The sequence below is a fragment of the Pseudoalteromonas sp. PPB1 genome (genome assembly GCF_015356275.1).
In the GTDB taxonomy this organism is placed as follows: domain Bacteria; phylum Pseudomonadota; class Gammaproteobacteria; order Enterobacterales; family Alteromonadaceae; genus Pseudoalteromonas; species Pseudoalteromonas rubra_D.
Genome location: NZ_JACEQV010000013.1, coordinates 57,672 through 115,342, shown reverse-complemented (window position 1 = coordinate 115,342; position 57,671 = coordinate 57,672). Strand labels below are relative to the sequence as shown.

The 57,671-nt window shown below is 48.4% G+C and carries 52 protein-coding genes and 1 pseudogene (2 of these 53 cut by a window edge); 20 read left to right on the top strand and 33 right to left on the bottom strand.

From position 1 onward, the window contains the following. The 3 genes from IY568_RS14595 to IY568_RS14585 form a co-directional block, all read left to right on the top strand. Positions 1–780 carry the 3' portion of a monovalent cation:proton antiporter-2 (CPA2) family protein gene (locus tag IY568_RS14595; protein ID WP_125562901.1) on the top strand. It extends 1,101 nt beyond the left edge of the window, so 780 of the gene's 1,881 nt are visible here — the last part of the coding sequence; the start codon falls outside the window, past its left edge; the stop codon is at positions 778–780. Positions 781–862: 82 nt separating this feature from the next. Further along, positions 863–1,111, top strand: a complete 249-nt coding sequence (locus IY568_RS14590) for a hypothetical protein (protein WP_010384156.1) — start codon at positions 863–865, stop codon at positions 1,109–1,111. 148 nt (positions 1,112–1,259) lie between these two features. Then, positions 1,260–2,345, top strand: coding sequence for a hypothetical protein (locus IY568_RS14585; protein WP_138538565.1), 1,086 nt, complete (start codon positions 1,260–1,262; stop codon positions 2,343–2,345). Here IY568_RS14585 and IY568_RS14580 read toward each other — a convergent pair. The 3 genes from IY568_RS14580 to chrA all read right to left on the bottom strand — a co-directional run bounded on the left by IY568_RS14580 (position 2,342) and on the right by chrA (position 7,340). Continuing rightward, a complete protein-coding gene (locus tag IY568_RS14580; RefSeq protein WP_194867970.1) occupies positions 2,342–5,062 on the bottom strand; it encodes a methyl-accepting chemotaxis protein in 2,721 nt (906 codons plus the stop codon). The two genes, IY568_RS14585 and IY568_RS14580, sit on opposite strands and share 4 nt — an antisense overlap. Before the next feature lie 131 nt (positions 5,063–5,193). Next, positions 5,194–6,027 carry a mechanosensitive ion channel family protein gene (locus tag IY568_RS14575; protein ID WP_010384161.1) on the bottom strand — a complete coding sequence of 278 codons (834 nt, stop codon included), beginning with the start codon at positions 6,025–6,027 and terminating at the stop codon, positions 5,194–5,196. A gap of 164 nt (positions 6,028–6,191) precedes the next feature. Next, on the bottom strand, positions 6,192–7,340 hold the full coding sequence (gene chrA, locus IY568_RS14570; protein WP_194867969.1) for a chromate efflux transporter: 1,149 nt from the start codon (positions 7,338–7,340) through the stop codon (positions 6,192–6,194). Between the two features lie 106 nt (positions 7,341–7,446). On the opposite strand from chrA, the gene IY568_RS14565 reads away from it, so the two are divergent. Beyond that, positions 7,447–8,385, top strand: a complete 939-nt coding sequence (locus IY568_RS14565; protein ID WP_125562892.1) for a LysR family transcriptional regulator — start codon at positions 7,447–7,449, stop codon at positions 8,383–8,385. On the opposite strand, the gene IY568_RS14560 is transcribed toward IY568_RS14565, so the two are convergent. Further along, positions 8,382–10,865, bottom strand: a complete 2,484-nt coding sequence (locus tag IY568_RS14560; RefSeq protein WP_194867968.1) for a family 20 glycosylhydrolase — start codon at positions 10,863–10,865, stop codon at positions 8,382–8,384. The genes IY568_RS14565 and IY568_RS14560 overlap by 4 nt on opposite strands. A 217-nt stretch (positions 10,866–11,082) precedes the next feature. Here IY568_RS14560 and IY568_RS14555 point away from each other — a divergent pair, with 217 nt between their 5' ends. Then, positions 11,083–12,168 (top strand): linear amide C-N hydrolase, encoded by a 1,086-nt coding sequence (locus IY568_RS14555; protein WP_194867967.1) that lies wholly within the window; start codon positions 11,083–11,085, stop codon positions 12,166–12,168. A gap of 56 nt (positions 12,169–12,224) precedes the next feature. On the opposite strand, the gene IY568_RS14550 is transcribed toward IY568_RS14555, so the two are convergent. Next, entirely contained in the window at positions 12,225–13,439 is a 1,215-nt protein-coding gene (locus tag IY568_RS14550; RefSeq protein WP_194867966.1) for a serine hydrolase domain-containing protein, read from the bottom strand. A gap of 225 nt (positions 13,440–13,664) precedes the next feature. After that, on the bottom strand, positions 13,665–14,513 hold the full coding sequence (locus tag IY568_RS14545; protein ID WP_194867965.1) for a spondin domain-containing protein: 849 nt from the start codon (positions 14,511–14,513) through the stop codon (positions 13,665–13,667). A gap of 225 nt (positions 14,514–14,738) precedes the next feature. Here IY568_RS14545 and IY568_RS14540 point away from each other — a divergent pair, with 225 nt between their 5' ends. Both IY568_RS14540 and IY568_RS14535 read left to right on the top strand, forming a co-directional pair. Beyond that, entirely contained in the window at positions 14,739–15,125 is a 387-nt protein-coding gene (locus IY568_RS14540; RefSeq protein WP_125562882.1) for a hypothetical protein, read from the top strand. Positions 15,126–15,227: 102 nt separating this feature from the next. Continuing rightward, positions 15,228–15,986 carry a substrate-binding periplasmic protein gene (locus tag IY568_RS14535; protein ID WP_194867964.1) on the top strand — a complete coding sequence of 253 codons (759 nt, stop codon included), beginning with the start codon at positions 15,228–15,230 and terminating at the stop codon, positions 15,984–15,986. A 35-nt stretch (positions 15,987–16,021) separates the two neighbouring features. Here IY568_RS14535 and IY568_RS14530 read toward each other — a convergent pair whose 3' ends face one another. The 6 genes from IY568_RS14530 to IY568_RS14505 all read right to left on the bottom strand — a co-directional run bounded on the left by IY568_RS14530 (position 16,022) and on the right by IY568_RS14505 (position 20,568). Next, on the bottom strand, positions 16,022–16,426 hold the full coding sequence (locus IY568_RS14530; RefSeq protein WP_125562878.1) for an ExbD/TolR family protein: 405 nt from the start codon (positions 16,424–16,426) through the stop codon (positions 16,022–16,024). A 315-nt stretch (positions 16,427–16,741) separates the two neighbouring features. Next, positions 16,742–16,879, bottom strand: a complete 138-nt coding sequence (gene ykgO / locus IY568_RS14525) for a type B 50S ribosomal protein L36 (RefSeq protein WP_046003577.1) — start codon at positions 16,877–16,879, stop codon at positions 16,742–16,744. A gap of 5 nt (positions 16,880–16,884) precedes the next feature. Next, positions 16,885–17,142: a type B 50S ribosomal protein L31 gene (locus IY568_RS14520; protein ID WP_010384175.1), complete on the bottom strand. Its 258-nt coding sequence runs from the start codon at positions 17,140–17,142 to the stop codon at positions 16,885–16,887. A 163-nt stretch (positions 17,143–17,305) separates the two neighbouring features. Beyond that, positions 17,306–18,697, bottom strand: a complete 1,392-nt coding sequence (dbpA, locus tag IY568_RS14515; protein ID WP_125562876.1) for an ATP-dependent RNA helicase DbpA — start codon at positions 18,695–18,697, stop codon at positions 17,306–17,308. Between the two features lie 117 nt (positions 18,698–18,814). Continuing rightward, on the bottom strand, positions 18,815–20,215 hold the full coding sequence (locus tag IY568_RS14510; protein WP_194867963.1) for a DEAD/DEAH box helicase: 1,401 nt from the start codon (positions 20,213–20,215) through the stop codon (positions 18,815–18,817). Positions 20,216–20,337: 122 nt separating this feature from the next. After that, entirely contained in the window at positions 20,338–20,568 is a 231-nt protein-coding gene (locus IY568_RS14505) for a helix-turn-helix domain-containing protein (RefSeq protein WP_125562872.1), read from the bottom strand. A 265-nt stretch (positions 20,569–20,833) separates the two neighbouring features. On the opposite strand from IY568_RS14505, the gene IY568_RS14500 reads away from it, so the two are divergent. Both IY568_RS14500 and IY568_RS14495 read left to right on the top strand, forming a co-directional pair. Then, entirely contained in the window at positions 20,834–21,403 is a 570-nt protein-coding gene (locus tag IY568_RS14500; protein ID WP_010384181.1) for a hypothetical protein, read from the top strand. 226 nt (positions 21,404–21,629) lie between these two features. After that, a complete protein-coding gene (locus IY568_RS14495; RefSeq protein ID WP_125562870.1) occupies positions 21,630–22,286 on the top strand; it encodes a hypothetical protein in 657 nt (218 codons plus the stop codon). 118 nt (positions 22,287–22,404) lie between these two features. On the opposite strand, the gene IY568_RS14490 is transcribed toward IY568_RS14495, so the two are convergent. From IY568_RS14490 to IY568_RS14470, 5 genes are all read right to left on the bottom strand, one after another. After that, positions 22,405–24,213: a cytochrome c peroxidase gene (locus tag IY568_RS14490; protein WP_194867962.1), complete on the bottom strand. Its 1,809-nt coding sequence runs from the start codon at positions 24,211–24,213 to the stop codon at positions 22,405–22,407. A gap of 489 nt (positions 24,214–24,702) precedes the next feature. Then, positions 24,703–28,020, bottom strand: coding sequence for a leucine-rich repeat domain-containing protein (locus IY568_RS14485; protein WP_194867961.1), 3,318 nt, complete (start codon positions 28,018–28,020; stop codon positions 24,703–24,705). 200 nt (positions 28,021–28,220) lie between these two features. Next, on the bottom strand, positions 28,221–28,709 hold the full coding sequence (locus IY568_RS14480; protein ID WP_125562863.1) for a DUF523 domain-containing protein: 489 nt from the start codon (positions 28,707–28,709) through the stop codon (positions 28,221–28,223). 120 nt (positions 28,710–28,829) lie between these two features. After that, positions 28,830–29,129: a DUF3088 family protein gene (locus tag IY568_RS14475; RefSeq protein ID WP_125562861.1), complete on the bottom strand. Its 300-nt coding sequence runs from the start codon at positions 29,127–29,129 to the stop codon at positions 28,830–28,832. A gap of 360 nt (positions 29,130–29,489) precedes the next feature. Beyond that, the gene (locus IY568_RS14470; protein ID WP_194867960.1) at positions 29,490–29,810 is read right to left on the bottom strand and encodes a DUF6482 family protein; all 321 of its coding nucleotides are present in this window, start codon (positions 29,808–29,810) and stop codon (positions 29,490–29,492) included. Positions 29,811–30,234: 424 nt separating this feature from the next. Between IY568_RS14470 and IY568_RS14465 the strand changes: the two genes are divergently transcribed. After that, positions 30,235–31,311: a ChaN family lipoprotein gene (locus tag IY568_RS14465; RefSeq protein WP_194867959.1), complete on the top strand. Its 1,077-nt coding sequence runs from the start codon at positions 30,235–30,237 to the stop codon at positions 31,309–31,311. Positions 31,312–31,460: 149 nt separating this feature from the next. Here IY568_RS14465 and IY568_RS14460 read toward each other — a convergent pair whose 3' ends face one another. The 4 genes from IY568_RS14460 to IY568_RS14445 all read right to left on the bottom strand — a co-directional run bounded on the left by IY568_RS14460 (position 31,461) and on the right by IY568_RS14445 (position 35,107). Beyond that, complete coding sequence (locus IY568_RS14460) at positions 31,461–31,805, bottom strand: hypothetical protein (protein WP_125562855.1); 345 nt, start codon at positions 31,803–31,805, stop codon at positions 31,461–31,463. 253 nt (positions 31,806–32,058) lie between these two features. Beyond that, the gene (locus tag IY568_RS14455) at positions 32,059–32,874 is read right to left on the bottom strand and encodes an ABC transporter permease (RefSeq protein ID WP_194867958.1); all 816 of its coding nucleotides are present in this window, start codon (positions 32,872–32,874) and stop codon (positions 32,059–32,061) included. A 126-nt stretch (positions 32,875–33,000) separates the two neighbouring features. Further along, positions 33,001–34,038 carry an NAD(P)H-dependent flavin oxidoreductase gene (locus tag IY568_RS14450; protein WP_194867957.1) on the bottom strand — a complete coding sequence of 346 codons (1,038 nt, stop codon included), beginning with the start codon at positions 34,036–34,038 and terminating at the stop codon, positions 33,001–33,003. An 82-nt stretch (positions 34,039–34,120) separates the two neighbouring features. Next, complete coding sequence (locus IY568_RS14445; RefSeq protein ID WP_194867956.1) at positions 34,121–35,107, bottom strand: alpha/beta fold hydrolase; 987 nt, start codon at positions 35,105–35,107, stop codon at positions 34,121–34,123. 197 nt (positions 35,108–35,304) lie between these two features. Here IY568_RS14445 and IY568_RS14440 point away from each other — a divergent pair, with 197 nt between their 5' ends. Further along, positions 35,305–35,487 carry an alternative ribosome-rescue factor A gene (locus tag IY568_RS14440; protein ID WP_010384195.1) on the top strand — a complete coding sequence of 61 codons (183 nt, stop codon included), beginning with the start codon at positions 35,305–35,307 and terminating at the stop codon, positions 35,485–35,487. A gap of 80 nt (positions 35,488–35,567) precedes the next feature. Next, positions 35,568–35,942 carry a PH domain-containing protein gene (locus IY568_RS14435; RefSeq protein WP_125562847.1) on the top strand — a complete coding sequence of 125 codons (375 nt, stop codon included), beginning with the start codon at positions 35,568–35,570 and terminating at the stop codon, positions 35,940–35,942. On the opposite strand, the gene IY568_RS14430 is transcribed toward IY568_RS14435, so the two are convergent. Continuing rightward, the gene (locus IY568_RS14430) at positions 35,920–36,621 is read right to left on the bottom strand and encodes an ArsR/SmtB family transcription factor (RefSeq protein ID WP_125562845.1); all 702 of its coding nucleotides are present in this window, start codon (positions 36,619–36,621) and stop codon (positions 35,920–35,922) included. The two genes, IY568_RS14435 and IY568_RS14430, sit on opposite strands and share 23 nt — an antisense overlap. An 80-nt stretch (positions 36,622–36,701) precedes the next feature. Here IY568_RS14430 and IY568_RS24800 point away from each other — a divergent pair, with 80 nt between their 5' ends. The 3 genes from IY568_RS24800 to IY568_RS14420 are packed head-to-tail and all read left to right on the top strand — an operon-like array spanning position 36,702 to position 37,350. Next, positions 36,702–36,860 carry a hypothetical protein gene (locus IY568_RS24800; RefSeq protein ID WP_228553355.1) on the top strand — a complete coding sequence of 53 codons (159 nt, stop codon included), beginning with the start codon at positions 36,702–36,704 and terminating at the stop codon, positions 36,858–36,860. Further along, on the top strand, positions 36,806–37,033 hold the full coding sequence (locus IY568_RS14425) for an NIPSNAP family protein (protein WP_228553361.1): 228 nt from the start codon (positions 36,806–36,808) through the stop codon (positions 37,031–37,033). The genes IY568_RS24800 and IY568_RS14425 overlap by 55 nt, the downstream gene beginning before the upstream one ends. After that, on the top strand, positions 37,030–37,350 hold the full coding sequence (locus tag IY568_RS14420; protein ID WP_194867955.1) for an antibiotic biosynthesis monooxygenase family protein: 321 nt from the start codon (positions 37,030–37,032) through the stop codon (positions 37,348–37,350). The genes IY568_RS14425 and IY568_RS14420 overlap by 4 nt, the downstream gene beginning before the upstream one ends. Here the strand turns inward: IY568_RS14420 and IY568_RS14415 are convergent. From IY568_RS14415 to IY568_RS14405, 3 genes are all read right to left on the bottom strand, one after another. Beyond that, positions 37,347–39,578: a tetratricopeptide repeat protein gene (locus IY568_RS14415; RefSeq protein ID WP_194867954.1), complete on the bottom strand. Its 2,232-nt coding sequence runs from the start codon at positions 39,576–39,578 to the stop codon at positions 37,347–37,349. The two genes, IY568_RS14420 and IY568_RS14415, sit on opposite strands and share 4 nt — an antisense overlap. Before the next feature lie 132 nt (positions 39,579–39,710). Then, positions 39,711–40,466 carry a DsbC family protein gene (locus IY568_RS14410; protein WP_194867953.1) on the bottom strand — a complete coding sequence of 252 codons (756 nt, stop codon included), beginning with the start codon at positions 40,464–40,466 and terminating at the stop codon, positions 39,711–39,713. 118 nt (positions 40,467–40,584) lie between these two features. Then, a complete protein-coding gene (locus IY568_RS14405; protein WP_194867952.1) occupies positions 40,585–41,577 on the bottom strand; it encodes a winged helix-turn-helix domain-containing protein in 993 nt (330 codons plus the stop codon). A 142-nt stretch (positions 41,578–41,719) separates the two neighbouring features. On the opposite strand from IY568_RS14405, the gene IY568_RS14400 reads away from it, so the two are divergent. Then, positions 41,720–42,676, top strand: coding sequence for a bile acid:sodium symporter family protein (locus IY568_RS14400; protein ID WP_125562833.1), 957 nt, complete (start codon positions 41,720–41,722; stop codon positions 42,674–42,676). Here the strand turns inward: IY568_RS14400 and IY568_RS14395 are convergent. Both IY568_RS14395 and IY568_RS14390 read right to left on the bottom strand, forming a co-directional pair. Continuing rightward, entirely contained in the window at positions 42,673–43,416 is a 744-nt protein-coding gene (locus IY568_RS14395; protein ID WP_194867951.1) for a J domain-containing protein, read from the bottom strand. The two genes, IY568_RS14400 and IY568_RS14395, sit on opposite strands and share 4 nt — an antisense overlap. Position 43,417: 1 nt before the next feature. Continuing rightward, a complete protein-coding gene (locus tag IY568_RS14390; protein ID WP_194867950.1) occupies positions 43,418–45,109 on the bottom strand; it encodes a molecular chaperone HscC in 1,692 nt (563 codons plus the stop codon). A 246-nt stretch (positions 45,110–45,355) separates the two neighbouring features. On the opposite strand from IY568_RS14390, the gene ctlX reads away from it, so the two are divergent. From ctlX to IY568_RS14375, 3 genes and pseudogenes are all read left to right on the top strand, one after another. Beyond that, positions 45,356–46,270, top strand: coding sequence for a citrulline utilization hydrolase CtlX (gene ctlX / locus IY568_RS14385; RefSeq protein ID WP_125562826.1), 915 nt, complete (start codon positions 45,356–45,358; stop codon positions 46,268–46,270). 39 nt (positions 46,271–46,309) lie between these two features. After that, positions 46,310–47,769, top strand: a pseudogene (locus IY568_RS14380) (alanine/glycine:cation symporter family protein). 615 nt (positions 47,770–48,384) lie between these two features. Further along, a complete protein-coding gene (locus IY568_RS14375; RefSeq protein WP_138538598.1) occupies positions 48,385–48,636 on the top strand; it encodes a TIGR03643 family protein in 252 nt (83 codons plus the stop codon). Between the two features lie 25 nt (positions 48,637–48,661). Here the strand turns inward: IY568_RS14375 and IY568_RS14370 are convergent, their stop codons facing one another. From IY568_RS14370 to IY568_RS14350, 5 genes are all read right to left on the bottom strand, one after another. After that, complete coding sequence (locus tag IY568_RS14370; RefSeq protein WP_194867949.1) at positions 48,662–49,306, bottom strand: cohesin domain-containing protein; 645 nt, start codon at positions 49,304–49,306, stop codon at positions 48,662–48,664. A 61-nt stretch (positions 49,307–49,367) separates the two neighbouring features. Further along, positions 49,368–51,467, bottom strand: a complete 2,100-nt coding sequence (locus tag IY568_RS14365; protein WP_194867948.1) for a hypothetical protein — start codon at positions 51,465–51,467, stop codon at positions 49,368–49,370. A gap of 402 nt (positions 51,468–51,869) precedes the next feature. After that, complete coding sequence (locus tag IY568_RS14360) at positions 51,870–52,511, bottom strand: cohesin domain-containing protein (protein WP_194867947.1); 642 nt, start codon at positions 52,509–52,511, stop codon at positions 51,870–51,872. Between the two features lie 59 nt (positions 52,512–52,570). After that, positions 52,571–54,691, bottom strand: coding sequence for a dockerin type I domain-containing protein (locus tag IY568_RS14355; RefSeq protein WP_194867946.1), 2,121 nt, complete (start codon positions 54,689–54,691; stop codon positions 52,571–52,573). A 134-nt stretch (positions 54,692–54,825) separates the two neighbouring features. Further along, the gene (locus tag IY568_RS14350) at positions 54,826–55,443 is read right to left on the bottom strand and encodes a response regulator (RefSeq protein WP_194867945.1); all 618 of its coding nucleotides are present in this window, start codon (positions 55,441–55,443) and stop codon (positions 54,826–54,828) included. Between the two features lie 137 nt (positions 55,444–55,580). Here IY568_RS14350 and IY568_RS14345 point away from each other — a divergent pair, with 137 nt between their 5' ends. Continuing rightward, positions 55,581–55,934 carry a GFA family protein gene (locus IY568_RS14345; protein WP_194867944.1) on the top strand — a complete coding sequence of 118 codons (354 nt, stop codon included), beginning with the start codon at positions 55,581–55,583 and terminating at the stop codon, positions 55,932–55,934. Positions 55,935–55,982: 48 nt separating this feature from the next. Here IY568_RS14345 and IY568_RS14340 read toward each other — a convergent pair whose 3' ends face one another. After that, positions 55,983–57,671, bottom strand: partial view of a TonB-dependent receptor gene (locus tag IY568_RS14340; RefSeq protein WP_194867943.1) — the 3' portion only. 639 nt of this gene lie beyond the right edge of the window; 1,689 of the gene's 2,328 nt are visible here — the last part of the coding sequence; its start codon lies off the right edge, out of view; the stop codon is at positions 55,983–55,985.

The following is a 57,671-nucleotide window of genomic DNA, read 5'->3' as shown; positions in this document are numbered from 1 at the left end:
GTCATCCCACCCGAAACAGTGAGCTTGCTGCAGCTGGTTGTGGCGTTGTCTATGTTTCTGACACCGACCTTGTTTATTCTCTACGACAAAGTGATTTTACCCCGATATCAACATACGACTAATCAGCAGGGGTATGATGAGATTGATGAACACGGGCAGGTGATCATTGCGGGGATCGGTCGTTTTGGGCAAATTGTTAATCGTTTACTCATCGCCAATGGCGTTCACACGGTGGTGATGGACCTGGATGCAGCTCAGGTGGAGTCAATGCGCCGCATTCAGGTCAAGGCTTACTTTGGCGATGCCACACGGCCTGAATTACTGCATACCGCGGGCATTGAGCAAGCTGCCTTATTGGTTGTTGCCATTGACGACAGAGAAAATGCGAAGGCACTGGTGCAGGCGGTCAAGCATAGCCACCCTGGAGTGACAGTGCTGGCCAGAGCATTTGACCGAGGCCATCACTACGAATTGAAACATGCTGGCGCGGATGTGATTGTCAGTGAAACGTACCATTCGGCGCTCGACCTGGGGGCACAGGCGCTTACCTGTCTGGGCTTTGCGTCAGAGATTGCGGCGCAGAAAAAACAGGCCTTCTGGGAAACCGAGCAGGCCGCATCAGAGCGGCTCTACGATACCTGGCAACATGGTAGTGATGGCCAGCAATACGACCATGATTTTCGTAAGCTCTTCATCCAGACTGAGGAGGCAATCAAAGCAGCCATGCAAGCCGGGCACACTAGTGGACAGAGCAGCGATGACGTCACGAAACAGGGCTAATGAGGAGCACCGTATCAATGCTGGTGCAGACAGTGACAGACCTGATATGCTACACGCTTTTAGCGACAACTGAGTACGAAACATGATTGACGATAAAGAATTGATCAGCACACTGGACGAATTGGAAGCGTTTTTACAGCTGGTGGAAAGTGGTGGGTTAGGTCTGAATAACGCAGCAGGTGTTGCGTTGGCGACGAATAATAGTAATGGCCGGCCATTTGTTGCTGTGCTGGATGATAATCATCAGTTGATCCTGGGTCGCTGGGTGACGCAAGAGGTGTTTGATAATGGTAAGGACCTTGTCCGTCAGGGGCCTAAGAAAGCGCACTAATCGTGTGCTGAACAGATGTATCGGGTCATTTTGGTTTGTATACATCTGCCACCCTCTGGGCCCACAGTGGGAAACCCCTACACCGGCCAATGCTTTATGCGGATTGGTATAATAAAAAACAAAACTACAATAAAAACAGGAAAGTCAGATGCAGGTTCCTTGTGAAGAGCTAGCCAAAGTTGAACATCGGCTCAATAAACAAAATGCGCTGGGTGCAGCGATTGCTGGTGGATTGTGGGTGTTTCCCATTTTATTTGCCTGGTTTGGTGCTTTTACATTAAACGCAGACTTAGGTCCCTTGATGCTGACCGTCAGTGGTGTGCTGGTCGGCTTAGTGATCCGGTTTCACGGTCGTGGCTATCAGAAAGTATTTGGTGTTATCGCCTTTGTACTGCATACCTGGTTGGTTTTTCTGGCCCTGGCATTGGAATTAATCGTCAGTAACGATACCTGGCTGATGGTATTGGGTATTTTATATGTCACTGGTGTTTGGTCCAGTGTGTACCTGGCGCGTAAAAAGGTACCATTTTCTGAGCACCGGGCCTTTTTTGAGCTCGCGGAAAAACAGCAGCATGCAAGTCGGAAAAAGCTGAAAAACCGTTGGTTCATTGTGTTACCCGTTTTACTGATCACCTCGCTGGCCACTGGCCTGATGGCAATATATGGTGTCACGACAGCGGAGCAGTTATTGATTGCACAGGAGCTAGACGAACAGCAACAACAGCGAGCACTGCGCGCTCAGAAAAACGAAATTGACGTCACACCTCAGGGTCTTAAAGCCCTCTCAACCAGACAAGCGTTGCATTATGCCTACGCCTATTTTAGCGGCTATCGGATAGATGAATATGGCAGAAATAAGGGCCAGTTTGTGCACTCTGAGTTCAAAGCGAAAACCATCCTGAGCCATTTGATGGAGCAAAGGGCTGAACCCCGTGCTTTGTTCATTCTCGGCATCATCAACGGGGGGAGTCAGGGAAGTCAGCAAATTGAGCAGGCGGCAGAGCTTGGTGATGACTATGCTAAGCTGTTTAAAACCATTGAGTTTGGTTGTCGCTATGATAAAAACCAGGCATTGATGCTAATTAACGGCTTGGCTCAGCTGACCGATGAGTCTCCTATCAGCGCAGAAATTGACAGCATTCGCAGCTACGGCTTTGAGCCCGTTTGCGCTGATCTTAATACGGGCAAATTTGAATACAGTTTTATTCGTGAGTATCAACCGAACAGCCGCTAAGATAAGCGGCTGTCTTCCAGATTGAAAAAGGCAACCTGATCGGTCAGCACCCGGGCCTGACTCTCCATGGTTTTGCCCGATTTTGACGTGGTTTCGACCAGGGAGACATTTTGTTGAGTAATGCCATCCATTTGTGCAATGGTAGAGCATACCGCGGCGATACCAGATGCTTGCTCTTTACTGGCATCGTCAATGTTCGAGACCATGTCACTGACTTGCGCAATTGACTGAGTCAACTCATCGAAAGTCGTGCCAGAATCATAAACCAACTTGCTGCCTTCGGTGACGGCGTCAACACTGTTTTTGATGAGCGCTTTAATTTCTTTGGCTGCGCTGGCACTGCGTTGTGCCAGGTTACGCACTTCACTGGCAACCACGGCAAACCCTCTGCCAGCTTCGCCCGCTCTGGCGGCCTCAACCGAGGCATTGAGTGCCAGCAGGTTAGTTTGAAAGGCAATTTCATCAATCACGCCAACGATGTCGGAGATTTTTCGGCTATAGCTTTCAATATTACCAACCGCATTGATGGCATCTTCAATGGTTTGTTTACCACTGAGTGCTTTTTCACGGACAACGGCAGCCCGTTCCGACGCTGTGGTTGCGCTGATCGCATTATTTTTCACCGTCGCTGTAAGTTGCTCCATTGTGGCGGCGGTTTCTTCCAAACTGGCTGCCTGACTTTCTACCCGGCTATTGAGCTCTTCATTATTGGAGGCGATTTGTCGGGCGATATCAAACACCTGAGCGGCCCCGTTATTGATGGTCTGCACCAGCTCGCTGAGCTTGTCGAACAGACCATTCATTGCCTGCGTCAGCACTGAGAAGTCCTCTCCCAGTTCAGCGGTGATCCGGTGGGTTAAATCGCCTTGCTCAAGTGCAAAAATGGCGTTTTTGATATGCTGCACAGCCTGTTTTTGTGCCGTGATATCAGTGGCATATTTCACCACTTTCACGGGACGACCGTGTTGATCCAGAATGGGGTTATAGGTTGCCTGGATCCAGATTTCCTGGCCATTTTTGGCTATTCGCATATACTGCCCTGAGTCAAACTCACCGCGATTGAGCTGCGCCCAGAATTGTTGATATTCGTTGCTTTGCGCCTGCTCCTGGGTGGCAAACATGCGGTGATGCTGGCCTTTTACTTCGTCTAGTGTGTAGCCCATGGTTGCTAAAAACAGGTCATTGGCCCACAGAATGGTGCCGTCCATTTCAAACTCAATGACCGCCTGAGATTTATGAATGGCCTGTACTTGCCCCTCCAGATCCGCTGTGACTTGCTTCTGATGGGTAATATCCATGGCGTATTTAACCACTTTCAGCGGCTTGCCCTCATCATCACGAATCAGGTTATAAGTTGCACTGATCCAGATAGGCTTGGCATGTTTGCCCAGTCGAAAAAATTCACCAGAATGGAAATGGCCATTCTTCAGGTCTTGCCAAAACTGCTGATATTCCTCACTTTGAGCATACTTGGGCTCAACAAACAGCCTGTGGTGCTGGCCGATGATTTCCTCTTTGCTATAACCCATGGCACTCAAAAAGTTGTCGTTGGCGTCTAAAATGGTCCCGTCTAAATTGAATTGGATCACCGCCTGAGAGCGATTGATTGCTTCTATCTGCCCCTGTGCTTCAAAAGCTTTTAGTTTGTCTGCGGTAATGTCAGAGGCGAACTTCATGATTTTCCAGAGCCGGCCATTCTCGTCATACAAGGGGGTATAGTGTGCCTGGATCCATACCGCCTCACCGTATTTATTGACTCGTTTAAACTCTCCTGACTGAAGCTCGCCTCGACCCAGAGCCCGCCAGAATGCCGCATATGCATCGCTGGCTGCGTCTTTTGCGCTGACAAACAGGCGGTGGTGCTGACCCTGGATCTCTTCAAGCTGATAACCCATTACATCAAGAAAATTTTGATTGGCCGTTACTATGGTGCCATCGAGGGTAAACTCAATGACTGCCTGGGCGTTGCGGATCCCGTCAATCTGACTATTGAGATTGATTATTGTGTGTTTTTGCTTTGAGATATCGCTGGCTAACAATAGGACTTTCGCTGTGCGTTGGTGTGGATCCGGCACCGGAACCAGTTTGGCATGCAGCCAGGCAAATGTTTGCTCCGAGGTTTGCCATTTAAGGTCACACTCAATTGTCTGGCCTTCACAAAGGGCTTCCCAGCAAGTGGCATTGAGCTGTTCATTGACCACAAATTGCTGATAATGTTGATTAACTAACTGCTGTCTTGTGGCATCCACAAGGGATAAGAAGTGCTCGTTGGCATTCAATACCGTGCCTCGCAGGTCCAGCTCTGCCCAGGATTGTGCGTTTGTTAACGCCTGTGTGGCTGAAGTGGCGTCCACCAAAGGCTGATACTGCGCTGTTACATCCTGGATCACAGCAAAGCTGTGTGACTCATCCAGCGGGCACAATTGTACTGAGACGTGAAACTCTGTGCCCTCGACATTGTGCATGGTGCAGATCTGCGCGCTGCTATGTTGACGTTTTTGCAGTGCATTATGTAACGTCTGGTAGTCGCTGTGACGATTGCACAGTGCTGACAATGTCTTGGGTGGGGCGCTGCTCGAAAAAGCCAGTGCGGTATTAAAAGCCTCGCTGGTGGCGAGAATATTACCGTGCCGGTCGAGCTTTAGCCAAGGTAATGTTTGCGGTAGGGTGATTTGTGGTTCTGTTGTTTTTGTTCTTGAAAAGCCGAAGAGCGCCATATCACATCCTGGTATGTAGTGGATTATCTATACACACTATAGACAAGGAATTACAGCGCACCCAAGTTTGTGCGTGAGATAAGGTTTTATACGGAGCAGCCCATCAACAGGCTGCGCCATACGTAGCAATATCAGGCGTCGCTTTCGTTAACCAGAATCACTTTACGATGAGGGAAGGGGATCTCTATATTGGCTTCATCGAGGGCTTTTTTCACTTGCTCAGGTACGGAATAAAGCACATCAAAATAATGTGCGCCGTCGCAAAACGGTCTGACTAAAAAGTCCACTGAGCTGTTATTGAGTGACTCCACTTCTACAAATGGGGCCGGATCTGACAAAATATGGGGGTGCGCCTGCAAAACGGATTGGATCACAGCCCTGGCCTCATCTGTGTTTTCATTGTAAGCAACGCCAAAACGCATATCGACACCCCGAATTGCATGATGTGAGTGGTTAACGATTTTACTGCCCCAGATATGACTGTTGGGGATCACGATTTGTTGGTTGTCGAAGGTTTGCAATATGGTCGTAAACATATCAATTTCAGTCACTTTGCCAAATTGTCCTGCTGTGTCGATAAAGTCGTTGACCTTGTAGGGGCGGAAAATTAACAGCATGACGCCCGCCGCGAGGTTGGATAGGGTGCCTTGCAGTGCCAGGCCTACCGCAAGCCCGGCGGCACCGAGCAAAGCAATGATCGAGGCGGTTTGTACACCAAATCGATTGAGCACAGCGATGCCGACAAAGGCCAACACTGTGTACTTGGCAACACTGCCAAAAAATTTAAACAAAGTATCATCGAGCTTGTCATAGCGATTCGCCACAGAGACAACCGCTTTATAAGCTTTGCCCGCCAGCCAGATGCCAATGATCAGTATTAGTAATGCCAGTACCAGGTTGGTTGCCCAGTCAACGGCGACAGGTAAATATTGATTGATATCGATTTTTTCTAAGAAGCTTTCCATACACCTACCTCGGTAAAATAATTGAGAGAGTCACAGAGCGTTTGCAATCATGCGTTTAAAAGCTAGTTGCAGACACGAGATAGTTCAACCTGAAGAGGGTGATCTTGCCAAGATAGTGCGGTAAGCGAATACGGGTGGTCCACAGACCACCGCGTTGAATGTTATCAGAGGAGCCCCTGAGCGATTCCGGCCAACATAAAGGTGACGACCAGCCAGACAATGTGTAACTTGAGGTGTTTTAACAGGTAAAAGCCGACCAGGACCAGGGCAATATCCTGTGCTGAATGCACTGCACTGGTAAAGACGGGTTGATAAAGCGCAGCCACCAGTAATCCAACCACAGCGGCATTGACACCACTTAGCGCGCCTGCCACTGCGGGTCGATTGGCGAGTAGTTGCCAGTTCTTGAGCACGCCCAGTAACAACAAAAAGCCAGGCAAAAACACGGCTAAAGTCGCCACCAGTGCGCCTGTGACAGGGTTTGTTGGCATCAATGCGTAGCCAAGATAAGTGGCAAACGTAAACATTGGACCGGGCACCGCCTGAGCAGCAGCATATCCAGTCAAAAAGGCATCCTGACTGAGGGTGTCGCCGACAATGTTTTGCAGCAGCGGCAGCACCACATGACCGCCGCCAAACACCAGACTGCCAGCCTGATAAAAGTCATTAAACAGGGCCGCTGAGGGACTCAGATGGGCGACAAGTGGTAGACCAATAAATAAGCCCGCAAACACCATCAAAGGCAGCCAGCTTGCTTTGAAAGTGGCACTGGGATGCGCCTTTTGGGTATTGCCGCGCAGGTAAAAGACGCCAATCAGGGCTGCCAGCAGCAGCACCGCCATTTGTGTAAAGATACCCGGGAGTAACAGCAGGGCGATGGCCGTAATAACGCACACACTGACCGTGAGGGTGTTTTTACAAAAGTTCTTATACATTCCCCAGGCAGCGTCGGCAACAACCACAATGGCAAGCAGCTTAAGCCCGTGCACCAGGTTTTGAAACACACTGGTGTCGGTCACTTGGCTGGCCATGAGCGCCAGCAGCACCATGATAATGACTGACGGAAGCGTAAAGCCGATGAAGGCCGCGCAGGCACCACTTAGTCCACCGCGTTTGTAGCCCAGAGCGAATCCGACCTGGCTTGATCCGGGGCCGGGCAAAAACTGACTCAGCGCAACCAGCTGAGCATAATCGGCGTCATCCAGCCACTTGCGTTTTTCCACAAAGGTCTGGCGGAAGTAACCTATGTGTGCTGCCGGACCACCAAAGCTTATCCAGCCGAGTAAAAAGAAGGTCTTAAAAATAGCAAACATAATAATGCGCGCTCTGTTATCACAATTGCCGCTAGAGTAAAAAATGACGTAGAATGATTCAAATTAATAGTTTTGATTATATCTATGAACAATATGGGATTGGGCTGTGAGCTTTAGTGATGTGCCATGGCGGCAGGTAGACTTAAACTTACTGGTTGCCTTCGCTTATTTATACCGCTGCCGCAGTGTCAGTATGGCGGCTGAGCAGGGTTGTGTCAGCCAGTCAGCGATGAGCCATGCTCTGGCACGACTCAGACGTCTTCTGGATGACGAGTTGTTTGAGCGTAAAGGGCATACCATGGAGCCGACAGAGTACGCGCATCAGATAGCGCCTTTAATTGAGCAGCTGCTGGATACGGTGTCGGATGGCTTGCTGCACAAAAAACACTTTGTTCCGGAGCAGTATGAAGGCGTATGTCGCATCGGTCTGACGGATTATGCAGAGCTGAATTTTGCGCCTGTGATATACGACCGTATTCGCACCGCCGCGCCTCATGCACAAGTAAGTTTTGTAAACGTGAATCGTAGTAACTACATGACACTGACCGAACAGGAAAAACTGGATCTGGTCATTGGCAGTATCACTGAACCAGATCAGGCATTTAGCAGTCAGGTTCTGTACACCGAGCGTCACGTTTGTCTGGTGGATCCGGCTGTATTTACCACAGAGCTACCCATGTGCATGACTACTTTTGCACAGACGGAGCATGCCCTCGTGAGCCCGGATGGCCGCTTAACAACTCAGGTCGATCAGTTGCTTGCCAGGGCAGGCCTGACACGCCGGGTGACGGTGGCCAGTCGCAACTTCCTGACCATACAGCGCTTGCTCAGCCAACGACGCTTGGTGGCCATTGTACCGCTAAAAATGGCTCAGTTGGCGTGTGAGGATGCCGGGCTGACATACTTTGAGCCGCCGCTGCGTGTGCCGGATTTTGATATTGCAATGTTGTGGTTGAGTAAGCGAACGGGTGATGACAAAAATGCCTGGCTCAGAGCGCTGGTACAGACAGTATTAACTGCACCAGATGATCTGATAGAGCCTTAGTGAAGGCTATCAACCGTTGCTATTTCAGTTCGGACTGGGCCCTGGCAAGTTGCCAATAAATGCTCGCTGAACAACCCAGCCGCCACGACAATCTCCGAGGCTTGACTTTGAATGTCACGCAATTGCGTCGACAATTGCTCAACCCTGGTGGCTGATATTGACGTACCAGCTTTACAACTGCGTAGTACTGAGAGACTAATTTTATTGATGTCGCTGGCCTGCTCCAGCACTTTGGAGAGCGCCTTCAGAGCTGGCGTGCTTCTGAGCAAAGACGCAAGCAGTTGATAGTCTGCTTGCCAGGCTATTAGCGTCTCGGTGATGTGTTGCAATGCGTTGCTGTCGCCCTGTCTGAATTGTGTTAGTTGTTGATAGAGCCGGATCAGAGCCGGGCTTTCTACCGGCAGAAAGTCAACTAAGTGTGTTAATGGTGCGTTTTGGTGATACAAGCCTTGCTGATACTTAATATGATGACGTGTGTAGTAGCTGGCTGGTTCAAGCTGCTCCGCAAAGCGCATCAGCAAAGCCAGGTTGTGAGGACTATCGTGTTTGGCCAGTAGTCTTTTGAGCCCCTGCCTGAACTGCTTTTGATGATGCAGGCCGATGGCATCGGCAAAGTCAGAGATGGACAACAATCTGTGGTACATGTTTTCGGAGTCTGTATGCAGACGTGGAGACCATAGGCGCTCTGCGATAGCAAACAGACGTGGCCAGCTGCGCACATCCAGGTTGTGTTCGGTAACCAGTTCACTCCAGAGGGTTGCTTCTCCACCCAGAATATTACCTTGTGCCTGGGCGCTCATCGCGCTCTGGAAAGGCATATTGGTAAAGTCTGCCTGGGTAAAGTGTGTATCTAACTTTCCCGTTACCGGATAGACAGCGTTGCCGATCAGGATCCGACCAGATAATCCTGATCTCGGGTTTAGTGTGAGTTCCGCACGGGTTGGACCCATCCAGCTATCGATGGTGGCGTTGAGTCGTGATAAGCCCGCTCCGGGCGGGACTAGCCGGCTATCCAGACGGGCTTGTTTAAAGGGGCGATCATTGAGTTGTAGGTATACATGATTCAGTGTTTGCTGAGAGGACACCAGCACCAGTTTACCACGCACGGCACTGCCTTTGAGTCTGGGCATGGTGAAGTCCCAGGCCTGAATGACTTCGTTGTCGTTGAGCGGATGTGCTGTGTGCAGATCGGTATCAAACGGCTCATTGCGATAGTGGTAAGCAGTCGGCTGAGGCTGATCGATGTAAAATCCCGCGGATAACAACGCCGGGTATCCCTGTGCGGCAATCTGACTCAGGCTTGCTTTACCACGCCAGGACTGGATCATCACATCTTTGTCCAGGGCGGGATGAAATATTTCGTCCCAGCCCATCATTTTTTTGTTATGCCGGCGTAAGATAGCCTGCACTTTGGTGTTGAAATGCGCTTGCAGGTCGGCGGAAGTGTTGAGTTTATGTGTGCGCATATACGCCTGGACCCGCTTGCTGTCTTGCCACTGTTTTGGGTGTACTTCATCGCCGCCAATATGCAAGTAGGGGTCCGGGAATAGTTCAGCCAGCTCTGCAACGATTGCATCAATGAAGACATACACCTCAGGTTTGCTGGGGTCTAACAAAGGCTCAAATATACCCCAGCCATCTTCCATCTGATAGGGCTTCACCTGTGTCATCAGTTCAGGATAGGCAACCGCAATGGCAGAGGCGTGACCGGGGACATCAAACTCTGGCACCACACGGATCCCAAGGTTGCTGGCGTACTCAACGATGTGTTTGATTTCGGCCTGCGTATAGTACTGGCCATCGGACGCGAGTTTATGCAACTTTGGATAAGCTGCTGAGGCATATCTCCAGCCCTGATCATCAGTCAGGTGCCAGTGAAATACATTCAACTTGGCGGCAGCCATACCGCGTAGCTGCCGTTCAATCGCCGGAATAGAAAGAAAATGGCGGACGCTGTCGAGCAGCAGTCCACGCCAGGGAAAACGGGGGCTATCGTCTATTTGTAGCAGGGCCAGCTCGCGGCTGTCACGGGCAAAATAGAGTAACTGACTGAGGGTTGCCAGTGCCTGTAGCGCGCCAAAATCAGAGGCGGCACTGATATCAATACCTGTGTGGTTGATACGCAATTGATAGTCTTCATTGTGGTTGAGCTGGGGATATTGACTGGTACCGGTTTGCGGAGTTTGCACAGTGACATTGATGGGGAGTGCTGATCCAGAGGTGACAGACGTAACCTGGTAGCCAAAATCAGAGAACTGTTGTTGATAGTAAGTCTTTACAAAGGCACTGCGCTGCGAAGACAGACCGGTGAGCGACAATATCAGCGGACGATCTATCGTAAGCGATTGTCCTGACTGTACCAGTGAAGTGGGCACAGGCATCAAAATGGCTGCATGGTCTTTCGCTCTGGCGATCTCGGCAGATAGCATGAGCAGGCTTAATATAACCCCGCACAGCAAAGTCTTGAGTCGAACTATCATAGCGATCATTTCCCTGAAATACCGATCAAAAAGAGGTCTATAAAATCGTGTTTATGGGAACAGTGCAAATGAGAGATTTTCAATCAGGCGGGTAAATGCTCAGATCCAGGCTGTAATCCTGCGTAATGTTTTTACGGGTGAACTCAGATTAATATCTGCGAAACGAACAACAGAGCCTGCTATCAAACGATAGCCATGGCACACAGTGAGGTGTGAGATGTGTACCCGAGTATTTAATAATGGTCAGCGTGACTATCTGGCGACGGCCCGTAATATGGATTGGATGTATCCACTCCCAACCAGCTTTTTTGCGTTTGATAAGGGGCTGAGTAAAACCGGTCTGGCGGAATCAGATGGCTGTATGGATGAGGCGCTCAAATGGTGCTCGGCGTATAGCAGCATCGTAGCCATGGTAGGGGATGAACGCAGTGGCTGGGCCGCGTCTGATGGCCTGAACTCAATGGGGTTAGTGGCGAATGTACTGTATGACTCTGGTGCCAGCTATGGTCAGGCATCCTTCCGTGCGCACAAAAAGCAGTTGAGTGTGTTGCGGTGGGTGCAGTATGTGCTGGATAACTTTGTTTTTGTAAAAGAGGTTGTGAAGGCGTTTAGCAAACAGGATATCCTGCTGGTGGGCGCTGCGGTTCCCAACAGCGATGGTAAACCGGCGCAATTACACCTGTCTGTTTCAGATGTCACCGGCAATTCAGCCATTATTGAAGTGGTAGACGGAGAGTTTGTTTGTTATGAAAGCAGTGCTTATCAGATAATGACCAATGAGCCGAGCTTTGATAAGCAGTTAAAAATAAATGATTACTGGGCCTGGCAATGGTCCGCGGAAAACAGCAACCCAAGCCACACCATCCCGGGGGGCGCTTTTTCAACGGATCGATTTGAACGCGCAACGTTTTATCTGCACCATATGGACGAGCCCACTAACATTGATGACGCACTGGCTCAGGCCAGAACTGTGGCTGCAAATGCGTCTGTACCGCTGGGTTACAACTTTACGGTCAGTGACAGCCCCAATATCTCTAATACGCTGTGGTCTACTTATGCCAGTCACAGTGAACCGGCTTACTATTTCAGTAATGCCCAGACGCTGAATGTTGTCTGGTTTGATCTGGCGAATGCCGACTTCGAAGCCCCGGTACAAAAACTGGACCTAATCACAGTGTCAAAAAGTGGGACGGTTGAAAATCATCATTTTGATGGCAAGATTAACGCGCTCATGACTGCGGCAATTGATCCTTACCTGAATCTGGAGCGCCATAGCGATGTGTCCCTTGAGGTCATCTGTTAACCTGGTTCCGCCAGGCGTGAGGGAGCAGCCGGTTTGAACGCCGGCTGATAGCATGTTTATAGCTCTGCGAAGACTTTGGCACGCAATGCTTCACGAAAATTCTCGACCATCTTATGTTTGTCCTGCTCGGTGTGGCGGTCAAATACGCGGTTGTAGAACACACTGATGCTCACGTCTTCTTGTGGGTAATAATAGCTTCTGGATATATAACCGTTATTGTAGCCACCATGCATGTAGGCTACTTTGCCTGACAACGACGAAAATGTACTGTGCTCTGTTTTGCGCACAATACCAGCCCCATACTCCCGGGTTGTATCCATTGTGCTCAGGTTATTGAGCATTTGTGCTTTGATCGCAGCCGTAAACGGGGCCTGGGTTTTGCCAAAGGCGCTGAAAAATCGGCTGAGGTCTTTGGGTGTACTGACCATACCGCCATCTGCCGCACGATACCCCAGTTTAATGTGTCGATAACTTTTTAGTGTACCATCCTCCAGTTCATAGCCGTGAACCAGCTCCGCGCCCAGAGGTTCCCGCTGATAGTAATAGGTTTCGGTCATGCCCAGTGGTTCGAGTATTTGTTGACGGATTGCAATCGCCAGATCATAGCCCAGTAAGTCATCCAGTATGATCCCGAGTAACAGGTAGTTTGTGTTGGAGTAGTCAAAGCGGCTATCGACCTCAAATTGTGCGGGCTCATCATAAACATAACTCAGCATTTCAGTCACTTGCCAGTCGTGATTGGGCTCTGCTTTTGTCTTATGCCAGAACTGCGGCACACTCAGATAATCCTTCAGGCCGCTGGTATGTCGTAGCAAATGGCGCACTGTGATGGTACCGGTATTAGGAAGTCGGGTAGTAATGTCGTCTGGCAAATAGGTGTTGATACTGTTGTCCAGATCAATTTGCCCCTGTGCTGCCATCAGGTGAGTGAGTGTGGCAACAAAGCTCTTGGTATTACTAGCTATACGGAACAGGTGTTGTGGACTAAGCGGTACCTGAGTGTCCTGATTGGCCAGACCGCTAGTATAGGTTGCGGACCAACCGGGTGTGGCAACATAGACAGATACGCCTGTTAAACCTGCTGCGGCGACCTGATCAAGCAAACTTTGATAGTCGGTGTTGATATCAAAGCGGATGTTTTCTTTTGTTTCGCTGAGCGACACGGGCATCGCTGCTGATTTTGGATTTGAGGTGTGCGTCACGGTGTTATCACTGCCACATCCAGTAAGTGCCAGACAGGCGGTAGAAAGTATAAAAGAGGAGAGTTTCATAATATTGCCCCTTAGTGCGTTGCCATTTGTTGTTTTAGCCCGGTTATAACAACGCATTCGCAAAAAGGTGTCCTGATCGATAAGGACAAACAAGGAAGGTGGGAAAATAAGAACTGGGTTTTTAGTTAACAGACTGAAAATTAAGCTTATTTTTCTGTTGGGGCGTGAAGCGGGCAACAGTTGAAGATCACAGCCTGCCCGTCTGAGAAAAAGACAGTGGCGATATTATTGCATGAGTTTTATTTCAATCATGCCAATATAGGCGCCTGAGTCACTGTGCACACCGGCAGAAAAGTCGCTGTCCGTGGGGTCACTGGTCAGTAGCATTATCGGTTCGGCCGGGCTGGTAGCTTGATTGGCTGACCCAAAACGTGTGCCACTGTCGCTGCCGGCATCGTAGACCTTCAGTTGGATCGTCTGGCTTTCAAGCCATTGGTTGTCTGTAAACAAGGGCAAGCTTTCCAGGCCGATAAACCAGTCGGGACTGGGGGCAACCATAGACACCACACTGAGCAACGAAAACGCCTGACTCGCTTCAAACGTAAAGGTCACGCTTTTGGCACTGCCTGACACACCCGATTCGTCAATCAGGTAGTTAGAATTCCCGGCATTCTGGATAGCGCTAATCTCCTCTTTAAGCTGAAATTTGGAACCGGTTTCAGCCATGCTTACCATGCCTGCTGACGCCGAGGTATCGGGTTTAAAGATGAAGCCGTCTGCATTGTGTGTCAGGCCGACGAGGGGGGAGAAGTGTGAATTCCCCGGGAAATTGGTGGGAAAGTTGTCGGCTTCCCAGGTTCTGGTAAAGGTAAGCTGATACGTTACCGTATCTTCGGCTTGCGCTGTCTCAGTGGTGTCTGTACTTGTATCTGTGCTCGTGTTGTCGCCTGAACTCCCTGCATTATTGTCTGACGTATTAGTCGTAGTATTTGTATCGCTTGATGTATCTGTACTTGTTTCATTGCTCGTATTATTGCTGGCGTTGGTTTGGGTTGTGTCACCACCGCCTCCTCCACCGCATGCAGTCAGGGTGAACAGAATTAGGGCGCAAAGTGATGTGTTTGCTGTGCTCATATCAGCCTCGTGTGTGTGAGTCAGGGTCTGATAACAAGACCTGAACACCGTCTGGTCTATTTCATGAGGTGAGTAAAAAATGTGCATTTTAAGCCTGATGCATCGGCACTATAGATGTCTTAAGCAGGCCATATAGTGCGTGTACCGACTTGAGAGATCCTCAACTGTTTTTCCGGCTCAGGTATGTAAAACTCATACGTACATTATGTTATTCAAGGAACTATTATGAAATCTCTGATCTTAACGGCGCTGCTGAGCGGCTCGGCATTGGCCAATCCATTACTGGGTAGCTGGGAGTTTGTTGAAGGGCACTATGCCACGGAAGAGGGCATTGTGTCTGCCAAAGCCCCGGAATTAACCTCAGTGAAGTTAATCACGCCCACGCATCATAGCTATATCACCCAGAGCCAGGGAAAGTTCAAATACGCTGGCGGTGGTACTTATGTGCTGAAGGGAGACAGGTTTATTGAGACCTATGAGTACGGCAACGTCACCTCTTTGCTGGGCAGGACGATGGCCTTCAGTTATAAAGTGGAAGGCGATTTGTGGCACCATGAGCTGTACGAGAATGGCCAGTTTGTGGAGCGGGAAATCTGGAAGAAAGTGAAGTGACGCTAGCCTCATTAGCGCATCTGGCATTTAATGATGCGTAATTTGCAATAATCAGTTGAGCCCCTAGACTAACAGTAAGTCCATTGTTGTACCGGGGGCGTTATGAAGTGGGTTTTGTTCGTATGTCTGGTGCTGTGGCTCTGCGTCGGGCGGCCAGCCAGCGGCGCAACCGTTCAGGTGGTCACTGAATATCTGTACCCTTATCAAATCAAAAATGAGGACGGCTCGTTAGGCGGTTTTATGACCGAGGTTGTGCATGCTTTGTGCCAGCAGGTGGGCGATGTGCCGGACATTACTGTTATGCCCTGGGCACGGGCCTACCAGATAGCGGTTACGACCGAAAATGTGCTCATTTACTCCATTGTGCATACTCAGGCACGGAGTCCGCTGTTTCACTGGATAGGGGAAGTGCAAACGGACCCAATTTATTTATGGGGTCTGAAACGTCGCTTTCCCGTGCAATCAGACGCTCTGATGTTGCTTAAACAGCACCGGGTGGCTGTATTGCGGGGGTCTAATGTTGCCCACTACCTGGCAAAACAGCAGTTCTCAAATCTCAAACCGCTCAGTTACGAAGAGCAATTGCTACAAATGCTGGAAAAAGATCGCCTGGATCTGGTGGTGGGCACCGAAGAAACCATCTGGCAGCGAGCGAATAAGGCGGGTATGGACTTTAATACCCTAAACAAGGTTGCGGAGTTGACAGAGCTTAATACCAATCTCAGTATTGCTTTTAATATTGACTCCGACCCCAAACTGGTGGCCCGCTATCGGGATGGCTTTGCTGCGATCAGCAGTAACGGCAAGCTGGCAGGCATACAGCAAAAGTGGTTTAAGTATGTGCAGGTCGCAAAACAATGAGTTGACCCGGCACGTCTGCCGGGCCTCCGTTAAGTTTATTTCAGTGTTTCGCCCAAAGAGACGGGCGCACTGGTCTGGGCTTTGATCGCATCGAGAACACTAACCAGTGTGGCATGTTGGCTGTCAGGGTGTGCTCGCAAACTGATGCTGGTGATATCCCCTTCTGCGCCGAGACGGGCAATGTTAATACTGACACTGTCGAGGTCGATTTGCCGATTGTTCAGGTAGATTTGATTCTTAGCATCGATTGAAAATACCGGCGTCAGGCTGGGCACCACAGAGGTGACCGCTTGATCCGTCCGGTTGAGCGGCAGGGCGCTTTCTCTGACAAAACTGGCGGTGACAATAAAGAAAATCAGCAGGATAAATACGATATCCAGCATGGGGTTCATGTCTACGGTGACGTCAGAAGGAGTACGTTGATGTGCAGTTTTTACCATAATTACAGGTCCTTTTTTGTTGTTTCTCTTTCAGCGTAGACCCCGGTTGTTAGTTTTGATTTAATGTACCGTTAATGTTTACAAACTTTTACTTTGCTCAAGGGCAGTGGTTGCAAGGCTGAATACGGACTGCCGTGTCGTTGTACATAGGAGCCTATGGCGCTGGGCTATGACCACAGTGATATTTGGGGGAACTGGAAACCAGCCAGCTGCATAAGTCGGCTGCAGTTGCTTGTTTCATGTCGCTGGTGAGTGATGCTGGCGGGCGTTGCAGGCAGCCGGCTGCTCACGAGCCGACTGTATTAAACTTTTTAGTTAGCGCTTTTTCTTCTTGCCCTGAACAGCTTTAAAGCGCGGGTTATCCTTGCAGATCACATACACACGACCACGACGCTTAACTACCTGACAGCCTGGACGAGACTTGGCACTTTTTAGCGAGCTGAGTACTTTCATGGTGATTATCCTTTTTTACCAGCCAGATTCTTAAAGCGGCGGTTAAACTGTGCAACACGGCCATCACTGGCAACCAGTTTTTGTTTACCTGTGTAGAAAGGGTGAGACTCGCTCGACACATCGATAGGCACATAAGGATAAGTCACTCCATCTACTTCTACTGTGCGGTCGGTTTTGATAGTAGAACCAACAATGAAATACTTGTCTACAGAGGTATCGTGAAAGGCAACTAAGTGGTAATCAGGGTGGATATCTGGCTTCATTTTCTTCTCCAATAATTCAGTGCGTGTGTTATATCATAACAAAACTGTGATGAAAATAGTAAATGAAAATAATTCGCAATCGTGTCTTTGTGGTTGGGCCAAATGAGAGTGAGTGTGGCGGCTTTAATGGATAAGCTGCCACCACTTAAAAGAACTATGATCGTTAGCGAGTGAGCTTACGGGCACGGAAATTACGGCCTTTCATTTTCCCTTCACTGATCATTTTGACTGCCTGATTTGCGTACTTGCGTTCTACCGCAACATAGGAGGACATGGCGGTGACTTTGATTTTACCGATTTGATCGCCTTGTAAGGTCTGATTGGCAGTCAGTGCCCCAAGAATGTCGCCCGGGCGTAACTTGGCTTTTTTGCCGCCATCAATTTGTATCGTGACCATAGGCGCGCGATTAATCTGAGCTGAGAGTACCTGCTCGCCCGGCAGTGCAGTGGGTTCAATTCGCAAGTCGAGGTAGTCTTCTAGCATATTCACTTTGTGTGATTCTTTGTAGCTCATCAGCGAGCAGGCTACCCCGGTTTTTCCGGCGCGACCTGTACGGCCAATGCGATGTACATGGACCTCAGGGTCGTGGGCAATGTGGTAGTTAATGACCATGTCGACATGGTCCACATCTATGCCTCGAGCTGCAACATCGGTCGCAACGAGCACAGTTAAGCTGCGGTTAGCAAAGCGTACCAGGGTTTTATCCCGATCTTTCTGATCCAGGTCACCATGCAGGGCTGCACAGTCAAAACCATAGTTTTGAAGCATCTCGCTGATGTCCTGACACTGGGCCTTGGTATTACAAAATACCACCGCAGCATTAGGTTGAAACTGTCGTAACAGCTTATGCAGTGCGGTGTCACGCTCGGCGTTGTCGGCCACCTCATAGAAATGCTGCTCTATGGTACTGTGGTCATGTTGCGCGATCACTTCAACCTTAACCGGGTCACGCATAATATGGCCAACCAGCTGTTCTATTTTCGCCGGGTAAGTGGCACTAAATAACAAATTCTGGCGCTGCTGTGGGCAGTGTGACACGATACAATCCAAGGCTTCTTCAAAGCCCATTTCCAGCATGCGATCCGCTTCGTCCAGCACAAAGGTATTGACCTCATCTAAACTCAGGCGACCTTTGCGCAAATGCTCTTCAATACGTCCGGGTGTGCCAACCACAATGTGCGCGCCGTGCTCCAGAGAGCCTATTTGTGGTCCCATTGGGGCGCCGCCGCACAAGGTCAACACTTTAATATTATGAATGGCTCGTGCCAGTTTACGGATCTCCACAGCGACCTGATCCGCCAGCTCCCGGGTAGGACAAACAACCAGCGCCTGCACCCGAAAGCGCTTAACCTTGAGATTATGAAGCAGGCCAAGGGCAAATGCTGCGGTTTTTCCCGAGCCGGTTTTGCCCTGACCGATGACGTCTTTCCCGGCCAGGATCTGTGGCAGTGTCTGAGCCTGGATGTCGGTCATGGTGTGATAACCCAGAGAGGTCAGGTTTTCTTGCAAAGCAGGGGACAAATTGATGCTGGAAAATGGCGTGGAGGTGCTCATAGCTGGTTTCTTTTTGGTTGAAAGGGTAAGTATAACATGCCACGGAAGCAGACTACCCGATGGTATGTCTTGCCTGGTGGCATCGTGTTTTGCTGCAAAGTTAGCGTGTTAAACGTCTTACTTCGCTCCGCTAGTCGGGTTGGGCTTTTTCTGTGCAGCCGGTTTGTGACTCGCCGGTTTATTCTGGCTGTTAGCTGGGCGTCTTCTGCGACGTTTTGGCGCGCCTTGTTTGTCATTGCCAGCGTCCGGTTTTTGGTTGCTTTTTGGTTTGTTGGCCTGGCCGTTCTGCCCACCGTGCTGAGCCGTATTGGTTTTCGGCTTCTTGGGCTTTTTAGGTTTTTTGGGTTTAATGGGGCGTGTGTCTAACTTTGACTCTGGTACCGGGTTTTGTGGCTCAAAGCCCGGTTCAACAACCCGTGGGATCAGTTGTTGGATCAGTCTCTCAATGCCAAACAGGTCACTGGCGACGTCTTCGCTGACAAAGGAAACGGCTTCACCTGTCGCGCCTGCACGGCCTGTACGACCAATACGATGCACGTAATCTTCATACACATTTGGCAAGTCAAAGTTGACAACATGTGGCAGCTCCTGGATATCCAGGCCTCGCGCGACGATGTCGGTGGCCACCAGCACACGCAACTCGCCACTTTTAAAGCCCGCAAGTGCTTTCATACGCGCACTCTGGCTCTTGTTACCATGAATGGCTGCCGCGTTAATTTTGCTTTTCTCCAGATCCCGTACTAGGCGATTGGCCCCATGTTTGGTGCGCGTAAAGACCAGTACCTGTTGCCAGTCATGGGTCGTCAGCAGGTGTTTAAGCAGTGCTGTACGGCGACTTTTATCAACCGGGTACACCCATTGGGTTACGCTTTTGGCGGTGCTGTTTGCTGGTGCCACGGATATCTCAACCGGATCCTGGATCAGGCCTTTTGCCAGATTGCGGATCTCATCAGAAAAGGTGGCTGAAAACAGCAGGTTCTGGCGACGCTGTGGCAGTAGTTTGATCAGACGTTTGATATCATGAATAAATCCCATATCCAGCATTCTGTCAGCTTCGTCGAGTACAAACATCTCCAGTTGATCAAATTTCACAGCATTTTGCTGGTACAGATCGAGCAGTCTGCCAGGCGTTGCAACCAGCACGTCGGCGCCTTTGCGCAATTTCATCATTTGAGGGTTGATTTTGACCCCGCCATAGACAACCTGACAAGATAAGGTCAGATGTTTGCTGTACAGCTCAACACTTTGCCAGACCTGATCGGCCAGCTCGCGTGTGGGTGTCAGGATCAAAGCTCTGACCTGATTGGCCTGGACCTTTGGTTTTTTACTGAGTAGTTCCAGCATTGGCAGGGTAAAGCCTGCGGTTTTACCTGTGCCGGTCTGGGCTGCCGCCATGATGTCTCGCCCTTGCAGGATAGCGGGGATCGCTTGCTCCTGAATGGGGGTTGGCGTTGAGTAGCCCTGATCGGCTACGGCTTGATTGATTTCTGGAGATAAGCCGAGACTGCTGAAGCTCATGATTGTGTACTCTGAAGAATGCGGGCCGGAAGAGTACAAGATTTACCCCAACATAGCAATTTTTGTCACCTTTTGATATTTGTCGGGGCCGTTATTGCGGGCGACGGTGAGCTGGCAGAGAGTCAGCCGGGTTGCTCACTGAGCAGCTCTGCAACCGGGATCTGATAAAAGCGTGCCAGGTCACCAGCGGTGCGATAATAGACGCGACTGCCACATTCGGCACGTTTCAGTGTGGCAATAGACACACACAAAGCCTGATCCTGGCAAGCACAGGCCAATTTTTCCTGACTCAGGCCCAGGCTTTTTCTAAGTTCCTTGAGCCGATGACAATTGAGTTTCACTCTGCCGTCCATTGAGGTGCTCCTGACTGAATTTGGGATCAAAGGCTAGCAGCCATTGGAGCCTTTTGCCACATACCATTAACACTTCAGGTGTTCAGATTATGCTACAGGCTGTCAGCTTTTTTTCACCCTAATGGCTTAGGTTTCAAGGTTGGGTAACTGATACCAAACTGATACCGAACTGATACCACAAAGCGGTTCATTCGCATCTACACTGAGGGCCAGTTGAATAAGCCCCGCATGGTGCGGGATTACTGGAAATAATAAGGAAACTATTATGTCTCAAACAGTTCATAACCTGGGCGCCTATGGTGCAGTTGTACTGGCGAAAGATTTCAGCAAAGACTTTATCAATGCGTTTGAGCACATCAATCAGCGTGACGGTGTTAAAATCACCCCATTGGCTGGTCAGTCGCAATTGGTGAATGGCACTAACTATGCGTTTTATTGTTTGGTTGAGCCGGTTGTTGCACCGGATGTGGCAAAAGTAAACAAGCTTGAAGTTATCGTGATCCATGCGCTGGATGACAAGTACACTGAAACGGCAGAGCGCGTATTAAGCCGCCCTGTACTTGTGCCACCTATTGGTTCATTCGACGGTGTTGCACTGCGTGATGATTTCACTGAGGCTGAGCAAGCGGCTGCAGAGCAGATAGAGTCGCTGGTTGGCGTACATTATGACATCCTGGCTGCACAGCAACAGGTTGTTGCAGGTCTGAACTTTGTCTTTTACTCAGTCGTTAAGCCAGCGACACGCAATGGCCAGGCGTTCTTCGCAGAGATTGAAGCACACCGCAACCTGGAAGGTCGACTAGAGAATTTTAACCTTATCCCGGTTAAGCCATAACCAATACACTTTTTGGCAACGTTGATAATGGGCCGTTCAGACTGAGTCTGAGCGGCTTTTTTATGTGTTGCTTTGCTTGAAGGGGTGATTGGAACTGGATTTGTACACAGGTTGTCTTGTGCAATGTGTAAATATTCCAGGCTACAGAGGGATTATGGCGGTTCCGTCCCGAGTGTGTTTGTGATTGCTTGCTATACTGAGTGAAAACACCACAAGGACACTGACAATGCACGTGATTCTGTTATTAGCGACGTTATTCTTTACTGCCACGGCCTTAGCCAATGAAAAACAAGCCCCGCCGCTTAATCCCGCATATAAGGGGGAGCATGGGATGGCATTGATGAACAGAGGCTCCCGTATTTACGCCACGAACTTTCCATCATACAGCTTACCTAACGACATACATGTGGTATATCGTTTGGAAAATCCGGATGTGGCTTTTTTAAGCCTGGTTCGTGACTCAAAACTCATCACCATTAAGCCAGAGCCGTTTAATTTACAGCGACTTGAGCGCGGCGAAGAAGTGACGATTATGGCCGATGTATACGAGGGCCATTATGCCCGTGGGGGTCGTTTGGTGTATCCCGAGCGACAATTGGTACTGAGTGATAAACTATTTGCCCGCAAGCTAAGTAAACTGGAACCTGCTTCACAATGGCATGAATATGACGTCATAGAAATCAATAAAACGGAGCGGATATATGTGCATAAGATCCAGCAAAAGCCCAGTTTCAATCATCTGATCTTCGTTGATTTAACTGGCGCCTGTCTGCAAAAATTCCGCGCCTCCAAGCGGGTGCCCAGCGAGGGTGAGTTAACCTACAAGTTCATTAATTGCGGTACGTTGAAGCCGCTTTTCTATGATGCAGAGAGTTATATGTAAGGCTTAACCGGACGAGTTAATGTGATTTTATACCTATTTGCTCCTTCAAATTGAACAGGTGTTAAGCGAAATTGGTATTATAAAAGGGCTGCGATGTGCAGCCCTTTTGGTTGGGGGGTTAAAGTGAATTACCGTTTTTGTCTATGGCATCAAATTGATGGCCATCGGGCCCACCATCCCGAGGGGGAACGAGGACTTCTATGGCATTACTGCCAGCCACTGCATTCGGATCGGTCAGTGAGCGTAGGAAAGTTGCCAGATAATGAATTTCATCACTGGTGAAGTGTTTGATGATTGCTTCGTCGCCGCGGTCGGAGATAGCCCGGTTCTGAGCATTCAGTGTGAGTACAAAGTCTTCGCCTCCGCCAACAATCTGGCGGCATTGGTCTGTCGTCAGGTGCTGAAATTGAGGTAACTGACAGGTTTCTACATTGTGATAGAAGCTTTCCAGAGAGCCGGTTACATCATTATAGTGTTCAATAACGCGTTCCAGTGTCTGGAAGACTCCTTTGTCACCATAAGGGGCAGTGATCCCGACGTTCAGCAGACTGGGCATCCGGAACTGGTTTTTAGCGTTGCCATCTGCCACGGCGTTCGGGCCAATTTGCGGGTAGAGAGGACCGCGGGTTTTTTCGGGTGTAAACATCACGCCATCGTGGCAGTTTGCACAGCCTGCGGAGGTGTAAAACAGCAAGGCACCGCGTTTCTCGGTATTATTTAGACCGGCCAGATCGCCTTCTATGTAATTGAAGAAAGGGTTGTCGATAAACAGGAACGAGGCCTGATAGGCGGCAAGGGCTCTGGCGATGCGCAAAAAGTTAACCTGTTCATCACCATAGGCTGCTGAAAAATGGCTTTTCCATTCATCGGATAAGCGAGAGGCGATAAATTCACGGTAGACTTGCGGCGATTCAAAACTGCTTGGATCGCCCATTTCAGCGGCGGCTGTCACCGGGAAATGTGCCTGTGCCATGAGCAAACGCAATGGGTCGGTATTCGCAACCTGACTATTCATCAGTCGGGTAACTTCATCTTCGGGTGTCATAATCGGCGCGGTTGATACCAGGCCAACTTCGCTTTCCCGGTTGCTCTGGCGTAATTTAACGCGTTGGTCCCAGAACATGCTGTTGACCCATAAGGCGGTGTTACAGATCTGGGGTGAACTGCGCCCAACTGAAGGGATCATACTTCCATCGGTACGTCCCAGTCCCATCACGTCCGGGTTTTCGGCATTGACGCCAATAGATAAAGACAAGCCGTCACTGCCGCAGCCTTGTGCCGGGTGGTGGCATGAAGCGCAGGAGGTATCGTAATCCTGACTCAGTGCTTTACTGAAAAACAGCCTTTTGCCCAGGGCAATTAATTGCGGATCTTCCTGGCGACGATAGCGTGCAACATACGCCTGCATATCTTCCAGTCCCTGCTGCAACTCATAGTGCGCAATGACTTTATCCATACAAGTGTCCAGCTGGTCATCGGGGACGGCATTGAGGTCATTGGTGCCACACAAATCGACCAGGCGAGCAATGCCAATATTGATCACTGAGCCATTACGCATGCCATCATTGCTGTCGGTCGACAGAGTGGTCACTGTTTCGGTGTTTGAAGGATCGCTGATGAGCTTGTTTTTGTCTCTGCCTTTGGCAAAAGCCTGAACAAAGTAGCTGTATTCAGTGCCTGCCATTGCACTGTTATCCTGATAAAAGGTTAGTGTGGTGCGGGCAATACGTTTGCCATCACGATAAATGCGATAGCCTTTAATGTTGCTGGTGTCTTCGGGGGCTTGCCAGGTCAGTGCAACCTGATTACTGCTGTGCACTTTTGCGGTTAACTGCTGTGGCGTGGGCAGTGTGTTGGTGTCCGCTTGTGCCAGTGCAGAGCATAAGCACAAGGGCAGCAACCATCGCCAAAATTGTCTTGATTTCATGGATAGGTTCCTTAACAGCCAAACCTGGTTGGGTAGCGCTCAGGTATAGCTGTACATATAACGTAATTGAGAGTGTGAATAGCTTTCCTCACGTGCGATCAGAAAATTCATTATTGTGTGGAATAAAAAATTGTCATTCCAACATTAGTGTAGGAATGAAATAAGGAAGAAACGTGTAGTTATTCTGTTTTTAACCATCCTTTTTTCTGTTTTTTTGTCGGTTTTTACTAGAGTATTTATTCAAAGGTGGGTGATGCGCAGCAAAGATAAACAGTAATGAGACCAGGTAATTAGTCTGGCTCATTGTAAACAATAGCTAGTTAATACGGTTACCCGGTTCAGAAGGGAGAAGTATTCTTAAGTGATGGCACTTCGGGCCAGTTATGTGAATGTGCGGATGAAGTTAAGCGTCGCATTGTGCGGCAATCACAGAGGCTGTTGTGTGGGTAACTGACACACTTTGTGTGCCAGTTACTGTTTAGCAGGTTATCAATAGACGTAATTGGCAAATGAACACATGTCGCCGGTACAAGTTACGCCAGAGTCGAGTGTAAAGTAGTACACTTGTTCAATTGAACTGACATCGATGTGTGACAATGCATTGTAGTGCAAATTGAGGTAGTTTATTTGGCTGTTATTTGTTAAATCGAGTGACGTGATCTGGTTACTTGCCAAGTTTAGCTCAGTCAGCGCACTGTTATCCGATGTATCTAGCTCCGTTAGTTGATTACTTTCTGCCAGTAAGTACTCTAATGCGGCACTATTGGCGAGGTTTAGCTGAGCGATATTGTTGTTTCTTGCATCAACATAAGTGAGCTCGGCTTGACCAGATATATCTAACTTACTGAGTTGGTTACCGTAGACTGACAAGCTCTTCAATGCTGAGTTGGATGCGAGGTCAAGCTGCGCCAACTGGTTGTAGTTTACATTCACTGACGAGAGTCTTGTGCTTGCCGTGGTATCCAGGTGCGTCAACAGGTTGTTGTCTAATTCCAGCGTAACAAGAGATGGGGCCGCCGTTAGGTTGAGCTCTGTCAGCTGGTTGTATGTTGCCCGTAGCTCAGTAAGAGAATCCTGACTGCCCACAATCAGAGAAGACAGTTGATTGTTTTCCACATTCAGGGAAGTAAGAGCTGGGTTGTTGCTCAGGTTCAATTTAGTGAGTTGATTTGAATTTGTATCTAAAGTCTCTAGTGCTGAGGCAGCAGATAGTTCCAGCTCTGTCAACTGGTTGTAAGCAAGCCTGAGTGTTTTGAGCGCAGCGATACCGGATAGGCTAACTGAATTGAGCAGGTTGTCACTGGCATTGAGATAAGCCAGAGAAGGCGCATTGGTGATTTTCAAAGTATCCAGTGGATTGCTGCTCAGATATACCGATTCTAGCAGGGGCAGATCTGCAATATGCAATGACGTCAGTTGGTTGCCATCAGCATCAAGGTGATTAAGCACAGTGTTGCTGGCAATGTTCAATTGCGTAAGATGATTATAAGGCAAATTCACAAACTCTAGTTGTGTGTTGGCAGATAAGTCGATGTGGGCCAGTGCATTGCTGCTTACTGATAGGCTAGTTAACTCTGTGTTGTTGGAGATATCCAGTTGTTCCAGTGCATTGAAATCGGCTGAGAGGTAAGACAGTTTGGCATTGTGTGAGAGATCAAGGCTGGTAAGCGGTGTCGACCAGATTGACAGACGCTCAAGTGCCGGTGTTTTAGACAGGTCAAGACTGTTAAGGGGCAAACTGTTAATGTCGAGGTCAATGAGCTTAGGATGAGCGGATAAATCCAAGTTGCTTATTGGCATAGAGCTCAGTTTCAGGTCTTCTAGTTGTTTTAACTCAGAGAGTGTCAGGTCGTTCAGATGAGCACTGTTTACTCTGAGTTCTTTTAAGTTGGGAGTGGCAGAAACATCCAGCTGAGTTAGCTGCGTGGCAGACACTGACAGGTACTTCAGTTGTGCGTTATTGGATAAATCGAGCATGGTGATCTGCTCACTTGAAACTGACAACTTCTCAAGTAATGGGTTATTACGAATATTTAGGTTTTGTATGCCCCACGCCAGGACAGCCAACTCTGTCAGCGAGGTGTTTTTAGAGAGGTCCAGCGCAGTGAGTCGAGAGTTGTATATTTGCAGTGTTTGCAGCGCTGTGTTTTTGCTTACGTCCAGCTCAATAAGCGCATCGCTTTCGATTTGCAATCTGGTGAGTTTGGTGTTTTTGGAAACATCTAACTGTTGCAAACTATATGCGAATACCGTGAGTTCCTCCAGGTCCGTATTTTGGTCTAGTGTAATGGTTTTCAGCTGAGCGCCTGATGCAGACAGCTTTGTGAGGGCTTTGAAGTTTGAAAAATCCAACTCGGTAAACTCATCACCAGACACCGCCAGCTCAGTCAGTGAATTATTCACTGGAAAGTTCAGTTGCGTTAGCTGGTTGTTCGACAAGTGAAGCGCCCCAAGCATTGGGTTGCGAGAGATATCCAACACACTTAGCTGATTGTTTTGTACGTTGAGCTCTGTGAGGTTAGGCAGTCCTGACAAGTCCAGGGTGGAGAGATTGTTGGATGCCAGATTTAAAATGGTCAGAGCTGGGTTGTTGGACAGGTCAATTGTGGTTAACGCATTACCGGACAGATCGACATTTGTCAGGACGCTATTCTTGCTGAGATCAAGTTGGGTAAGTTGATTGTCGGATATCCACAAATATTCCAGCTGTGTCGCATCAGTGAGATCCAGACTGGTTATCCGGTTGCTAATCATTTCCAGATTTCTCAATTGCGATGCGTTTGCTAAGTTCAGGCTACTCAGCGGGGTGTCGTAGAGATACACACTAGAGAGTGCTGAATTGTGTGATAGATCCAGCGCTGTGATTGCCAGGTTACTAATCCAAAGGTGAACAAGCTTGGTCTTGTCAGAGAGATCCAGAGTGGTTAGTCGCGTATTGTTAAGACTCAGACCTTCAAGGTTTAGGTTAGTGCTGAGATCAAGATCGGATAGTACCTGACTGCTTATTCCCAGAGAGACTAAGTCAGGGTTGTTGGACACATCCAGCGTTTCTAATTGAGCAGCGTTTACGGATAAGGAATAGAGCTGCTTATTTTGTGTGATATCCAGGGTTGTAAGTCGTCCACTGTCTATTCTCAGGTCTAGAAGAGCGATATTTTTGGATACATCCAAAGACTGGACCTGGCTGTCATTCACGTGCAGGTGCGCGAGTTTCGTGTTGTTTGATACATCAAGTGCCGCAAGCTGTGCGCTTGAAATTGTCAATGAGCTTAGCTCCAGGTTTTCTGAGACGTCCAGGTTTACCAGGTCTTGACCGTACAGGTCTAGAGATTGGAGCTTTCTAAAGTGCTTGATGGGGTCTGCGTTACTGACAGGTTGATCACAGTACAAATAAGTGACTTCGTCAGCGTACTGATAGTCACCATGGTTGGCCAAGCACTGTGCCAATGCTGGGTCTAGATCCAGTTCACTGATAGCTATACGAGGTTTAAATTCAATATCAACAGTACAGGCTGCCTGCATGTTTTCAATGATATACTGATTACCAGTCAGTGTGCCGCCACACCCTGTCGCAGAGTCCGTGTAATAGCCCTCGCCGGGTTCTAATACTAAATGAACAGTGCCTCCTTTGGGCACTTCTCGCGTTGCAGGCGTAGCGCTACCGGAGCCGGTAATATTGGTGTTCAGGGTAAAGGTTTCGATTGAAGCAGATTGACTTGTATCATTCGTGTTGTCACTGCTACCGCCACAGCCACTCAAAAAAAGAGAGAGCAGAGCTGCCGCAGGGAAAATAGATCTGTGTGTCACTTGGGTACTCCAGAGGCTTTATTGTTAGATTGCCGTATTGCAGCGACCTATAGGGCGCTGTATTGGCATTGTTTTCGCCTATTGTAATCCTGTACCTGAAAAAACTATATAGTAAATGTAGTAAAATATGAAACTATTATTAGATCCCTTGTTAACACTGGGAGTTTCAGTGTTGCCGCATGCTTTTATTATTTCAATTGCTAGTTCAGCCTGTGTAGCAAATTTCGCAGCTGAGATATTGTATGTTGGCTGAAAACCCGAATGCCATTGCGAGTCAATAATGCTGCCGTTACGCCTGAACCATTGATTTTGACGCCACTAAATGTGCCATCATAGATTTTTGCACTGCCACAGGAAGGGCTTCCTTGTGCCAGCACGGCATATTTGATTTGTTGTTGTTGGCACAGTGCCAATGCGTTTTCTGCGCCTTCAATAAATGCTGCAGTGACGTCAGTGCCATCTTTCTCAATTACCCTGGTAGCGCCGTTGAGCACATCCAGACCTTGTCCTGCTGTGATTTCAGCCGGGGCTCTGGGTGTGGGTAACCCCGCTGATACTTCAGGGCAAAGCGCAACCAGTGTCATATTTGATTGAAGCCAGTGTAAATCAGCATCGGGGATCGACAAACAGCTGGCATTGTAGCGAACTTTGTTGCCAAGCAAGCAGGCACTTACAAGCACTTTTTCCAACAGTAACTCCTTTCTAAACAGCCCAAGTCAGGGTAATTGACTGAGGTGGCCAGTCTTATATTCGGTATGACCTATAGCCATAGCTAATCGGGACTAAGCTTTTAGGCCATTACCTCTGAATTAGGGGTGTACACTGGCACCGCCAAATTGTTCTGCCAGGTAATTGATTATCTCCACAGGATCAGTAATCGTATTGTGCTTGTTTAAAATGAGAACAGGTAGCCACTGGTTGTCTTCACCTAAAAGTGCAACAACTTCACTGCGAGGTTTTGCAAAGCCGATACGACGAACATCAACAGCCTCTAGCCAATGTGGGTTGGCCGATAACGCCCCTTCTATTAATGCGCAATGTGAACAAATCCACATTTTTCCGGGACCGTCTTCGAACGGCATTTTCAGAACAAATAATTTTGGTTTCATGGGCTGCGCCACACTCGCACAATTGATTGGTTAGTCAATCCTAACATACTGAAAGGACGTCTAAAATAGACTTTTAGTAAACACTGAGAGCGTTTATATATTCAGCACTGTTATGGAGGTGGGGTCGGTGCTTGTTTTCAAATAAAAGCATCTGGAGAGTGGTAATTTAGCAGTCTAATCGGTGATCTAGAGGTTACTTATTAGTTTGCTTAGTTACCGCCACCACCATTCGTGTTCTTATTATTCACTTCAATACGCATGCTGGTTTTATTTCAGGAGCAAGGCGCGTCGAGCAGATAGATGGCGGAGCGCCAGGGGCTTTTTAGAAAAGAGAAATGTTTGCCTGTCTCACGCAAAGCTTCAGTGTAAGTGTTTTGGTAAAGCGTAGGGGCTTTTACCGAGTGGGACTTCTAACCTGTTGCTGTTCTTTTTTGGCTCTGAACCTATCATTTCGTCGTAAGCACTTTCGTGTCTGAGCGCTATTTCATGGATATCAAATTGTTCAAAGTATTCCCGCATCTCCGTTAAATTCCGAGTTGATAACGTTGTTTTTTCATTTTGCCAGACGACGTGCTCTTCGCCGTTTATGATGACTATTGCCTGGTACAGCGCCTGATCAAGCGAGTTAATGACCAGCTTATCAATTTTTTTTGTTGCCAAGTCTCTATAGAATACCTTCATGTCTTCGTCACCGTATATGAATGTCTGATTTTGTGCCTGAGTAATGGCTCAGTTCCGGTTACTCTCAGCGATATAGCCAAGCTTGTCGTGCAGGCTAGGAGTATTGAATCAGGGTAGCTTGTTTATGCAATTTACGAATACCAATTTCACTTACTATCTGTTCAATTTGAAGGAGCAAATATGACGCTAACGATGCTAAAAACTTCTTATTTAGAACAACTAAAAAACAACATTTTTGCCTAGTTATTGACGATGTTTTATCGCCTCAAAATGGCGCACTTAAGTAAGCAAATGGGTATAACAAAAGGCTGTACGAGCGTTACAAAGACTAAGATCAGCTCTTGGGACTTTTATTGGCTGTAAGGCGCCAGTTACGCTTCTTTGGCAGATATTTTGATATTATTTTTTAGGAGGAACGGGTCTCATGAACAAACTTTGTACGGCTTGTATTGTCATCACCTTTACTTTTTTAAGTGCTTGTTCACTTAATCATAATTCGTCACCTTCACAGAAATTAATCGCAACGGAAGGAGGATGGCAGCTCACTCGACCGCTGGTTAATTTGTATGACTATGAACTCATTGATGTAAGAAGTGGTAAGCCCGTGGTGGTCGATCTCAGCCTCAGTAATGGTGGGCTTCTTGAATATGATGTTGTCTTTATTGGAGAAAACCATGGTCATCCCGGTAATCACCTGGCACAAGCTGTGATTTACCAACGCATGCTGGACAGCGGTGAAAAAGTGATTTTATCGATGGAGCAATTTGAACGTGATGTACAACCAATTGTTGATGACTACCTGAGTGGCAAGATAGGTGAGTGGTCTCTTCGTCATTTTGCTCGCGCCTGGGAAAACTATAAAAGCAGTTATCGTCCAGTGGTAGAAATGGCAAAACAACGAGGCTTGCCAGTCATTGCTGCCAATGCGCCAAAAGACATCGTTGTGTGTATCGGTAGAGAGGGTCTCAGTGTGCTGGATAAATTACCTGCCCAACGAAAAAATCAAATAGCTGCTTCGTTCTATATGCCTGAGGAAGGCGCCTATTTTGAAAAGTTCACCGGGTCAATGGGTAACAAGCCTGACGCCCAAAGCACTGACAAGCACTCAAAGCGGACTAAACCTAATCTGAATACTTACCATGCTCAGGTGGTACGTGATGACACCATGGCGGAGTCAATTGATAGGGCATTGGCTGCTCATCCGAAGCATAAACTGGTTCATTTGAACGGCCATTTCCACTCGGCATCAGGCCTGGGCACCGTTGAGAGGTTGAAGTTACGCAGAAATAATCAGACTGCTGTGATTCAACCCGTTATGGTGTCAGATGCCAACTCGCCCTCATTTAGTGACAAAGATATGGTAACGGGTGACTATTTGTTGTTGATTTACGCTTTACCTGAGCAGGTAAAAACAGCGAAAAACAGGAAGGTTTGGATGAAAAACGTATTTAAGCGCTCCAAGCAAGATTGTAGCTTTGGGAATAACCAAGTCAGGAATTAGGCATACAGCAATGTGAGCACTAAACTGATCGATTGCTGCTTTCTCGCTCTACAGGTTCAGGTAGCCATTTGATATAAAGGCTTCACTATATGAAGGTGGGAAGCGCCAACAGTTACAAGTGAGCCATTGGCGAATAGTCTCAGGTTATATTACTCAGAAATAACCCAGTTGACATTTGGCGCATATCGCCAAGAACTTAAGCCTGAGCAAGAGCCAATATTAGGGTTGAATGTAATGCTTACTGGCTTGTTTTGCGCCTTTGCAGCCAACAGTGAGCTGTACATTGCTTTACAACTTTCAGTCTCGATACCATTGCTCTTACCCTGAAGATTACACAAATAAACGACGGGCAAACCGCCAGGACCAGACACATAAACGACTCCATGACGGCCAACACCTAGCTTTGTAACCTTGCCTGTACAAAAAGAATCAGCAAAGGCTGGAAGGCTGACCAGGAAAACGAGGGAGACAGATATTTTTTTTAAAAGATTCATAATTATTCCTTTGAATGAATTTTGGATGCATTGAGCCTATTTTTGATGGTGCTAAGCGCACAGCATTTAACTGACATGTAAATCAGCAAGGCTCAAAATAAATCAAGTGGGTAAATAAGTGCGGAATTGTTCCATAAATCAATCCATAGCTCAAGCCGCTTCGCGAATCAGAGATAACAAGCCCATGCGTGCGATACTAATAAATATGCAAACGGTGACAGGTACGCTGGAAGCGAGTTTATCGTTTATGGGTTTAATTATGTTCTATGTTTGTTTGCTTCCAGCCCAGGCATTCAGAATTTAGTCTGCCCTGCGGACTGATCACATTGCGTACGGCAATAAACAAGCACATCGTGATAGACACACTCATCATGACCCAGACGGCTATCATGATCATCACCTGATATTTGATGGCGACCATGGGGCTGGCACCGCCAAGGATCTGACCGGTCATCATGCCGGGCAGTGAGACCAGACCTGTGGTGGCCATGGTGGCGAGAATAGGCGCGAGCGCTTTTTGCAGGGCGTTTTGTACAAAGGGCTGGGTGGCTGCGCGCACGGGTGCCCCGAGTGAGAGCGCGGCTTCATACTCAGACCAGCGGGTTTTAAAGGCGTCGAAAAAGTGTTGCAGGCAAACAATATTGGCATTGAGGCTGTTGCCCAGCAACATGCCTGCCAGTGGGATCAGGTACTGAGCATGGTAATACGGGGTTGGCTGAACAACCACTACAGTAATGAAGCCCAGCAAAGGTAACAGTCCTGCACATAAACCCGTAAAGACAGCCAGAAATAACGGTCGCCTGGGGAGGCGGGCTTTACTGATAATTGCGCTGCTGCCGACCAGCAGCATCACCAGCAACCAGACCAGATTTATCCACAAGTTGTTGAGCGTAAACAGGTACTCCAGATACAGGCCGACCAGAAATAACTGCACGACCATGCGGATGAGTCCGATAACAGCTTCTTTGCCAATCTTGAGTTGGTACAGCGCGTTGATGGTAAAGGGCAGCAGCAAGGTCAGGCTGAATAAGCCCAGCTGCCACCATTGGATGTCGATTACCTGTTGCATCTGGGTGTCTGGATAAGGTTAAGTATTTTAATTACAGTTAATTATTACACAGACAACCCTTTAAGAGCACCCCATCGCTTGGCTAACATGCATCGTTGTTTAGCGAGAGCGAATTTGAGCTTAAGGTCATTGCATCATGAGTTTGTTGATCCGAGTATGTTCGGCTTCTGCTTCAACCATAATGCGTTCCATCAGTACCTCAACGGGTTCGATATCGCGGATCATTCCCTGAGACTGGCCAATAAACTGTACGCCGTTTTCCAGGTCGCCCGCTATGGTGGCGGCTTCCAGTTTTTCTGTGGCGGCACCAAACAGAGTCAGCATACGTATTTTGTCGAACTGGGCCAGTAGTCCCAGTAGTAATTTCCACAGCGGCATATCGACCATTTTTGACGCTTTAAAGGATTTAAAGACTGCCACTATGGGATTCATGGGACGGCGGGTGGCTTGTTCTGCCATCGGGGTTTTCATTACCCGGGCATACAGGCCATCGAAGTTTTTAGAGTAAATGGTGTCCGCCACCTTTTTGTCAACCACCGCTTGTTTGACATTCTGATGGACCGGGCTTTGCGTGCTGGTAGCCAGTCGAGAGCCCATGGCTACGGCATCAGCGCCCAATGCCAGAGCAGCCAGTAAGCCTTTGCCATCGGAAAACCCGCCTGCTGCGATCACTGGGATGTCGACCAGTTCGACAATATTAGGCACTAAGCACAGCGACGTTACTTCACCACCATGGGCTGCGGCTTCATGACCGGTGACCAGCAAGGCATCGGCACCGCTTTTTTGTGCAGCCAGTGCGTGCTTTTCGGTGACCACAGTGGCAATGGTTTTACCGCCGTAGCGTTTTACGCCTTCCACTATCCAGTCACCTTTGCCCAGAGAAAAGTTAATCACCGGCACCTGCTCAGCCAAAGCGACCTTGGCATTTTCTTTTGCGCCGGGCATCAGTAAGGTGACTCCAACGCCAAAGGGTTTATCGGTCAGAGTGCGAATTTTGGCGATGGCCTGGCGTGTTTGCTCTTGTGTCAGTGGCCCGGAGGCTAAAATCCCCAGTCCACCGGCGTTGCATACGGCCGCTACAAGTTCAGGGACCGAGATCCAGCTCATGCCGGGTAAAATGATGGGCTTTTCTATGCCAAGCAAATGGGTAATACGTGTTTTCATGTTGATGATTTGAACTGGTCTGATGTGTTATAAGCATACCGGGAAAGTAGTACATAAGAAAAGCGAATATTTCAAACCGGGCTTAGCTTGACGGGTCGGGCTTACTCGTTTGTGTTGATAGTCGTTCGACTTGCTCAGTAGCCGTCTTTTTCTTCCGTTTCTTTTTTAGCCGTTTGAGTTCGGCTTTTTTCACGTGCTTTGCAATCCACTTTGCCATTTTTCCCATCAGCATAGGCGGAAAGTCATGGCCCAGACCTTCAACGATTTTGAGTCTTGCTTTGCGAATTTCGGCGGCAGTTTGCTGGCCTGCTGTGAGCGGAAAAATGGGATCGTGGGTGCCGTGGATCACCAAAGTGGGCGCTTTAATCCGGGTGAGTAAATGGCGCCTGTCACCGCTGGCCGTAATGGCAGCAAGCTGGCGTTTAAACCCGGCCGGGTTGTGGGCGCGGCTGATGTGCATGGTCGCTTGCTCACGCAGAGTCTGTTCGTCTCGCGGATAGGCTGGGCTCCCAATCAGTTGGTTAAGTCTGACATTATAAGAAATCGCGGCCTGAGGGCTGTTATTACGCGGTGTCAGGCGAGCCAGTTTTAATAATACTCCTAGGCTTTTTCCAGAGATTAACTGGTTGTTAGCGTTAGACATAATTGAAGTCAGGCTGAGTACCTTTTTGCGCTGTTTGGCCGCCAGGATCTGTGCAATCATGCCACCCATAGAAGCGCCAACCAGGTGTGCTCTCTTTATTTTTAACGCTTTCATCAGCGCCAGTACATCGTCTGCCATATCCTCCAGTGAATAGGGCGCCTGCTTACCAAAAGGGACCTTACGACGTAACCAGGTTTTGAACAGGTTGGGGGTACCATGTTCGTCAAGATGACTCGATAATCCGGTATCGCGATTATCAAAGCGGATCACTCTAAACCCTCTGTCGACCAGACCAAAATACAGCTCATCGGGCCATACGGTCATTTGCGCGCCCAGTCCCATGATCAGGATAATGGTTGGTGCATGTCGGTTACCACAGTCCTGATAGCTCAGAGTGAGACCATTTGAGGTTTTAATGCTACGCATAGGTTTAACAGAGTCATTCAACTTTGAAAAAAAGTATAGCTCATAGAGAGTTACATTCTTGATTTGCAGCGTAAAGGAAGCAAAAGATTTTTATGTTTTGCCACTAAAATGTACTTGCATAGCGGTCTAAATACATCAATAATCAGCGCAGCCAAAACTGGCTAATATTTCATCTTATATTCAGGAGTATACTACGTATGGCAAGCAAACGCAGCCAGTCCCACGACCATCAGCGTGGCGACATTAAAGACAATGCCTTGAAAGCATTGGTAACCAGTCCATTGTTCAAAAGCAAAGTTGAGAAAAGTAAAAAAGGCAAAGGCAGCTATCGTCGAAAAGACAAGCATCAAGGCCGAGAGCCTTACCTTATGGCAGCTTAGGCGAGCAATAAGATAAGGCTTTCGACAAACGGATATTATGTTACTAAGCTTGTGGCTGATTAAATAAAAGGAGCAATCAGATGGGACTATTAAGTGGATTATTGGGTAATGCCAGTGAAGTAGACAGCGATGAGCTGGACAAGCTATTAAACGATACCCTGATAGACGGGGAAAGCGTTGAGCAGGCTTATAAAGTCATTCGGGATATGTTTGTGTTTACTAACAAACGACTTATTCTGGTGGACAAGCAAGGTGTCACTGGCTCTAAAGTGGAAATGCTCAGCATTCCCTATAGCAAAATCACTAAGTTCAGTAAGGAGTCGGCTGGTCATTTTGATTTGGACGCTGAGCTGAAAATCTGGATAGGCTCTGAGCCTGAGCCACTAACCAAAGAATTCAAAGCAGGCGACAACATTAATCAGGTCTATAAAATTATTTCTCAGTATTGTCTGTGAGTTTTAAACCATAGGTTTTAGCAAAGCGTTTACTGTGCGCTTCATCACTGAAAATGAGTACTCGTGAATCGGGTACTCTTTTCAGCCAGCCTCGTTCAAGTGCATCATTCAGGATCCAGTTTCCCAGACTACCTGCCAGGTGATTGCGTCTCTCACTCCAATCCAAACATGATTTACAGATCGGCCGTTTTTTCTCTTTAAAGGTGCTAAAACAGACGCCCAGCTGCTCAAAAAATGCAGTGCCTCTGGGTGTCAGCAAAGTCTGTGCTTGTTTATCTTCTATGTAGTTCGCCGCGACCAGCGCATCATAGAGCTGAACGCCCAGTTCACCCGCAATATGGTCATAACATACGCGTGCTTGTCGAAGATAAGGGTCGTCTGGCCCACTATTGGTTTTCAGTACTGTGCTGCTACTGAGTGTGAGTAGCTGTTCAATCAAACCTGCTACAGCCTGACCTTTAAGTTGGAAGTATTTGTGTCTGCCTTGTTTTCTGACTGTAATGAGTGACCCGTCAACCAGTTTTGACAGATGGCTGCTTGCCGTCTGAGCAGTGATGTCTGCTTCAAGTGCCAACTCTGTTGCTGTCAGGGCTTTGCCCGACATTAAGGCAAGGAGCATCCGTGCCCTGCTAGGCTCACCAATCAAGCTGGTAATCACTGTGATGTCGGGATCGTGCATTAGATAGTTCGATATGGGCCGAAGCATGGACATTGAGTAGTCGATATAGTGCCGAAAAACGCAAGAGGAGACAATGCACTATGATCACTTGTTTTATTGAGTATCGGATTGACCCGGGTAAGCTGGACTTGTTTGAGCAATATGCCCGCAATTGGGGTGAGATCATCCGAGATGTGGTGGTGAACTGGTTGGCTATTTTGCGCCTCATGAGGGCACTAATTTTGTTGCTTATGGCCTGATCAGCTTTACCAGCCTGGCGGAATATGAGGCGTACCGTGTGCGCCTGAAAGCGGATCAACAAGGACGGGCCAATTTTCTCTTTGCTCTAGAAGCGGGCTTTATTTTGCAGGAAAAGCGCAGTTTCTTATCCTGTATTGAACAAACTTATCTGCAAGGAGTGAATGCATTGTGATAGCCGTTATCTTTGAGGTAACGCCTCACCAGACCAAGCGACAGGCCTATCTGGATATCGCGGCAGATCTTAAGCCCAGCCTGCAAAACATCGACGGATTTATATCAATTGAGCGGTATCAAAGCCTGAACAACCCTGAACAGTTGCTCTCATTGTCATTCTGGCGGGATGAAGCGGCTGTGCTGCAGTGGCGAATGCAGGAGGAGCATCGGGCGGCGCAGCAGCAGGGTAGACAGCGCATGTTTCAGCACTACCGTATTCGAGTCGCCCAAGTAGTGCGCGATTATGGCAGTCAAGACCGGGAGCAAGCGCCTTAGTTAACCTCTGTCGGGAGCACTATCACGATTTTCAATCCGCCCAGCTCACTATGCTGGGCCACAATTTTACCATGATGTGCTTCAATCAGGCTTTTACAGATGGCCAGGCCCAGACCCGAGCCGCCGGTACGCCTGCTCCGGGACTTTTCTACCCGGAACAATCGCTCGAATATTTCGCTCAGGTGTTCATCAATCACGCCCGGAGCAGTGTCTTCCAGGGTAATGTGTATTTTCTTATGCTGTTGCCAGACCTTGAGCTGCTGCTTACCAGGCTTGTCGGTGTACAAGGTGCTGTTGGCGATTAAGTTTGTGAGTACTTGCTTAATGCGATCCATGTCCCAACTCACGGTCACTGCGCCGGTTAGCTGAATACTGGCTTCCCAATCAAAGCCTTTTCCTTGCGAGAATTGAGCAAATTCCTGCTCCCAGAGTGTCATCACTTCGGTGAGGTTACACTGCACCAGATTGAGATACAGGCTCTGTGAATCGGCCATGGCCAGCTGATGAATGTCTGAGATCAGACGGTTAATATCTGACAATTTACGATTGATCGTATTGTATGAAGCGTCGACGTCCTGGGCGATATTAAATTGTAAGGCTTCAACCTGCAGTTGCAGTGCCGTAAGCGGTGTGCGGATCTCGTGAGAGACATCTGCCAGCATCGCATTTTTCTTGTCGACCACTTCTTGCAGCAGGGCCGCGCGCTCGGCAGCCAGTTTACGTTTTTTGACTTGCCGATAACCAATCGCGAGCACCAGCATAAACACCCCGGCTGTGCCGAACCACCATGCCTTGAGTTGCCACTCCCGCTCTCTGAGTTGGGTGTCCTTCAATGCCCGGTCGAGATTGAGTGTTTCGATTTCTTGTTGTTTGCGAATAAATTCAACCCGGCTTTGCAATGCGGCCAGTGTCAGGTTGTGCTGACTGTTGCCCAGGTCATCTCTGAGTTGGGTGAATTTCAGGTGTGCGTCGAGGGCATTTTGCGGATCCTTGATAGCCTGGTAAGTGTCTGCCAGCAGTTGATAGGATTTGATTTGGCCGTCTTTGTCATTAATCAGCGTTGCTGTGGCAAGGGCTTGATGGGCCCGCTCAAGTGTTGTCTCGTGATTTTGTGAGGCCGCAGCGATGTGTGCCTGAGTCAGCTGAGAAGCAACTAAATAGCCGGTCAGGTTATAACTATTGGCAATCTCCAGCGATTGCTCCACATACTCTGTTGCCAGTGCTGTTTGCTCCGATTTGAGTGCTATCCGGGCTTGCAGGTTGTAACTGCGAGTCAGGCCACTTTTTGAGTCTATCTGTGTATAGAGCTTTTGTGACTTGGTTGCGAAGTATTCTGCTTCTTTCAGGTCGCCGGTCTCGAGTGCCATAAACCCGCTGCGCATAGCACTGTTGCCTATATCCATCAGGTTACCCGATTTTTCATCGAGTTCATGCGCCATCTTAAAATGCTTCAGCGCGGCCGGGTAGTTTTCCATGCGCTGATACACCACGCCAGATTCATAAATGGAGTCGGCGATACCTTTGTCAAAACTCAGCTCACGGCTGAGCTCAAAAGAGCGGGTGAAGGTTTCCAGCGCACTCTCATGATCCCCCAGTGCGGTCTGAATAATCCCCAGGTTAACCAGCGCTCTGGCGTAGACTTCAGTTTCTCCCAGAATACTGAGTACATTGATGGACTTCTGAGCTACTTTCAGTGCTTCGATGTACTTGTCCTGGCGCCGTAGTACCGCAGAAATGCGCTCATATGATTGGGCAATCATTTCGTTATCATTGGCATCAATCGCGGTGTCGAGCGCATCGTTATAATAGGCCTGGGCCTGATCAAATCGGCTTTGGTTGTCCGCAATAAATCCCAATAACAAAAAGGAATAGGCATGGTGGTAGGGATTGCCTTGCGCGATGGCGAAGTGCTGTAGTTGTTCACTACGCTGTTGCGCTTTATCGTAGTCGCCCTGACTGATCAGGGTGTGAGCCAGCGCCATTAACGTTTCGTAATACTCTTCCGGATACGACTTCAGTGCCGGCTCATCTGCAAGTTGGGCCAGCGACCTGATCGCAGACTGAGGTGAGCCGCTTCTGAGGTTTTGCGCGTCGTCCAGTTGGCGTTTTGCCTCTGTAATGGAAAACGCCTGAGCCACAGAGGAGCACAATAGCAACGCCAGCAAGGTGTAGCGAATTAAGCCTCGGTATCCTAGCCTGAACAGGCTCTGTAAGCGCATCATTAACATCGAACTTCCGATCGTACTACCCGTATTTCTCGCGCCATTTGGATCTGGCAAGGGCCACTATGAATGATTGAATAATAACCCGTTTGTGTCGGAATGCCAATTACACCGCCTTTCAGAGTGGCAGAGCCAGGGCTAGCGCTGCGCCAGCCGCGCCACCAGTTCTCTGGCTGGTAAGTAACCCGGGACCGCTTCACCATTGGGTAGCAGGATAGTCGGTGTCGACTGAAACCCAAACTGTTGCGCCAGTGAAACCTGGGCATCCAGTGAGTGTTCACACTCTGTGTTTTCTAGAGGCGCTGGTGTACTGCGCATTGCGGCATCCATAGCCTGATTAGGTCGCTCAGCGCAGAGCGTTGCTGCCGTTTTTTGGTAGGCAGGGCTGCCTGCTCGGCCTCTGGGTATCATCACATAATGGACCGTAACGCCCTGTTGATTAAGCGCAGGCAGTTCCTTGTGAAATTTACGGCAGTAGGGGCAGTCGATGTCGGTGAACACTGTGATGCGGTATTTTTCATCTTGTGCCGGGTAGGTTAATAATTGCTCATAAGGCACATCAGCCATTTTTTGTTGATTGGCAATTTGTTGTATTTTGGCGATGTGATCAACCCGATTGCGCACATCAATAACACGACCATTGAACAGGTAATTACCATCTTTTGACAACAGCAGGTGTTCATTGCCGAGTGCCAGGCGAAAGAAGTCATCTGAGTAAGGGTGCAGTTCAAAATCGATGTTTGTCCCAACCAGTGCGCGTAATTTATTTTTTGCTTTTTCTTTTGGGGAGCCTGCTTTGGCTGTCGTGGGGGGGGTTGGCTCTGCGGCCAAAGGAGAGGCACTCAGTAATGCTGTGCCAAGCAGAAACGTTGAAAGAGAAGTAGACAAGGTCATAGTAAATATCCAGCTGACAAAAAAGATGCCCCGGTTATAACTAAGCTGGCTGGTAATGGCTTTTAAATTCGCCTTAAAATGACCTATAAACTTCTATCAAAGCAATTAAATCAATTGGTTAAGCAAGCCTCTCTCGACCTATGTGAACACCGCTGGACGGTGTGCACAGTCGCATCGAAGTTGGTCCAGGCTGGGTGAGCTGTTTGCACAGTTCGGACTGCTGCGAGTTGATGTTTTGCGCTGTGTTTGTTGGTACAGAGCCGTGAGTGAGTTGTGCTGTTGCACTGTGCAGTGTCGCAGACTGTAACGATTCCGGTTGCGCGATGATCAAATCGGCGATGCGCTGTCGCATGACCACTGCGCTGCAAATTGCTTGCTGATCGATGGCCTGCTGTCCCTGAATGGCAAAGTTTAGCGCCTCGGAGAAGCGCGCCTGACTGACTGAGAGCCTGCTGAGCAGATCTGACGCTTGTGAAAAATAATAGCTATTAACCGCCGTGTGCTGAACTACCTGACTGGCATAGTGCTGTGCCTGCGCTGTTTCATTCATTTGTAATAAGGTTTCGGCCAGCAGCAATTGGGCTTCAATTGACTCTGGATTTTCTTGTAAACTGAAAGTCAGCCATTGCTGCGCCTGCGGGTACTTCTGGTGCTCAAAAGCCACGATGGCTTTGTGGTATGCCGACAAGGCTGGCAGTAGCGTCGGTGTGCTGGTGGACGCAGGCTGATTGTTCAGATAAGCGCCGCTGGCGACGCTAACAGACAGGAGCAATGATGCCGCCAGGGCAAACCGGTTACGCGAGGGCGGCAAAACCACTTTGGTTTTTACCTGCCAGCTGTAACCCTGATTAGGGTAGGTGCGGATCAGGTCTTGTTCGGGGGCCAGCTTTCTGAGTTCACTGATCAGCTGAAACAGGCGATGCTCCTGCACATGAGGATGACCCCATACGGCTTCGATTATCTCCTGTTTGGAGACCACTGTATTGGCATGTTGCAGCAAATAACTCAGTACTTTGGCTGCTTTGGGGCGCAGCTCCAGAGGTTGTTTGCCTTGTTTTAGTGTATGAGTCTGGCAATCAAAACGATAAGATAAAAAGCGGTACTCGGCCATGTCAGTCCTTCGCATAAATCCACGATACAGGACCTAACCTTATCATATAGGTGATAAAAAACGAGCCACAGAGGCAGGATTTGTTTTCCCGGTCAATTACGGTATAACTGAGTCATCTTGATTGCCATACTGAGCGCCCTATATGTTGCGTTTTATCATCCAACTGTTTCCACTCTGGGCGATTTTGCTCAGTGCTTTTGCATTTTATACACCTGAGCCCTTTGTCGCTTTAAAGGCCTCCATCATTCCTTTACTCGCATTTATTATGCTAACGATGGGGTTAACTCTGACACCGGCGGACTTTCGTCATGTACTGAATCAACCTAAGGCGGTACTGATAGGCCTGGTGTTGCAGTTTAGCGTGATGCCATTGGTCGCTTTATTGATTGCTTTGTTGTTTCAGTTCGATGCAGATCTGACTTTAGGCATGGTATTGGTCGGCTGTGTCGCAGGTGGCACGGCCAGCAACGTGATGTGTTTTTTGGCCAAAGGTGATGTAGCCTTGTCTATTTCCATGACGGCCATGAGTACCCTTGCAGGCGTGGTACTGACGCCACTGCTGGTTGAGTTGCTGGCAGGTCAGGTAGTTGATATTCCATTGGCAGGCATGATGCTGAATTTACTAAAGATTGTGTTGTTCCCTGTGCTAACAGGTGTACTTCTGAATTATTTTTTCAGTGCCTATATTCAACGGCTTGTTCCGCTTTTACCATTATTTTCAGTGGCCGCAATCGTGCTGATCATCGCGATTGTCGTGGCATTAAATGCGGCAACCTTACCAACCATTGGGCCAATTGTTGCGTTGGCGGTGGTGCTACATAATACGACTGGCTTGTCGCTAGGGTATCTGGTGGCGAAGCGGCTGGGTCTGCCTGAAACGAGTTGCCGTACGATTGCTCTGGAAGTGGGGTTGCAAAATTCCGGATTGGCGGTTGCACTGGCGATGAAGTTTTTTGCCCCCGCCAGTGCATTGGCCGGTACCTTGTTTTCGATTTGGCACAATGTCAGCGGCTCTGTGCTGGCGACCTGGTGGCGCAAACGTAGTCGCAGCCTGTCTTCTCAGTCAGTGGAGCAGAGCGCTGAGGTGTCAGATGCCTAGATAGAAATCATGATCAGGCCAAGGGCACAGAGTATGGTCAGGCCAATAAATAGGTTGGCAATGTTGCTGGTATCACCCACCGGCTCGATGCGGACCTCTGGTTCTGGCATCTCTTTGTGGGTCATATTGTAAAAGTCGGGATGGCCCACCTGTTGCTCCAGCTCTTGATCTTCCGCCCAGTCAAAGTGCAGGTTCAGAAATACCAACACTTCTATGTCCAGAGGAGTGACTTCTGCGCGTTCTGACTTTTGATAGTTCAGCACGCTGTGGAATATCCGGTGCGAGGCGGCCCGACGACTTTGTAAATCGACACAGACTGGGTGCTCAATAAGCAACTGCCAGGCCCCTTGTTGATTACGGCGATATGAATTGTCCAGCAGCTGTGCTAATTCAGTGTCAAACTCCTGCAGCTCCGAATTAAGCTGAGGCGGCGTGCCGGGTTGTGCCTGGGGTGTTTCAAAGTGCATCGCCGGGGTTGTGTCCGGCAAAACCTCTGGCTTGATGGCTTCAGGTTCAGCGAGTTCTGACGGCTGTTCGTCTGCTGAGCTTAACTTTACACGTTGCTGGGGCTGTGCCTCCAAATGTGCCAGTGCTGCGTCATAGGCGGCACGCAGTTGCTGAAACCCTTCTGGATCTTCATCGGGTTTACACAACTTGAGCTTACTTGTATAAGCACGTTTTATGGCTTTTTTGTCTGCACTGGGGTCGATGCCCAGTACTTCCCAGGGATTTTCTGTCACTTTATTCACCTAACTCTTTTAAAAACTGAGTAATTTCCTCATAAGCCCGATCAATACGCTGGTTATCCTGAGAGCCTAAAGCGGCTTCCCAGAATGTGATCAGCTCAGCAATTTGTTCTCGGTACTGGGCACGGCTTTGCTCATAGATACGTTCCAGTTTAGCCATCAGTAAGCGGTTGCGCTGTTGGTCTCTTGGGTGGACTTTGAGTTTTTGCATTTTTTCCTTCAGCTGGGCTTTTTCTTTGTCCGACAACACAGAGGAAGATTGTTCAAAGGTCTGGCTGATGGTTTGCTGAGTGTGTTCTACGGTAATGTCCACTTCCAGCAGGCCGCTAACATCATAAGTAAAGCGTACCCGGACTAATTTGTCTTCGATGTTATCTGCCTTTGGCAATGGTACGTCAATTTCGCCGAGTTTGATGTTGTTTTTGACATATCGGCTTTCCCCCTGATAAACCGTTATTAACAGTTGTTCCTGGGATTTATGGATAGGGAAGAAAGTATTTTCTTTACTGCATGGCAGTACCGTATTGCGCTCAATAATGGGGGTAAAGTAGTTGCCCACCTTGCCATCATTATCGTGTTCATTGTGGGTACCAGTGCCCAGACTAAAGGCGGATACATCCGTCAATACTACATCATCGAGTGCTTCATTTTTATCAACCAGGCCGGCCTGTATGCCAGCACCGAGTGCCACCACCAGATCCGGGTCAAGCTGAGTCGTGGGGAAGCATTTTAGTGCTTTGATCAGGCATTGTTTGTAAATATTCATACGTGATGCGCCGCCGACCATGACTATATGATCTATGTCTGAGGGAGATAGTCCGGCATCGTTAAACGCCCGTTCAATAGGGGTCAGTAAGCGATTGAGCAGTGGCTGGCAGATTTCGCGCATCTTCTCTTCGGTTAATTCATAGCGCAAGGTCTGGTTGCTGAGTTCTATGTCAAACTGGGCGTGTTTTTCGTTGCTTAAACCGCATTTGCACTCGTCGATAAGCCGGGTTAAGTTTTGTTGTTGGTGCTCATTTAGCTGTTCTGGCTCCAACTGATGCTGACGCAAAAAATCCGAGATCAGTAATCCGGTAAAGTCTTCGCCGCCCAGATGATTGTCACCGGCCGATGCTTTGACTTCCATGACACGATCGAAGTACTCAAGAATGGTGACATCAAAGGTACCGCCACCTAAATCCAGGATCAGATAATGGGTGTCATCTTCTTGCGATTGCAGACCATATGCCAGTGCCGCGGCTGTGGGCTCGTTGATCAGTCTCAGCACTTCCAACCCGGCCAGTTCTGCGGCCAGTTTAGTGGCTTTACGTTGATAGTCATTGAAATAAGCAGGTACACTGATCACCGCCTGTGTAACAGGTTGTGATAATTGGGCTTCGGCATCGGCTTTTAGCGATTTAAGCACCAGTGATGATAGCTCAGCGGCGGTATAATGCTGCTTTCCAAGTGTCACAGTGCGCTGTGTGCCCATATAGCGTTTGAATAATGCCGTGGTTTTTAATGGGTGTGAGATCAGCCGCTCTTTGGCCGCTTTCCCTACCAATATCTCGCCGCTATTGTCCACCCCGACTACTGATGGGGTCAGGTAGTCACCCAGAGAGTTTGGAATTAATACACTTTTTTCACCATCCCAATAACTGACTGCACTATTGGTTGTGCCTAAGTCGATACCTACCGTGATCATAACTACTTCCTGAATTCGTAAAGCCAGCGCCTAGTGTATGTGCTTTGGGTAAGGTAGTAAATCACTGCTATAGTTTTTGCGGCTGTTTTCTTTATGGACTTTAATTGGTGAAAAAGTATTCTGCAGTTCATACGTCTAGCTGATACACCTGGTTTGTTTGCTGGTGTGTACAAAGCCATTTGCCTGCTTTTTTCACGGATAAAAGCGGCGCACGTTTTTAGTGTCAGTATTAGAGGTATTTAAGTTATGTTCCCACAAGCCCCCAGTGCCGTTGTGATGATCCGGCCACACTGTTTTTTGCCCAATGAAGAAACCCGGGCCGATAACAGCTTTCAATCTCAGGCTCAGCAGTTTGATGGTGATATCAGCCAGATGGCTTACGAGCAGGTATCTCGGGTCGCTGAACAGCTCGAACAAGCGGGTGTGCGGGTGCACTTGTTTGAAGATTTGGGCACTGATACGCCTGATTCAGTGTTCCCTAACAACTGGTTTTCAACTCATGCGGGCGGGCAAATTGCCATTTATCCCATGTATGCTAAAAACCGCCGCCGGGAGCGACGAACAGACATTATAGAGCTATTGAAGCGTGAGTACCGGGTGCAGGATGTGATTGATTATTCTGGCCTGGAATATGACGACTTGTTTCTGGAAGGCACCGGTGCGATGGTGCTGGATCATATTGAGCGTGTTGCCTACACCGCGCGCTCAAAACGCACCGATTCGCATGTGCTGGAACGCTTTTGCAGTCACTTCAACTTTGAGCCCATGGTGTTCGATGCACTCAGTGAAGAGGGAGTGCCTGTCTATCATACCAATGTGCTGTTGTGCGTGGGGAGTGACTACGCGTTGGGCGGCTTTGAGATGATAGTCGAACCAGGGCGGCGGGCAGAAATTAAACAAAGGTTGCAGCTTGCCGGTAAAAAGCTGATAGAGTTGAGTGAGGCTCAGATCAATGCGTTTTGTGGTAATGCACTGGAGTTAAACGGAGACAGCGGGCGCATACTGGCGCTGTCACAAACCGCGTATGATGCGCTGACAGCCGAGCAAATCGCTGTGCTTGGATCATGTGTGACGTTATTACCGCTGGAGGTGTCTGCCATTGAACTGGCCGGAGGCTCGGTACGTTGTATGCTGGCCGGTGTGCATTTATCCCGGCGTTAAAATAAATAACAACAAAACAATAACAACAGGCAGGTGAGTATGATGGCATTTATCGTTGACCCAATTAATAATCTTCTGTGGGGGCAGGGCCAGATACTCATTTATCTGTTACTGATTGCCGGATGTTGGTTTACCTGGCGGCTGAAGTGGGTGCAGTTTCGCCACTTTGGTCATATGTTCAGTGTGATGAAGGGCAGCATGAGTGGTGACAGCTCAGGGATCAGTTCCTTTGCAGCCTTGTGTACGGGCCTATCTGCCCGGGTCGCACAGGTAATCTGGCCGGGGTAGCGATGGCAATCTCTCTGGGCGGCAGTGGGGCAGTATTCTGGATGTGGGTCATTGCCTTGCTTGGCATGGCGACTGGATTTGCGGAGAGTGTGCTGGGCCAGCTTTATAAAGTCCGCGATGAACATCGGGAGTTTCGTGGTGGTCCTGCCTATTATATTCGGGCCGGGCTTGGCAAACCTAAGCTGGCAGTGGTGTTTGCCCTGTGTTTATTCCTGGGTTATGGCTTTAGTTTTAGCGCCATGCAAGCCAATACCATTGCCGAAGCACTCCATAATACATTCACCATTAACCCCTTATACACAGGGCTGGTGATTGCAATTCTTGCCGGCGCGATTGTCTACGGTGGCCTGCGTAGCATTGCCCGTTTTGCTGAGTTGATTGTGCCCTTTATGGGTCTCGCGTTTGTTGCAACGGCCTTACTCATATTGCTCATCAATATTGCTCAGGTGCCTGCCATGTTGCTGGATATCTTCCAGTCAGCGTTTGGTTTAACCGAAGCGGGGGCGGGCGCTTTGGGCGCTGCGATTAAAAATGGCATTCAACGAGGGTTGTATTCTAACGAAGCAGGGGCTGGCAGTGTGCCTCATGCCGCAGCTGGTGCAACGCCTGTGCCTAATCATCCGGTTGCGCAAGGCTATGTACAAATGTTGGGTGTCTTTATTGATACCCTGGTGTTATGTAGCTGTACAGCCGTGGTGGTGTTACTGTCTGGTTTACCCGTTAGCGGAGAAATGGCTGGTATCAGTCTGACTCAAAACGCAATGCAGGCACACTTTGGTGAAGCCGGCGATTATCTGATTGCTGCCGCCATTACTTTATTTGCTTTTACCTCTGTCGTGGCTAACTACGCCTATGCGGAGAGCAATTTACACTTGTTCAAGCTGGATAACAAAGCCGGGCGGTTGGGCTACACCGCCGTGTATTTAGCGATGGTGTTGTGGGGCGCCAGCGCCACTTTACAGCAAGTCTGGAGCCTTGCTGACATGGCATTGGGTTTGATGACACTGGTGAACATCTACGCCATTGTGCAGCTCACCCCAACCATCATGAATTTGACGAAAGACTACCAAAGCCAGAAAAAATCGGCTGAAAAAATCCACTTCGACCCCACCAAAGTCAACTATCAAGGCACTCTCCACAAAGATGTTTGGGTTCAGCAAGACCGAAGCGAAGCTTCGCAGCTTGCTGAACGCTCACCCATGGACGGGTGAGCCGGAAGCCCTTCACATGGAGGTGTGCCTACTCGTGCCAGAGATTAAGTATCTCTTTTTTTGCGAATTGTGGTGCAAAGTCAAGCTTTAGCTTGGTCTTTCGCAAGGTGAAATGAGCCATTTTGACTACTGCTGAGTAAGTTTAGCCGGAAGCCCCCCACACGGACGTGTGTCCGCTCGTCGCTTGTTCAAGACCGAAGCAAAGCTTCGCAGCCATCGTGTAAAGTCGTGCTTTAGCGCGGTCTTTACGCAAGGTGAAATGAGCTATTTGAGAGAACCATACGCTGGTCACTTTGGTAGCCGGAAGCCCTTCACATGGAGGTGCCCACTCGTGTCAGAGATTAAGTATCTCTTTTTTGCGAATTGTGGTGCAAAGTCAAGCTTTAGCTTGGTCTTTGCGCAAGGTGAAATGAGCCATTTTAGAGATCCATGCGCTGGTCACTTTGGTAATATGAAATTGATTGATGGTGAGTACTTACGTTGACTGGCCGTTGTGCAAAAGAGCAAGAATCTTAATCCAGGCCATTGCAAAAAAAGCAGGCTTAATTAAACCGCGGTGCTCTGTAGTGCGTATTGCTCAGCGATATAACTAGAGAAAATATCGTGGGAAAAACAATGCAATTAAGTAGCCATGACCTATCCCGAGTCATCGAGATGGCCTGGGAGGATAGAACACCGTTCGAAGCTATCGAAGACCAGTTTGGGTTGAGTGAATCAGCCGTTATCCGGCTGATGCGCCATAACCTAAAGCCATCCAGTTTTAGGCTATGGCGTCAACGAGTCAGTGCCAGGGTGACTAAACATAGCAAGCTACGCCCGGCTTCTGTGTCTCGGGGATATTGCCCCACACAATACAAACATCGATGAGCGTATGGTTGTTAAACTATCGACTTCACGCCGTCTGATCCGGCCTGCGTTGAGACTTTGCTTTACGCCAGAAAATCCATGCAATGAGTGAGGCTGGTAACAAGGCTGATAATACCAACAACCAATCAGGCATCTCTGGAGTGGGTTTCTCTTGTTGGCTAAATTGTGCATCGAAACTCAGGTTGAGAGGCGTGTTTGTTTGATAAATGTGTTTCTCACCATGTCGAGTACCGAATTCGACGCGCTTGATAGAAATGTCGGTATTGGTCGCGTTTGTCGGGGCTGAGAAGTAAAGCCGCGCCAACCGCCCGTCTCCTGAAGCACTTTCAGCGGGAGCCACCTGACTGACGATATATTGGACTGCTCTTGATTTAGGGGTTGCCTGGTTGCGCAAAGTATACAAGCGCTTTGTATCCAGGAAGTTGCCATGCTCAAGTTGTGCCCCCGCGATTTTTGGGTTCTGGTCAATGAGCGTTAGTGTCTGTGGATCATAGCTGACCGATAGCTGCACGCCATATACCTCTGGTAGGTCTTTGACCATCACATCGACATAGAACTCGCTGGTTGTCTTGATTTGTGTGTTAGAGGTTTCAAGAAATACCTTGCCTTCAGTTGCCATGGTGGCAAAACTCAGCAGCAATGAGGTGCTTAACATCAAACTCTTTATCATTTTTTTGTCCCAATAAGCATCAAAGACCATAGCATTGCTATGGTCTTTTTCATTAAGAGTATTACCAGCTTTGCGGCCCTTGTTTGCCAAAGTTGGCACCCATTAAGGTTAAGTCCTGGATATTGATTTCATTGTCTCCATTGAAATCTGCATCAGAAACGTAGCCGTTGTTGTCTGACTTTTTAGTACGATAAGCACCCAGTAGCTGCGTCAAGTCAGCAATATCAATGAGGTTATCACCGTTGCTGTCTCCGCCGACGAGCTCAATCTGTCCAAAGTCGATGTCTTCCTGACCCGCTGAGAAGTTGAGTTGCTTCTCGGCACTCAGGTATCCGTGTGCCTCAAGTGACAGTGTTACGTTGCCCAGTGGTGAGCGCACCGAGAAACTACCATCTGGATTAATGGTGACGAGCTGACCATTGATGCGAAGCACAACATTGCTGTAGTCACCTGTGACGCCAAGGTTTGCAACGTTTCCAGTTAGGGTCACTGATTCTTCGATGGTCAGTGAATAAGAGACTTCATTGTTCAGTAAATAGTTAGACTCTTGGTCAGTCATTTTAGCGTTGACAACCAGGTCAATCACACCGGCTTGCTCTGCAAGTAACTGGATAGAGGCAAACTGGCCTTCACCTGTTTTCGCTGTGGCGGGGGCCATTAAAGCCAATGCACCATCCCAAAGCTTGTCACTGATCCCCATGGGCACCGACAGGCGTTCATCAGACGGTAAAAACTCGCCATATTCACCGCCGGTGATGCGGGCCATATCGAACATCGCACTGACACGGACTGACGCATCAATACCATAGATATCGCTGCCTGATACAGTGAGTGGCAGGGTAATTGTATCCCCCTCAAGGACTGTGGTTTGCGGTAATTCGAGTGTCAGTGCAGTTGCAGGCCCACCATTTAGTGTCATGTGCTGGCCGAATACGTCCATGCTAGTAAATACATTTTCATCTGACCAGTGGATAATATAGTCATTATCAGATAGTGCGGTTACCTGATTTTGTACACCAGCATAGTGCAAACTCGATATTGTCACTTTGTCACCGGTTGCGGTGTCATTGGCGTTATACGCTCGGGTATATAGATAAGAGGGGCTGGCAATATCGTCTTCTCCCTGCCAGGACAGCACATAGCGGCCATCGCTCAGAGCAGCTACTGAAGGGATGGTGAACAGGTTAACTGTCGATTGATCTACCATAGTTTGTTGTCCAGCTGGCGTACCATCAGCATTCATACGTTTGACCATAATGTCTGTGCTGTCAGCTGTTAAGCTTACCCAGGTCACGACAACGCTACCATCTGGCAGCGTATCGATTGCTGCGGTTTGCTGCTGGCCGTCGCTATTGTCATTGACCAGGGTTTCATCAGTGAGTGGTGTGCCATCAGCAGCGAATGTACGAATAAACACACCGTGGTCATCACCTATTCCTCGACCATGCCAGGAGGCCATAAATTTGCCATCGCTTAATGCGGTTAGCGACACAAGTTTTTGCTCATAATCAACGGTATTGGAGACAATAAATGCGTCACTGGCAGGTGTCCCATTGGCAAGAAAGCGTTGTGCATAGATGTCGCTATTGGCTGCGATCGGATTGGCATGGGCCCAGGCCACAACAAATTCGCCGTTGCTAAGTGTGGTTACTGTCGGACTGCCAAGTAAGTCCATCTGGACAGATTTAATCACTAATTCGTCGATTCTTGGGGTGCCGTCCGCATCAAAGGTGCGGATAACTAAATCAGTTGAATTGTCTTTATAACGCGCCCAAGCCGTTGCATAGCCGCCGTCATTGAGTGGGCTGATAGCAGCAGAGTTGTGGCGATGCGATGGTGAGTAGCTCAAATAAGTCTCTGTGCCAGCCAGTGTGCCATCTGCATTAAAGCGTTGAGCGAACACCGGATCCTGTCCAAACATTGGGTCTTTGCCGGTCCAAATCGTGACATAACTGCCGTCTTTCAGTACGGCGGTCTCATTGAAGCGTTGTGTTTGGTCCTTCCAATTATTGACAACAAATGGGTCACCAACTTGTACAGGTGCTTGCGCGTTACTGAGTAACGGCAGGCCAAGCAAGCCAAGCATGACAGCATTGCGGGCAAACTTTTTGATTGATGATGACGGGTGAGTTGTATTTGAGCGGGTATTTAAAAGTGTCATAGTACTATTTCCTTACATTATAGTTTGGTCTCTTTTTAGAGCCTAGTTGGTATGCACGCTGCTAGGATAAATGATCATAATTATAATGAAAAGAAAGGATTACAATTTTAGCGAGGTAAAAGTTAGTGATGAATATATTCATGAAATAGCGTGTGTTAAATGTTCTGAATGCGTAAGCTAACTAGGTATTTAGTATTAACTTAACAAATGCTCTGAATATCGATGAGTTTCTGGTGTTGCTAACGTGTCAGCGTAACGGCAGAATGACTTCGTCCAGGCCGACACGAACTGAAAAGCTTGATGGATTAGCCTCGCTTTGGGTATATGTCTAAAAGTAGCGTGCCTCTATACCTAAAGCGGGCTGCGAGATTAAATCAAGATGAAACTCGATACCAGGTCATCTTAAGTTGTTGGCTGAGCTTTAGTCTCTAAGCGGCTTCTGCGAAACAGGGTTGACGTCAATGCTAGCAGTAAAAAGCATGCAGCTAATCCCAGTCCCCAGGCTTTGAGCGCAATGCCGGGTTTGGCCTGGATTTGGTAGTTGGTATCAAAACTCAGGTTCAAAGCAGCATGAGGTGTGTACGTGTATTTTTCTCCACTTCGCGTACCAAACTCTGCAACCTGAATGGATAGCTCGGTATCCGTGGCGTCCGCGGGTCCACTAAAATACAGCCGAGCAAGGCGCCCACTACCCGCAGCGCTTTTTGTTGGTGCAACCTGGCTAACGATATACTGTATTGTTCCTTGTTGTGTATTCGCTTGATTTCGCAATACATACAGACCGTTAGCGTTAAGAAAATTACCGTGCTCTAGCTGAGCACCCTTGGTTTTTGTGTCCTGATCTACCAAGGTGATGGATTTGGCGTCGTAGTTCAGGGTTAATTGCACGCCATAGACATCAGGCAGATCTGCCACCATCACATCGACATAAAATTCGCTGCCGGTTTTAATTTGTGGGTTAGCGGTCTGTAGATAAATACGCCCTGGCTCTGCAAGCGCACTGATGCTCATTAGCAACGTGGCAATATACATTATATATTTCATGCTTTTACTCCCTATAAATAAGTAAATGAGGCTGCAACGCAGCAGCCTCTTAGGTAGTGTTACCAGCTTTGTGGTCCTTGTTTGCCAAAGTTGGCACCCAGCAGGGTTAAATCCTGCAGGTTAATTGCGCCGTCGCGATTAAAGTCAGCCGCCATCACATAGCCATTGTGTTGGCCATCCACTGAGCGATAGGCACCCAATAACTGGGTCAGGTCAGCAATGTCGATGACGTTATCGCCATTGCTGTCACCACCAGCTAACGGGATCTGGCCGAAGTCAATGTCAGCCTGACCCGCTGTCAACGTGATCTGTTTCTCGGCCGTAAGGTGGCCCGGTGCACTCAGAGACATCGTGACCTCGCCCAGGCCGACGCGCACGGAGAAACTGCCATCCGGGTTAATGGTGACGCGCTGTCCGTTGATATAGAGGGTGACGTAAATAAAGTCACCAGCAATGCCTAAGTCGGCAACATTGCCAGTTAAAGTCACAGACTCTTCGATGGACAATGTATAGTCGGTATTGCTCTGGTTCAGGTAGTTGCCTTGCTGGTCGGTCATTTGCGCTTGCAAGGTGAGGTTCACCGTACCGGCTTGCTCGGCAATCAGAGTGACAGTGGCAAAGTCACCTTCGCCGGATTTGGCGGTGGCCGGGGCCATCAGCGCCAGTGCACCATCCCACTGATTGTCGCTGATACCCATGGGCACGGATAGACGCTCATCGGAGGGTAAAAACTCGCCATATTCCCCGCCAGAAATGCGGGCTTTGGTGGTGTCACTGACATTGATGATGGCATCTAAACCGTAGATATTAGCACCCTTTACCTTGATTGGCAGGTGCACGGTATCGCCTTCTAATATTGTGCCAGTCGGCATACCCAGCTCCAGTGATTGTGCTACTGAGCCGGCATATTGATATTGCTGAGTGAAGATATCAAAGTTACTCGTCTCTGCAGATGCCTGTGTCCAACCTATTAAAACCTTTTCAGCACTGAGAGATTCTACAAAGGAAGCGCTGGTGGCCGTACTGTTACTGGCAAAGACTTGAAATTCCTCACCTTCCCGTTCGTTTTGTGCGTTGAACATCTGGGCATAAACAACACCGTTGCTGTTTGGGGTGTCGCTAAACCAGCTTATGAGGTAGTTTCCATTCTCAAGTCCCGTAACAGAGGGGGCCGTTTGTACCGCTGATGGATTAATAGAGGACGGTTTTTTAACTATCGGGCTGGTATTTACAACAAATGCCTCTGTTATAGTTTCAGCACTGGGATTGTATCTTTTTGCGTATATGTGGCCGTCTTCTTGCAATTCTTGCCAACTGATGAGAACGTCACTATTGCTCAAAGTTTCAGTGCTATAGTTGATAGAAGAAAGTCCTTCAGCGAAGGTGAGCATTGCGCCATCGGTTTCTCCGGACTGATTGTAGCGTTGACCGTGAATGTTGTAGCGGTTTCCGCTGCTGCTTAACCAGGTAACAACAAAGCCTGTATCAAGCTCGGTAATTTTTACTTTGCTCGTCCTCGTATAGTTCGGAAGTGGTACCCTGATAAAGCTTCCCTGGCTGCGGTTGTCTGCGTCGTAGAGCTTCACATAGACATCTGAATCTGAACCAAGGATCAAGGCAACGACCATGCCACCATTCGTCAGTGCCGCCAACTCGGACTTGGTCTTGTAGAGCGTTTTATCTGATACAACTTCGAATTCTGAGCTGACTGGCTGACTTTGTGCGTTAAATCGTTTTACCAGGGATTTTAAACGGGTATAGCCCTGAAGATCGTCATAACTATGTTGCCATGAGATGGCATATCCCCCGTCTTCCAAACTAACTATACCCGGGAGTTCATTGGCGGAGGCAAGAGAGTTCACAATAAAGCGCTCACCTTTGGGTGTACCATCCATATGGTAGTGTCTTGCAAATATTCTGCTGTACTCACCGTTGGAAGTAGAGCCTACCCAGGTCACAATATAACTGTCATCTTTTAGCTGCGTCGCAGCAGCTCCTTTTGAGTAACTACTGCTGGTTGAGTTGAGTTGCATGGGGTCACTGGCTTGAGTGGGAGTTTGGGCTAAGGCTGTTAATGGCAGGCAGAGTGCAGCGACTAGCAGCATTGAGGGAGACTTGGTAAGAGGCAGGCTGACCTGCTGTTTAATACGTTTAGCGAGCGAGGTTAAATGAGTGTGCATTTTTTTGTCCTTAATTATTTGAAATTGTTGAGGATCCTTCAACACTTTGTTTGCGCGGGCTTATCTTAGAGGCACGATGACAAAAAGGGTATAGGGTATTTACCTTATTAAGTTACCTAAATTGGCAGAATAGATCAGAAGCAAATGCCTTCTTTCAGCGCGAAGCGCACTAACTGGGCTGCTTTATTGAACCCAAGCTTTTTCATAACCCGGGTACGATGTGCATCCACCGTTTTAGCCGAAATACACAGGGCTTCGCCAATCTCTTTATTGGTCTGTCCTTGAGCAATGTGGCGGATTATTTCTTTTTCTCTGAATGTGATCTCAAAATCAGATTTGTTGGTGCGGTAATGATGAAGCTGTTTTTTATTGGCGGGGCTGATGTAACCCTTACCAAGATATACGGCCTGCATGGCATCAACCAAAGTGGCAAAGGTATCGTTTTTGAGCAAGTAACCCGATGCCCCTGCCTCAAGGGCATGATCGATGACTTTGATATCTTTATGCTCGGTAAGGAAGATCACCCGTGTTTTCAGTTCATGTGCCTGTATGCGGTGACAGATACTCAGCCCGCTTATGTTGCCTATGGTGATATCCAAAATGGCAATATCAGGTTCATGTAAGCGGATCAGAGCCCATGCCTGTTCGCCTGAATCGGTATCGGCAATGATGGTGCCAATTTGCGCTTTTTGAAAAAGAGCAAGCAATCCCTGCCTGACAATATGGTGATCGTCGGCAACAATGATTTTCATACACATCCATGTTTTAACTTTATGATAGATAAGGGAATCAAAAGTTTTTTAGGCCAATTGTAACACACCGAGCAATATTCCCTTTTACTTTTCCATGTGTTTATATACAGTGTTTGTGGATGGTATAAGGAAAAACAATGAAATATACGGGAAGCTGCCACTGTAAAGCAGTGCAATTTGAGTTTGAAAGCGAACAGATCACAGAGGCACTACAATGCAATTGCTTTGTGTGCATTAGAAAAAACGCCATTATGTCAAAGCAAAGCTTCACATCAGACGTGTTTTTACTGTTATCAGGTAAAGCACAGCTAAGTACTTACCATTGGGGAGATTGTGATGTGAATCATTATTTTTGCAAGGTGTGTGGGATTTACCCATTTCATGACACAACTTACGAGCCAGGCACTTATCGAGTGAACTTAGGTTGTGTAGATGGACTGGAGCCACGCTTGCTTTCGATTATTGAATTTGATGGCAAAAATCAGTTGTAATAAAAAGCGCCCGATGGCGGCTTTTTAAAAATAGGTGTTTGTAAACGTTTAGAAATCCATCTGCAGTGTTAATGACACCTGACGAGATTTACCAAGGTACATCTGGCCGTAGCTGGTGAACGGGTTACCCTGATTATCGGCATCTTTAAAGTAGGTGCTGATATAGTCTTTATCGAACAGGTTTCTCACATCCAGGCGCACGGTGTAGTTATCCCAGTTGTAGCCCAGCTGCGTATTCACAATCGTATGTTGATCATTGACTGGGTCTGAATTAATCGCATACTTTTCTGCGGTCAGGGATGCGGCAGGATCCAGGTATGCGGTACTTGAATCAGTGTACTTGGCGTTGACATTCACATAGAAGCCATTATCAAAGGTGTAATTAGTCGCCAGATTCGCCGTGAGTTCAGGCGCATCTTCAAACGCACGCCCGGTCAGGTGGCCAAAATCTGTAAATTCAGATTTTGCCAGTCCCACACCTGCAGTCACAGACCAGTTGTTACTTGGGTAGTAGAAGACTTCGGTCTCAAACCCTTTCACTTCTGATTCTGCGGCATTGATGGTTTCTGTGTCATACGGTGATGAAGAGTAACGCTTGATGACCTGCTGATCTTGCCATTTCAGTAAGAAGGCATTGGCATTGACTACCAGTTTGCCATCCAGCCACACAGAGCGTAAAGACAGTTCATAGTTGTTGGTGTATTCAGGGTCGTAGCTGAAAATATTTGAGCGTGCGACGTTAAATCCAACACCACCAGAGCGATAGCCTTTTTGGTAGATGAAGCTGGTCGACATATCCTGGTTAAAGTGGTAGGTAGCGCCTAGTTTTGGCAACCACGCGCTGAAGTCTTCTTTGGTTGCAGGCTCTACACCAGAAGCGGCTTCTGCAAAGCCGTGCAGGTAGGCATTGATGCCAGTAATAACTGGTGCAATTTGTGCCGGAACCTGAGCTGGATCTGGCATTGGGTTATTGATCTTGTAGGCATTATTGGCACTATTAGTTTGCTCTTCAGTGTCATAGCGCAGCCCGGCTAGCAGGTCAATTTGCTCTGTAACAGACCAGGTCAGGTCGCCATAAATCGCGGCTGTTTTGATCTTCTGAGTCAGACCATAATTGAGCTCAAGATTAATTGGGTCAATATCTGGGTAGAATGGGGCAACCGCTGCCGCTGTTTGTGCTGCCATTTCGGCAGGCAGGCCTTGTTGCATTAGCAGGCCTGTTACTGCTGTAACCAGATCGGGTGCTCTGACCGCTTGTTCCAGGGTCATCAGACGCTGACCTTGTGCTTTATCATCCACGTCGACTTGTGACGCATAAAGACCAAATGCAGCCTGAATTGCATCCGATTCATAGGTTACTCTGAATTCCTGGCTGAAGGTTTCATCGATACGGTGGTCATAGTTATCTTTTACAAGCTGGGTAGGCTGCATATCGCCATCCCAGTTGTAGCGATAGTCAGACTCGTTGTAGGTCGTGACTGAGTGTAGCGACGTTGTGTCGTTAAGATCCCAGCTTGCCTCCAGGTTATAAATATCGGTTTTAGTTTCTTCCCAGATTGGAGAGTTGAAATCAACCTGACGATCAAAAGGACTACCACCGAAGTCATACAGGGCGAACTGAGCACCAAAGCGGTTGTCATTGTTGGTATACGTGAACAACACATCAACATCGTCGTTTGGCTCAAATAACAATTTCGCACGTAATGTTTCGCTGTTTTCAAAATTTGCCGTGTCACC

Excerpts from the sequence above, each read along its gene's own strand:
- ctlX (WP_125562826.1), top strand. The coding sequence starts at position 45,356 with ATGTTCCCACAAGCCCCCAGTGCCGTTGTGATGATCCGGCCACACTGT.
- IY568_RS14445 (WP_194867956.1), bottom strand. The coding sequence starts at position 35,107 with ATGCGTAGCATTAAAACCTCAAATGGTCTCACTCTGAGCTATCAGGAC.
- IY568_RS14475 (WP_125562861.1), bottom strand. The coding sequence starts at position 29,129 with ATGAAACCAAAATTATTTGTTCTGAAAATGCCGTTCGAAGACGGTCCC.
- IY568_RS14465 (WP_194867959.1), top strand. The coding sequence starts at position 30,235 with ATGAACAAACTTTGTACGGCTTGTATTGTCATCACCTTTACTTTTTTA.
- IY568_RS14430 (WP_125562845.1), bottom strand. The coding sequence starts at position 36,621 with ATGCACGATCCCGACATCACAGTGATTACCAGCTTGATTGGTGAGCCT.
- IY568_RS14400 (WP_125562833.1), top strand. The coding sequence starts at position 41,720 with ATGTTGCGTTTTATCATCCAACTGTTTCCACTCTGGGCGATTTTGCTC.
- IY568_RS14390 (WP_194867950.1), bottom strand. The coding sequence starts at position 45,109 with ATGATCACGGTAGGTATCGACTTAGGCACAACCAATAGTGCAGTCAGT.
- IY568_RS14500 (WP_010384181.1), top strand. The coding sequence starts at position 20,834 with ATGTCTCAAACAGTTCATAACCTGGGCGCCTATGGTGCAGTTGTACTG.
- IY568_RS14505 (WP_125562872.1), bottom strand. The coding sequence starts at position 20,568 with ATGGACGGCAGAGTGAAACTCAATTGTCATCGGCTCAAGGAACTTAGA.
- IY568_RS14560 (WP_194867968.1), bottom strand. The coding sequence starts at position 10,865 with ATGATAGTTCGACTCAAGACTTTGCTGTGCGGGGTTATATTAAGCCTG.
- IY568_RS14490 (WP_194867962.1), bottom strand. The coding sequence starts at position 24,213 with ATGAAATCAAGACAATTTTGGCGATGGTTGCTGCCCTTGTGCTTATGC.
- IY568_RS14540 (WP_125562882.1), top strand. The coding sequence starts at position 14,739 with ATGAAATCTCTGATCTTAACGGCGCTGCTGAGCGGCTCGGCATTGGCC.
- dbpA (WP_125562876.1), bottom strand. The coding sequence starts at position 18,697 with ATGAGCACCTCCACGCCATTTTCCAGCATCAATTTGTCCCCTGCTTTG.
- IY568_RS14415 (WP_194867954.1), bottom strand. The coding sequence starts at position 39,578 with ATGTTAATGATGCGCTTACAGAGCCTGTTCAGGCTAGGATACCGAGGC.
- IY568_RS14355 (WP_194867946.1), bottom strand. The coding sequence starts at position 54,691 with ATGCACACTCATTTAACCTCGCTCGCTAAACGTATTAAACAGCAGGTC.
- IY568_RS14450 (WP_194867957.1), bottom strand. The coding sequence starts at position 34,038 with ATGAAAACACGTATTACCCATTTGCTTGGCATAGAAAAGCCCATCATT.
- IY568_RS14590 (WP_010384156.1), top strand. The coding sequence starts at position 863 with ATGATTGACGATAAAGAATTGATCAGCACACTGGACGAATTGGAAGCG.
- IY568_RS14350 (WP_194867945.1), bottom strand. The coding sequence starts at position 55,443 with ATGAAAATCATTGTTGCCGACGATCACCATATTGTCAGGCAGGGATTG.
- IY568_RS14585 (WP_138538565.1), top strand. The coding sequence starts at position 1,260 with ATGCAGGTTCCTTGTGAAGAGCTAGCCAAAGTTGAACATCGGCTCAAT.
- IY568_RS14555 (WP_194867967.1), top strand. The coding sequence starts at position 11,083 with ATGTGTACCCGAGTATTTAATAATGGTCAGCGTGACTATCTGGCGACG.
- IY568_RS14375 (WP_138538598.1), top strand. The coding sequence starts at position 48,385 with ATGCAATTAAGTAGCCATGACCTATCCCGAGTCATCGAGATGGCCTGG.
- ykgO (WP_046003577.1), bottom strand. The coding sequence starts at position 16,879 with ATGAAAGTACTCAGCTCGCTAAAAAGTGCCAAGTCTCGTCCAGGCTGT.
- IY568_RS14370 (WP_194867949.1), bottom strand. The coding sequence starts at position 49,306 with ATGATAAAGAGTTTGATGTTAAGCACCTCATTGCTGCTGAGTTTTGCC.
- IY568_RS14435 (WP_125562847.1), top strand. The coding sequence starts at position 35,568 with ATGGGACTATTAAGTGGATTATTGGGTAATGCCAGTGAAGTAGACAGC.
- IY568_RS14345 (WP_194867944.1), top strand. The coding sequence starts at position 55,581 with ATGAAATATACGGGAAGCTGCCACTGTAAAGCAGTGCAATTTGAGTTT.
- IY568_RS14535 (WP_194867964.1), top strand. The coding sequence starts at position 15,228 with ATGAAGTGGGTTTTGTTCGTATGTCTGGTGCTGTGGCTCTGCGTCGGG.
- IY568_RS14405 (WP_194867952.1), bottom strand. The coding sequence starts at position 41,577 with ATGGCCGAGTACCGCTTTTTATCTTATCGTTTTGATTGCCAGACTCAT.
- IY568_RS14410 (WP_194867953.1), bottom strand. The coding sequence starts at position 40,466 with ATGACCTTGTCTACTTCTCTTTCAACGTTTCTGCTTGGCACAGCATTA.
- IY568_RS14580 (WP_194867970.1), bottom strand. The coding sequence starts at position 5,062 with ATGGCGCTCTTCGGCTTTTCAAGAACAAAAACAACAGAACCACAAATC.
- IY568_RS14550 (WP_194867966.1), bottom strand. The coding sequence starts at position 13,439 with ATGAAACTCTCCTCTTTTATACTTTCTACCGCCTGTCTGGCACTTACT.
- IY568_RS14575 (WP_010384161.1), bottom strand. The coding sequence starts at position 6,027 with ATGGAAAGCTTCTTAGAAAAAATCGATATCAATCAATATTTACCTGTC.
- chrA (WP_194867969.1), bottom strand. The coding sequence starts at position 7,340 with ATGTTTGCTATTTTTAAGACCTTCTTTTTACTCGGCTGGATAAGCTTT.
- IY568_RS14360 (WP_194867947.1), bottom strand. The coding sequence starts at position 52,511 with ATGAAATATATAATGTATATTGCCACGTTGCTAATGAGCATCAGTGCG.
- IY568_RS14530 (WP_125562878.1), bottom strand. The coding sequence starts at position 16,426 with ATGGTAAAAACTGCACATCAACGTACTCCTTCTGACGTCACCGTAGAC.
- IY568_RS14520 (WP_010384175.1), bottom strand. The coding sequence starts at position 17,142 with ATGAAGCCAGATATCCACCCTGATTACCACTTAGTTGCCTTTCACGAT.
- IY568_RS14440 (WP_010384195.1), top strand. The coding sequence starts at position 35,305 with ATGGCAAGCAAACGCAGCCAGTCCCACGACCATCAGCGTGGCGACATT.
- IY568_RS14545 (WP_194867965.1), bottom strand. The coding sequence starts at position 14,513 with ATGAGCACAGCAAACACATCACTTTGCGCCCTAATTCTGTTCACCCTG.
- IY568_RS14470 (WP_194867960.1), bottom strand. The coding sequence starts at position 29,810 with ATGAAGGTATTCTATAGAGACTTGGCAACAAAAAAAATTGATAAGCTG.
- IY568_RS14365 (WP_194867948.1), bottom strand. The coding sequence starts at position 51,467 with ATGACACTTTTAAATACCCGCTCAAATACAACTCACCCGTCATCATCA.
- IY568_RS24800 (WP_228553355.1), top strand. The coding sequence starts at position 36,702 with ATGATCACTTGTTTTATTGAGTATCGGATTGACCCGGGTAAGCTGGAC.
- IY568_RS14495 (WP_125562870.1), top strand. The coding sequence starts at position 21,630 with ATGCACGTGATTCTGTTATTAGCGACGTTATTCTTTACTGCCACGGCC.
- IY568_RS14460 (WP_125562855.1), bottom strand. The coding sequence starts at position 31,805 with ATGAATCTTTTAAAAAAAATATCTGTCTCCCTCGTTTTCCTGGTCAGC.
- IY568_RS14455 (WP_194867958.1), bottom strand. The coding sequence starts at position 32,874 with ATGCAACAGGTAATCGACATCCAATGGTGGCAGCTGGGCTTATTCAGC.
- IY568_RS14510 (WP_194867963.1), bottom strand. The coding sequence starts at position 20,215 with ATGAGCTTCAGCAGTCTCGGCTTATCTCCAGAAATCAATCAAGCCGTA.